The sequence below is a fragment of the Blautia sp. AF19-10LB genome, assembly GCF_003461245.1.
Classification (GTDB): Bacteria; Bacillota; Clostridia; order Lachnospirales; family Lachnospiraceae; genus Blautia_A; species Blautia_A intestinihominis.
This window is the reverse complement of sequence record NZ_QTWS01000030.1, coordinates 1-44,077: the sequence shown is the minus strand read 5'-3', so window position 1 is coordinate 44,077 and position 44,077 is coordinate 1. Positions and strand designations below refer to the sequence as shown.

The window sequence follows — 44,077 nt, the reverse complement described above, 5'->3', positions numbered from 1 at the left end:
ATTTGTATTTTTTCAATTGTCTACTTGACGGGGAGCGGTTCATATTTCCCGACAGCCCCCTGCTTAAATCATTTTTGTTTAACTACTACTTTTACTTTTTTGCGGATCTTTCCAGATTTCACTGTGATATAGGCTGTTCCCTTTTTCTTTCCGGTGATCACACCCTTGGAATTTACCGTCACGATCTTCTTATTCGAAGAACTGTAGGTAACTTTCTCCTGGGAAGTGATCGGGCTGATGACCGGTTTCAGCGCAAGTTTTTTATTTCTTGCAACGGTCACTCTTGATTTCAGTCCGGTGATCTTTGTTGTTCTTACTGTTGTTTTCTGCACAGTAACGGAAATGACCTGTTTCTTGCCGCTGGCCAGTGTAATGGTCACTTTGGCTTTTCCGGCTTTCAAGCCTTTCATCGTTCCCTTGCTGTTTACAGAAACGATTTTCTTATTGCTGGAAGTCCAGCTTTTAACGGAATCACCCTTTGCAAGTCTGGAAACTTTTATTTTGGAAGTAGACTGTTTTACTTTCAGCTTAATGCGGGTAGCCGTTACCTTGATCGTAGGTGTCAGTTTTTTGCCGACGGTCCTCTTTTCCTTGCGGCCCTTGTTGCTGGTACGCATCTGTACAGCCGGTGAAAATACCGTGGCTGCAGAGATCGTTTTCCATGGTCCGAACACCTCCGGTACTTCTGTAGGTGTTGGTGTCGGAACGTTTTCTTTCCGCTGTATGGTAAGAAGATAGTCTGTTTTTCCGCTTCCGGCAGCTGTTACCGTGATCTTTACCTGTGCTTCGCTTGCATCTGTTTCCCAGTATACATTTACACGTTTCGTTTTTCCGTTTGCCACAACCGGCATGGATACTTTCTCAACACCTTTTACTTTCTGTACCGTTACCATGGCATCCCCATCTGAAGGTTCCACATAAAGGCGGAGGAACTTTTCCTTATTTTCCTCTTTGTCTGCAAGATACGAAACAGTATAGCTGGTTTTGGTGCTGTCAAATACCGGTGATAATGTAAGATATTTTGAAGTATCTGTAAAAGTATTGCTGGTACTTACCACCAGGTTTGCCAGGGAGGAATTTCCAAGCCCGCTGGTAAGGTGGAAGATATAATCCCTGCTCTTTCCGTTCAGTGTTGTTTTAACCGTAACATCTGCCTGTCCGGATCTTACATCTGCCACATAAGTTCCATTGGAAGCTTTTCCGTTGACATTCAGGGTACATCCGGCAGGTGCTTTAAATGTCAGGGTCACTTTTGTAGCATTTTCAGCAACCCTTAAGGTATGCTCTTTTTCCGAACGCTGGAATGCTTTTTCCCAGCTGACCCGGCCAGTATCTGCTTCTGCTGATACACTGTCAAGGTAAGCTCCATTTGTTTCCAGTGCCATCAGATAACAGGAGTCATTCTTATAATAAAGTGTCCCATCCCTGTCTACGCAGATCGGACTGATGCAGTACTCCTGCTGTGCGAGTACCGGACGGAAGAGTTCTTTCGGTTTTCCGGAAGTCTGGCCCGGCTCATCTGTCAGCATATAGATACCGCCAGGTTTTGCATTGTAGGTAAAATACAGATAAACACGTCCATCCGCTTTGCCATCTCCATTAAAGTCCTGGTTTTCATAAGCGGTCGAAAGAAGCGGTGCTGCCTGTGGATATCCCGGGATAGAAACTTTATATGCAAGAGAAAGACCGGAAGCAGATTCTGTCAGGACATCAAAATGGTGTCCCCCATCCGCATTGTACTGTCCGCCGTTTCCGCAGACACCTACATAGATTCTTCCTTTATAGACGACCGGTGTGGATGTTGCCGCACCGCCCAGGTTATAGCTTGCCACTGCACCGAAAGTACCATCTGCATTCATGGCAACCCGGTAGAGATAGCCGCCTTTGGTCGTAAAATAAACATATCCGTTGTTATAAACAATGGTGGATCGGATATCGCCGATCATGTCCGTGCGCTTGTCGATCAGCTGTCCGGTGTGCGTATTAACTGAATACAGGATAGAAGTATAGGCATCACCGGCCCCGTCATCAGAACCAAACACCAGATAATTTTCGGACGCATAAGCACCTGTCCAGTAAAAACCGCCCTTATGGTTATATTTCCAGGTACAGTATTTTATCTCATCACCTTTTGACGGGTCTTCATCTGTAACAGAAAGGCAGAAGTAAGAACCAGGGGTTGTATCCGAAGTCCAGGTTCCGGTATAAATATATCCATCCTTATAGGTGATCGGGGAAAGTGTCTGGCCTCCCAGGCTCTCACTGATCCAGAGGGATTTTAAAGAAGTGGCACTCAGTGCCTGGATCTGTCCGCCGCCGATCTGTGCAAAAAGCATTCCTTCCGCATAAGCAAGCGGGATCATGGCATACTGCATATTTCCGTGCATCTGTTCACTGGTCTGCACGATATCCCCGGTATTTTTATCTATTTTATAGATGAACTGTCCGGATGCCACGTAAAGATAGCCGCCCAGGATCAGTGGAGGGGTAAGTGCTGCATCCCATCCCTTTGCATCCAGATGCAGGGACCATTTCTGCACCGTTGTATCCTTGCTTGCCGGCGTGGAGGTATTGGTGATCCCGTTGTTTGTTTCACTGTTCCGGTAACTGCTCCAGTCATTATCCGTGATCTCTGGCTGCGTTGCCGTCTGCTGTTCCAGTTTTACCTGGATCTCTGTTTCCTCACCTACCGTAAACTTCTCTCTTCTGGAAATATATCCATGTCGTGACACATTCCAGGTATACTCATCCCCGTAATAAAGAGAATCATACACAGAAGCATCTTTGGAAGGTTCCACACGCTCCCCTTTAGAATCATATACACTGACCACTGCATCCGATGGATCTGTTACAAAAGTGATCGAGGACTTTGCTTTTTTATGTACGGTGATCGTATAGGTTCCTGTGGAAGTATAAGTGATATCCTGATAAGCCGGATCCTGATAAGTCCCGTCTTCTTTCATCTGGAAAGTGATCCTGGTCTCAGAACCGTCAAGAGGAATCTCAATGGCATTGCTGCCGGATACTGCCTGTCCGTTTACGGTAAGGCCATACCACTTGTCATTAAAGGCTTTTGCAGAAACTTTTACAGATTCTGTATTCTCACCCACTGTCACATCATAATCCCTGGTGATACCGGCACTGTCAAATTCTGAGATCAGGTTTTTGGCCATGTCCGTGTCCGAGGGAAGGTAACAGCCGATCATGGAAAGATCCAGCCTCCGGAGCACTACGATCTTGTAAGTCTGGCTGTCTGTGGCTGTACCGGCTGTTACTGTGTAAACAGCCCTTTTTCCATTATCCTTTGTAAAAACATTTGAAAAATTATAACGTTTTCCATCGGTATATCCGGTTGCAATGATCTCACTCTCAACCGTCTTTCCATCAAGATCGCAAGCAGATAACCGGATCGTTGATCCCTCCGGCGCATCGGCCCCCAGATCTGCCGTTACATAAAATCCGGTAGAATTATAACTGGATCCGATCTCAACGGTATAGGTTTTCCCGCCATAAGTTTCATCCAAATCTTCCCTGCGGCTGATCTCCAGAGGATCCTTAACGCCATAGCCGGAATACACACTGAGATCCTTGAGATATTCTTTCGTACTGTTCTCCCCGGCAAATGGAGCATCCTCAAAGGTAAGTTCTGCAGAATCTTCATCGTCAGAGCCGTCCATGACCAGTTCCTCCTGATCCTCGCCGTTAAATTCCCCCTCTGAGAATTCCGCATCTTCTGGTTGCTCTGTTTCCGGTTCTTCTGTGATCTCCACGTCACTGTCTCCCGGCTCTTCTGTGATCTCGGTCCCTTCCTGGACATCCGGCTGTGCTTCCGTCTCTGCTGCCCCGGAAGAAAAATCACTTTCCATGGATATGTCGGCTCCATAGACCGGAGCTGTCCCTGCCAGCATGCTCACCGACAGAAGGACTGCCAGCCATTTTCCTAGTCTTCCTTTCATCTGATGTTTACCTCCCTTTTGGATTTTTTACTGCTGAAGCAGTGGATTCCTGCTTTTTATTTTTCTGAAACTGCGTCTCGCTCCTGTCCATAAGAGCAGGTACAAAACTCCTGCCAGTGCAAATAAGGATAGAATCCTAGTAAAGAGTTTCATGTGCGTCCAGGTGTCTGTTACTTTACTTCCTACCAGTTCCGGGATACTTTTTCCTTCGTTTTTGGAGGAAGCGGATGCTGTCCCGGATGTAGTCTCTTTTTCTTTGCTTTCAGTCAGTTCTTCTGTGGATGACTCTTCTGTTTTCTCTTTTGTTTTGTCTTTTACGGCATCCGCTTTTTTGCTGCTTTTCTTTTCACCTGATGTACCGGAACCGGAGCCTTTTTTCTTCGTACCTGCATAAGCCGTCAGTTTCTTTTCCTTGTTTTCGTCTGTGCTATCCAATCCGTTCTTTCCGGATGCCGTACCTTTTCCGCCAACCGTTTTCAGATTTGTAAGGGATCCTTCCCCATTATTGCCTTTGCCCGGGACTCCGGCTTCACTTTTATTTCCACCATATCCGGGTCTCTGAGCGATCGAACCGGAATTTCCATTGCCCCCATTTCCCGCTGTCCCGTTATTCTTCTTTCTGACATCAGGGATCCGGATCACCATCGGACTGCTAATATTGCCCGCAAGGTCTTTCACCACGATCACCACATCTTTTTCACCTTCTGACAGGCCTGTAATGGTCAGGGTATCGCTTCCTTTCAGTACTTCTCTTCCCTCTTTTGAGGTATCCGGGGTCTGTACTTTCGCACCGGCCTCTATAACACGGTAATAGCATTGTCCCCTTTCACTGGTCTTATATACTACTGAGGCCTGGTCCACGGATATCCTGCTGGCACTGATCTTTTTCAGTTCCGGCGGGGTCTGGTCCGTAATCCCAAGTGTCAGGTAATAATCCCTCCGGGTGCCGTCCTGTGCGGTTACCTGCACCCGGACCATAGCTTCCTTTTCCTGGTCTCCGAAATGGATCTTCCAGTAAACATGCCCCTTTCCATCGTTGCTTTCTTTGATGGTCTCATCTTTTTCCACGGTAGAATGCTTCACTCCGCTCAGCGCATAGATCTTGACCGTGGCATGTTCTTCTTCCGCTGTCAGCCAGATGTTCAGGCTCTGGCGTTCCCCGTCATAAACCGCCTTGTATCTGTCACGGTCCTTGTTTAATGCGGGATCTAGTTTTAAGATCCCTTTTCCCCAGGTATCGGAGCTGGATATATATAATTCTTTCAGATCCGCATTGCTGCTTTTAACTTCCGGAGTGACGGTCGGTTCCGGTGTAACAGAAGGCTCTGGAGCTGCGGTTGGTTCCGGTGCAGCGGTCGGTTCCGGTGTAACAGAAGGCTCCGGTGTAACGGATGGCTCTGGAGCTGCGGTTGGTTCCGGTGCAGCAGTCGGTTCCGGCACAGCGGTTGGTTCCGGTATCTGGGTCGGCTCCGGTTCTGCAGTCGGCTCCGGAACGACGGTAGGTTCTGCGGGTACCGATGGTTCTGCCAGCGTTTCCCCTTCCGAACTCTCTGTGCTGTCTGCTGCATAAACTTCCCTGACAAAGATCGCATCTGTTTCTGGTGCAGCCCCTCCTGCCAGAAGTCCTGCAGAAAGGGTTCCGATAATAAATTTGTTAATGATCGGTCTCTTTAAATTGTTTTTTTTCATTACCAGTCCCCCCATACTTCGCCGTTATCCCCGACACCCAGATCTGCTCCGGAATACAGGGTAAAGCGAAGCCTTACTTCGTCACCGTCTGCCGGGAAATAGCCCGACATTCCAATGTTCATATATTCACCGTTTACAAAATACATCCAGCCGGAATTCATGGTAAAATCAAATTCTCCCAGCCAGTTGGCATCATGCCCGGACAGCTGGCAGTTTACTTCTGTCAGATGCGCCATCAGGTCATCCGGGATCGAAGCTCCGGAAGTGATGCCGCCGCGTCCGATAGCTTTCAGGTAAAAACCTCCTGTTGCACTTCCATCATTCCTCCAGTCAAACCCGCTGTTCTGCAGAAGCCTTAAGACCACGGAGGAAAGCTGTTCGCCCTGATAAAAGTCGATGGATGTCGCCGGCAGGATTGTCCCAAGTCCGACAGTCCCCGCCTCAATGCTGACCGTGATGGAGCCGGCAGGTTCTTCCTGGCTCTCATCCCCTTTATAGATGGTAAACGTTGGAAGTGTGGTACTCCATCCCTCATCATCCGTTGCCTTGATATCCACAGTGTTGCTGCCCTCATTCAGATCCAGACGGTAAGCCAGGATTCCCGGCGAAGGCTCCCCTTTTGAAGAAAGTCTTTCACCGTTTCCATATACTTCCAGTGCCGTAGAGGATAAGCTGTTCCCGTACCAGTCTACCGCCTGTACATAAAATGTACGGTATGCGGCATTTACCGTTTCCCCGTCAGCCAGGTCTGTGGCGATCGTTGGATAATGGTCTTCCTCCGGTTCCTGTGTCGGTTCCGGCTCCGGAGATGGCGTCGGCGTTGCACTGAGCGGTACCTGCGCCCCATCCTGGTTCCGGTCATCGTCCTGGTCCGGTGTTTCTTTCCGGCTGTCATCATCCTGGTCACCATTTTTGTCATAATGGATGGTATTGTCTTTGGAGCTGTCATTATCCTCTCCTGTAGAGCCGTCTTCCGGATCGGTATCCCCTTTTTGGGTATCTTCCTTCTGGCTGTCCGGTTCCGGTGTCTGGGAAGCTTCCGGCTCTGATGTCGGCTCCGGGGTGACAGTCGCCTGTGCCTCTTCCTTTTTCTTTTCCTTTTCCGGTTCTTCCTCCGGTTCATCTTCCAGGATCTGTGCCTGTTCTTCAAAGGAAGATTCTTCACCCGTAGAAGCATCTTCCTGGCTTCCGGCATAAGCATATCCCTTTCCAAGATAGCCCTTTAAGGAGCTTTCACTGTTCACCCCCTGTACCGGATTTTCACTTTTCTCCGGTTCATAGTTTTTCATTCCCAGAAATAATACTCCGGCAAAAAGCAGGAGACAGACAATAGCTGTCAGAAAGGAAAGCCGGTTATTCTTTTTTCTCTTTTTCATGGTCATTTCCTCCTTAATACAGCCTTTCTATATATTTCATGATCCAGTTTCCATACCAGCTTCTGGCTTTTTTCAGTTCTTTTTTCATTTTCTGCACGCACAGAGCGGTATCCTTTCGTTCTTCTTTTGATACAGCATGGGGACTGAACGCAGCCTTTTCCCCGATAACGCTTGTTTTCCGGTAACACTTCATGGCATCTTCCGAATAAAGCTCAGGGCCATGATAATAAAGAAGTCGCGCATATCCGGCCATGGCGCGAACCGCCTGGCGGTCATCTTCACTTTCAAACAGTTTTCTCCGTCTTCTGTTTGCGTGAATGCGGAGCACACAGACCGTAAAGATAAATATCAGGCAGAAGAGGTCAAATACCGCAAGCAGGAGGATCAGAAGCTTTTCGATTCCGAACAGTGCCAGTTTTAAGCTCCAGTGTGTCTGGATGTTCTCCTGTGCAGGCGGTTCGTCCTGTGCTTCCGGGATGGCGGCTGCTTTGGCTCCTTTTGCCTCCAGGCCTGCCGTGAGGTCTGCTTCCTCCATGACATTATAGTATTCCGGTGTCATTTCTACCGGTACCCATCCAAGGCCGTCCATATAGATCTCGGTCCAGGCATGTCCATTCTTTCCCGGAACTTCTATCGTATCCCCCGGGTTTTTATCTTTGATATCTTCCGGTGTGATCAGATAGCCTTCCACATAACGGGACGGGATCCCGTAATAACGGAACATCAGTGCCGCTGCCGTGGCATAATGGACACTGTGGCCGATCCTGGTGTTTGTCAGGAAGTCCTCTGCAAAATCCCCCTGTCCGGTATACGGATCGGCTGCCGTGCTGTAAGTCAGGTTCTTTTCCAGATAGGAACGGATCCTGCTGATCGCTGTATAGTAATCGGTATGCCCCTGCTCCCGGTTTCCACCGTCCCCCAGTTCTTTGCGGAACAGGGTTTCCAGTGCACCGGACAGCTTCGTATCCTGGCTGTACACAAATGCGTTGTAATAACTCTCATCATCACGGTAGGAATCCCCTTCATCCCTGGCAAGTGCCTGATAGACCCTTGCCCCCAGCACCGTAAAATCTTTTACCAGGTTTCCATTTGCCTGATAGTGATAGTTTCTTGCTCCAAAGAGTCCTTTTGCTTTTAACATACTGTCAGCAAACGGTGTCTCTTTCCTGTATCCGACAGGCAGTTCTGTGATCTCATAAGGGGTATAGAGATAACGGCTGTCTGCCTTTTCATTTTTTATATCCACTTCGGATACTTTGTCAGAAAGGGTATCATCATCTGCAAGTGCCCTTGCACGGCTTAGCTGGGTCTCCCCATAAAATCCATCCTGATGGAGCCAGTAAAAGAGCGTCCTCTGTTTATAGGCATCCTCCGTATCCAGGCTTTCCCAGGAAGAACCGTCATACACGCTTCCCACAAATCCTCTCAGGTAGAGAGAATCCGGTTTTTCCATGGTAACGGAAAGTGCCGCATCGTCTGAGGCACTCCAAGCACCGCATTCTTTCAGCTTTCCATCCGGAAGGGTATTGATCTTTCCTTTTTTGTACCGCAGGCTGCTGATCCCGTCCAGGGCCTCTTTTTTAGCTTCTGTGACAAGTGTCGAGGAACCATAGTCTTCGGACGGCATAAACTGTTCCAGAAGGATCCCGGCTGCCAGCATTACCGCACATGCCAGGATGCTTCCTGTCAAAAATGCCCGGCTGCTCTCTGCCCGGTGGCGTTTCCTTCCTGAACGGGAAAGGATAAGATTCAGTTCCAAAAGGATCCCCATGTAAAAAATAACTCCTGTGCCTGCATCCGGTTCCATACCAAGGATTCCCGAAAGGGCAGGAAGTACCAGAGCCCAGGCAAGCACCAGTAGATAAAACTTCAATTTCAGGATAAGGAATCCGCAGACTGCCGCTGCTATCCCAAGATAGATAAGAAATATCAGGCGGGAGACATCCTCTCCCTGTATCCCGGCAGTCTCAAACCGTTCCAGATAAATCCCGGCACGGCTTCCCAGGATGTCTGCCATATCATTCCAGTATAATGCCATGCCGTCTAAGAGCTGTCCATGGAACAGGAAGATCCCTGCGATGGAAACCGCTCCCATTCCCATCCGTCCATAAAGCCCATATTTTCCCATTCTTTCTGTTGCAGTACAGAACACTGCCATAAGAAGCACGCTTCCCAAAATCGGTGCCATGCGTTCCTGCTCAGTAAGGACACTCATAAAAAGCAGGAGCCCTCCGCCTGCACTAAGCCAGATCAGTGCAGTTTCCAGCAGGATACCGGACAGTTGTTTTCCATATGCTGTTTCTGACTGTCTTTTGGATTCTGTGATCCGTATTTCCATAATACCTGTTCTCCTCCACTGTCTCTGCCGTCTGTGCCACATTCTACGATCGTCACTTCTCCTTTTGCTGCCAGGAGTTCCGCTTCTTTGTCCTGCGGGTCGCCGGTTATATATACATAGTTTGCAAAATTCTGTATTCCCGGGTCTTTCAGATATTCCCGTACCGTGACCGGGGTCTTTGCATCACTTCCATAACGCAGGAAGCGGTACAGGATGTTTTCGCGGTCCTCCTCCGTGCGGATCTTTTCCAGCCGAAACTTCCCGCTACTGTGGTCATAGATCCCGGCCTGACAGGAGATCTTCTGCTCCATAAAACTCTGAAGGACTGCGGAAAAGACTTCCGCCACCGTTTCCGCACGCTGTGGATCCCGCTCTGCCTGGAACGCTTCTGCCAGAATCAGTACCGTATCATCCACCGGGAAGCTTTTTTCCCGGATCATAATGTCATCCAGCTTTCCGGACAACTTCCAGTGGATTTGCCGGATACTGTCACCGGAACGATATTCCCGGATGTCATAAGTTTCTCCCGGATCATCCCCCGGGCGGCTTCCGGAATAGCGGAAACTTTCCATGTCGAATCCTTCCCTTGTAAAAAGGGAAAGCTCACCTTTTTGTCTTTCCGGCATTACAACGGTATAAGCGCATGTATCAGCCTTCCTTTTTAAAGAAAAGACACGGAAAAAATCCTGGCATTTCCAGTCAGAAAAACAAAATCTGATACAGCCGCACCAATTGCTTCCAGCCTCAAACCCGATGACCTGCTTTTCCTTTCCTCCCAGGGAAAAAGAAATCGGGATCACCCCTTTTTCCCCGGTAAAAAGATTTTCCCATCTGAGCACTCCTGCCCCGCCAAATACCGGCCATGCAGACTGATTTTCCAAATACATTTTTCCATGGAAACACTCCATTCTCTCTGATGCCTTTGGGAGATGCAGTTTGATAACGGCTTTTTTTCCGGATAAAACCACACTCCCTGCAGAAAAGATCAAAATAAGAACGGTGAGCAAAAGAACCGCTGCAAAGAGCCATGTGCCTGTAATTACTGCTGCTCCTGCCATGCAGACCAGCCACAAGAGCCACAGGATCCTGTCCTTTATCATCCTTCCACCTTCGGTTCCGGCACTTCTGACAGGATCTCAGAAAGGATCTCACGGGCAGATTTTTCCTGATACCTCGCCTTGGAATCCAGGATCATTCTGTGTGCCGCAACGTCCTTGAATACCTCCTGCACATCCTTTGGAATGACATAATCCCTTTCTTTCATGTAAGCAGCTGCTTTTGCCATCCTTACCAGTGCCAGGGTTCCACGCGGGCTTAATCCCAGCGTGATCAGCACATGTTTCCTTGTAGCTTCCGCAAGGTCTGCCACATAGTCGAGCACCTGGTCTGCTACATAGATCTCCTGTACCTCTTTCTGGAGTTTCAGCACCTCATCCCGGGTAACTACGGTCTTTGCATTTTCCAGGGGATTTTCCTTCTGTCTGTCCCGTAACAGTTCCACCAGGCTCTGGTGATCCGGATATCCCATGCTGACACTGATCATAAAACGGTCAAGCTGTGATTCCGGAAGGAGCTGCGTACCGGAAGACCCCACCGGGTTTTCTGTCGCAATGACTACAAACGGGGATGGCACGCAATGGTTTTCCCCATCCACCGTCACTCTTCCCTCTTCCATTACTTCCAGAAGGGCGGACTGGGTCTTGCTGGAAGTACGGTTGATCTCATCTGCCAGCAAAAGGTTGCACATGACAGCCCCGGCACGATAGGAAAACTGTCCGCTCTGTTTGTCATACATGGTAAATCCGGTCACATCGGAAGGGACAACATCCGGTGTAAACTGGATACGGTTGAATTCCATTCCCATAAGACGGCTCAGTGCCAGTGCGGTTGTGGTCTTACCAACACCAGGCACATCTTCCAGAAGTACATGCCCCTTTGCAAGCACTGCCATGAGAATCTTATCTGTGATATCTTTTTTTCCTTTAATGATCCGCTCCAGCTGATCCTGGAGTTCTTTTATCTTCTGCGGCATTTTCTTTCCTCCATCCTTATCTGTGGTCTGTCATATCAAAAAAGCTGTTTTCCTTATCCTGGTAGCGCTGGTAAGCCACCAGTGCACAGAATCCCTGGTCTGTTGCCATGGGGTTGCTTTCCCCGTCCAGGGTATGTTTAAAACTTCCATCCTTCTGATAAAAAGTCATCAGGGTATCATACAGGCCTTTTCCATCTTTCTGGAAACGTTCATCCTCATTGCAGTCTACGCCTACCGCACTGAGGGCGATCACGGTCTGGGAAATAGATTCTGAGCTCTTTGCACCAAATGCGGTATAACCGCCATCATCGTCCTGTATATCTGCCAGAAATTCCACACCCTTGTCAATGACTTCCTTTACATCTTCTTCATCCTGGTATGGTTCCAGGCTCTGCAGTGTCATGGCGGTCAGATCCACATCCCCGTCTTTGGCGTTATCATCCAGGGAAAATCCGCCATCTGCTTTTTCCCGTTCCAATATGTAATCCAGATATTTCTGTTCCAGTTCCCCGTCTTTATTGGCATCCGGGTCATCGGCATTTAAGGCGATCAGTGCATAGATGGCACCGTTTAAACCCTGTGAGACCACTGCATCAAAATCTTCCAGCGGCTTTTCGATATCATAGCCGCCAATATCTGTCGGATCTTTCCCTATGGATTTCAGGGCCATGACTGCCCTGGAATACTCGGTATAACGGTTATCGCTGAGCACGCCTTCCTGGTCTTTGACCCGTTTTTCAAGATTGGCCCGGTATTTTTCAAAATAGTTTTCATCTACCGTTTCTCCTGAACGGGCAAGTGCGATCACTGTCCATTCCCCACCCAGGGTATCTGATGCCGGTGAAGTTACGGTTTCCTGTTCATAAGCAGCTGTCTTTTTCAGTGCATCTTCCAGCTTTGGGGTTCCGCCCCCGCAGCCTGTCAAAAGCCCCGCTGTGGTAACTAACACCAGAAACTGGCATGTCCGTTTTTTTAATCTGTTCATAATTTCCCCCTCATTTTTTCGTTTATCTGTTTTACGCTGAGAATCACATCTTCTTTATTGGAACATTCTATCGTCCAGGTCCGTTCCTCCGTGCGGGGAAGGACTTCTAATACTTTTTCCCAGGGAAGCGTGCCCTTCCCCAATCCTAAATGGGAGTCCCTGTCCCCTGCGTTGTCATGGATATGTACATGTCCGACACAGGGTGCAAGTTCCTTCGCCCATTCGAGGACAGAGATTTCCGAATAGCAGTGTGCGTGCCCCATATCCAGACACAGCTTAAACTTTGGATGATCTACGATTCTATATACATCCAAAAGAAGCCGCCAGTCTTCATCCAGGACATTTTCCATGACGATCTCAGGGCCTTCCCGGTCTTTTAAAAACTCCCGGAAAAACCGGCCCGTCTGCTCTGCCCAGCCTTCCCGGAAATATACCATCGGGATCATCCCGGAATGGTATACGATCTTTTCTGCCCCCAGACGGATCCCTGCCTGGTAACACTGGTCAAACCGTTCCATGGTCACTTTCCTTATCCGACTGTCAAAAGATGCCGGGTTTAAGTCCAGGAAAGGCCCATGCAGGGTAAGCGGCGGATTTCCCATCTGCCCCAGCCTTTTTTGATACAGTTCTATTTTTCTTTCCAGCTGGTCCAGATTGTCAGATATGGAAAACTCGATACTTTCCACACCGGTTCCATACTGACCGCAGATTTCTTTCATATCTTCATCGCAAAGCAAATGGCTGACATAGATCAAAGCATTTCCTCTTTCCCGGACTCAATCAGCCCGTATTTTTTCTTAATGCGTTCCAGTTTTTCAAGAAGCGGCCTGCTCAAAAACCATAAAAAGATCACAGTTGACAGTGCATGCACCAGATCCACCGGTATTCCTGAAATATAGAAAGCAACCAGGCTGGCTGGTGTGATATACCCGTAAGACATCAGGATGCTGGCCGGGTTCATGATTCCTCCATAAATCAGGACTACACTTAAAAACCCATAAATGCAAAGATCCCGTTTCCTTGCTTTTAAGATTCCTTTCTGGTAAAGGATTCCTGCAAGGAAGCCAATGATGCCAAAAGAAAACATCTGCCATGGTGTCCAGGGACCCTGTCCCATAAACATGTTGGATAACATCATGATTAGACAGCCAACAAGAAAACCTGCCTCGCCTCCGAAAGACACACCGGTAAGGATCACAATAGCAGCTACCGGTTTGAAACTGGGTACCATAAAGAAGGCTGCCCTCCCTGCGACACCAATCGCTGCAAGGACAGAGATCACCATGATCTCCCGTGCTTTTGGTTTGCGTCCTTCAAACATCATAAAAAACGGGAGCATTGCAGCCACGATCACGATCAGGCTGCATATCAGGTATTTCCTTCCATGGAAAAACCGGACTGACAGATACAAAAGCAGTGGTACGACCAAAAGCATCAGAGCAAGGGCAAACCAGGTCCTCCGGTTCACTTTCCCCTTCTTTTCCATCTGCCGGATGATCATCCCATCAGAGGGAAGTGTATATTCTTCCAGATCTTCTGCTGGTTCTTCTTGTGCTTCATTTGGGATATCTTCCCAGAATTCATCTATAAACTGATCCAGTTGCTGCTCTGTAAGCACGTAACCACATCCTTTCCGGTCACAGCTTCCGGAAACAAATGCCTTGCCATCCGGTTTGCTGCAGTTGTGTAGAAATTATTTCCGGCAAAAAACTCCCGGGTATTCTGGCTGGTAACGATGTTTCCCTCAAAAAACAGGCCTACCCTGTCCGCGTATTCTGCAACAAATTCCACGTCATGGGAGATCATAAAGATCGTCAGGCCATGCTGTTTCAGCCGGGTTAAGATCTTTCCAATCTCTTCTTTATATTCTGCATCCATTCCCTTCGTGGGTTCGTCCATCAGGAGGATCCGCGGTCGAAGCAAAAGGACTTTGGCAAGTGCCAGCCTCTGCTGTTCCCCGCCACTCAGGTCATAAGGATGTCTTTCCAGAAGCCCTTCCAGCCTGGTAAGGCTTACGATCCCTTCTATGGTCTTTTCTTTTTTCATATGAATCTGATATTCCGAAGACATTTTTTCTCTCCTGCCCCCGATCACAGAATACAGATCTTCCAGGACTGTTTTCTTTAAGAAAATGCTCTGTGGGTTCTGCGGCATGACTCCCAAAAGCCCACAATACAGATCCCGGTCTTTATACGAACGGATATCCCGCCCTTCCAGAAAGATCTTCCCACGGTATGGACATCGCACCCGGCTTAAAAGAGACAGCGTAGTGCTCTTTCCCGTACCGTTTCCACCTACCAGTGCATAGAACTCTCCCTTTTTTACCTCCAGGGAAAGATCCCGGACAACATCCGGAGTGTCCTTTTCATACCGGAACCAGACATCTTTCGCCTGAATGGACAATTCTTTCTTCGAACTATCTGTTTTTGTGTATCTGACTTTTTCAGTAATTTCGCTCTTTCGCTGACTATCCGAAGCAATTCCTTTTTCGTTACAGTAACGGGAGAGCCACTGTCTTCCCTCACTGACTGTCAGCGGACAGGTTGCCTGACTGTCTGTCTCACCATAGATCTGCATAGGAATCGGCATGGAAAGAAACATGCCATGTTTTTGTTCCTTTAATTTTACCCCGATTTCCCTGGGAGTTCCTTCCAGATAAACATTCCCCTTATCCATGACAAATACCCTATCCGCATAAGGGATGATATCCTGAAGCCGGTGTTCCGTAAGGAGCACCGTTGTTCCAATATCACGGTTAATCTTTTTTACGGTTTCCAGAAAATCAGAAGCAGCGATGGGGTCCAGCTGAGATGTAGGCTCATCCAGTATTAAAAGGGATGGATGCATTGCCATGATCGCAGCCAGGTTTAAGATCTGCTTCTGCCCTCCTGACAGCTCTGAGACATTTTTATAAAACCACTGATGGATACCAAAATAGCTGGCCATCTCCGCAACCCGCAGCCGGATAGTCGCATTGTCATATCCCAGGCTTTCCAGTCCAAAGGAAAGCTCATGCCAGACTTTATCCGTTACGATCTGATTATCCGGGTTCTGCATGACAAAACCGATCTCCTGGCTCTGTGTCCGGTGGTCAATCCCCGAAAGCGGCATCCCCCGGTAAAAGATTTCTCCCTCTGACTTTCCAACCGGGGCCAGCACGGTTTTTAACTGGTGCAACAGCGTGCTTTTGCCGCATCCGCTCCGTCCGCAGATCACATTTAACGTTCCTTCTTCTATTTTCAGATTCGCATGGTCCAGAACCTTCCTGGAACATTCCGGGTATGCGAAGCTAAACTCCTTTACTTCTACAAGATTCATAATCATTATCCTTCCTGTTCCAGAGTTTCGTAGATTTTTTTGTAAGTCATATCCAGATCTGTTTCACAATGCTTCCGGCTTCTGGCAAAACGGATAGTCTCCGTCACATCCAGGATCACCGGAAGGAAACAAAAACATGCGAAACAGATGTATGTAAGCATTGCTTCAACTACTGGAACAGATACCGGAGCCTGATGCCCCTGAATGGTAAAACCAGCAAGTAAAATACGGGGATCATAACTTGCATAAGAAGCCCCATTCATACAGCCAGTGGCAAATACAAGGAATAAAGCTGCCATCACTGCCAGAAGCCCCTTATCCTTCTTCGTAAACTTGTAAATGGAAAAAGCAGTCCTTCCTTTTAATCCATATCCCCTGCTCCGCATGGAATCCGAAGTCTCTATGGCATTTTCCAAAGCCCATGTGACCAGTATCGACAGCATATTAAATCCCGCACGGATACGGTTAAAAAGACTGCCCTCTGAAACATCCCTTCCCATGGATTTCTGACCGTTCCGGATCACTTTCAGCTGCCCCGTAAATCTGGGGACAAAGCGAAGTGCCATGGAAAGGATCAGAGAAAGGGCCGGTATCAGCCTTCCAAACAGGTAAATAAATTTATCACTTGTCATAACTTTATTATAACAGGAAAACCACTGGATCACTACGAACATGACCGCTCCAAGGACTACTCCATAGACTAAGGCCTCCAAAGTGATCCAGTTTCCACTGCTTTCTACATAATATAGCATCGTGACCCCATAATGATTGAAAAGTGGATTCAGAAGAGCCACGATCAAAAGACTGGGAAGGGTAAAGAGAAAGCTTTGCCTAAGTGTCCTTTTTCCTCCAAGCAGAAAGATGGAATAAGACAAAGCACCCGCATAAGAAATGCAGATAAAGACGGGATGCTGATTAAACATAGTAAATAACAGTACTACAGCAAAATAAAAAAAATTCAAAAATGGATGGCATGTGGAAAAAGCATCAATGATGGATTGATCCGCAGGCTGTCTGTTTCTTTTCTCGGTCTTATTTGTTGATAACACGTTTAAATGTACTCCCTCTTTAATCCCTGCTCTTCACAGTACAAATCCACTTTGCTTCCCTTTTTGCAACGTATCGTGCAGTTTTTGTTCACGATCTTTGAGCCAATATGCTCAGGATCATGATGTATCTCCAGATATTCCAGCCGGTTGCATCCATGAAAGACTTCCTCTCCAAGATACATGATATTTTCCGGAATATATACCTCTTTCAATTTCTTACATCCGAAAAAGGCCCTCTGATCTAATTTTTTAATTTCTTTTGGTAAGACTATGGTTTCAAAGCCACAGAAGTAAAAGGCTTCCAGACCAATTTCTTCCAGTGTATCCGGCAGCGTGATCTCCTTTAATTCCTTACAGCGGTAAAAAGCTCTTCTTCCTATACTCTTTAAATGCTCCGGGAATACCACTTTACTTAACTGCGTGCAGGAATGGAAACAGCACTCCGGAATCCTGCGGCATTCTGAACTGGTTTCAAATGCTACCTTTTTAAGGGCTGTGCATCCTTTATAACTATAATCTCCCAAAATTTCCAAAGATGCCGGAAATGTTACTTCTCTGAGAGAATGATTTTCCGAAAAAGCACTCTCTTTGATTTCTTTAACGGTCTGTGGGAATACAACGGGCTTACGGAGCTGGCAGCTTGCAAAAGCTTCCTTTCCTATGATTCTGCAGCCGGATGGCAGGATTATCTCTTTTATTTTCCCGTTGCCCTTATAACAGCAATCATCAATATAAATATATTTTTCAGGAATTGCTGCTACCTGTTTGTTTCTTTGCATACTGGCAAGCTGTGCCGTAAATGTACGATGATTAAATCGTAGTATACTCCATGTTGCTTTATCATTTTGTGAGCGCATATGATCTCCTTTCCAACGTTCGGATCATACAAACTGTATATCTTTTACATGTTTGTATTCTTTGCCTGACGTGTTGGATATACTGGCTCAAAATGTTTTCATAAGGCGTTTTTCATTCGATACATTTCACACAGGGAAAAGCAGCTCCGGAATCGCACCGGATTTCCTTAAATCGGCTGCCATCAGCCGAACCACGCTCGATTTTTTTGTTATTCTAATTATAACGATACGCCTTATTTCTGTCAATGTTCGCCAATGTTTCTGGTCTTTATCTCATACCAGTTTAACTATTTTTCACAATTTCTTTACTTCTTATCTTTGTATGGGTTTCCAACATCACTTCCAAGATTGCAGGTATACTTCCATTCAATCTTATCCCCATCTTTGGGCTTATAACTGGAAGCCCCATAATTCGGGAACTCTCCATTTACACTGTACATCCAGCCAGAATTTTTTCCGCAGTCAAATTCATAAAGCTGATTGATGCCTTCCACGTAATAGCTTTTATATAACGGGGTGTATTTGGAAGAGAGCTGGATGTTCTTTTCCCCGCAGATCTTTTTTAAGATGTCAAATACGGTATCGCCCGTAGTAAATTTAACTTCCATTTCCGGAAGTATCCAGCCATTCTCCGGAACAAATTCTTTTTTGGTTTCTTTTAGATCACCGATATTGTCAAGGATCGTCTGGCAGTCTATCGAAATGGTACAGGCAGCAGGTTTTCCGGAATCCCCTTTTCCGATTCCACAGCCCGTAAGGAGACAGCTCCACAAAAGCATAAAACAGCTGATTCCTATTACCCCGATCCGTTTCCAATATATTTTTTTCAGTTGTTTCATAATTATCCTCTATCGGATGAAAAGGTACCAAAAACACTATTTGATTTTTGATACCTTTTACACCCTTACTCTGTTTACTTAACTGTAATTTTTATCTTTTTTGTCACCTTTCCAGATTTAACTGTGATGGTAACGGTTCCTTTTCTCCGGCCTTTAATCACGCCCTTCGAGCTGACTGTTGCAATCTTCTTGTTGGAAGAACGGTAGGTCACTTTCTCCTGGGAAGTGATCGGGCTGACCACTGGTTTTAAAGTAACACTCTTTCCTTTCTTGATGGTCAGTTTTTTCTTGAGGCCGCTGATCTTCGTAGTCTTTACCTTTGCAGTCTGGACTTTTACTTTCAGAGTCGCTTTCTTTCCACTCTTTAAGGTAACGGTGATCTTTGCCGTTCCTGTTTTGGTTCCGGCTTTGATCTTTCCGTTCTTATAAACGGTCACGATCTTTTTGTTGCTGGAAGCCCAGGACTTTATAGAATCCCCGTATGCCATGGAAACTTTCACTTTCGTAGTGGTCTGCTTCCGCCGCAGGGTAAGGGAAGATACGTTCAGTTTTATGGCCGCCTTTAATTTGCTTCCATAATTCCGTGTCTGTTTTTTACCACAGAGGGAACAGGTTCCTTCCTGCTTCGCCGGACGGAATACCGTAGCTTTTGCCGTAGTTTTCCAGGTGTATTTATGCGTATGTGCGATCACCGGAATAGTTTCCGTCTTTTCGTATCCGCAGACCTGGCAGGTATATCTCATCAGTCCGGTTGTCTTATAAGTAGCAGCCTTGATCTGCTTTCCTTTTCCATAGGAATGCTTCTGGTAACCACCCTTTTTCGTGTTATCCGTGATGTCACATTTTCCATACATGGCAACACACTCATGCCAGTGGGCATCCTTATCAAAATTCCATTTGCTGTCCCATACATGATCATGTTCCAGGGTATAATCATCGGTATAATGGAATACGATCTCATCCCCGTCTTCCAGGTACTGCTCTTTTACTCCAAGATCCGGGTGAATTCCATTTAAAGTATACATCCAGCCGGAGTTCTGTCCGTTGGAAAACTCTGCAAGCTCCTGACCATCCTTCGTGATTCCGGCAATGTAGGTCTCATCCCTTAATGTGCGGCAGCTCATTCCATTTTTGGACAGCACTTCTTTTAAGAGTTCCAGGACGTTGGCATTTCCATCGATCGTGTAATCTTTTGCTGCGATCCAGGTATCCAGATTTCCTTTTCGCAGGGTGTGTTCCTGATCCTCTTTCGCACTGCCATGAACAGAGTCTCCGAGAAGCGTAAAGCTTACCGTGATCGTACCGGCATTTTTTTTCAATACCTTAACGGTCAGTTCCACGAATGCTTCCTTATAGGAAATTTTCAGTTTCTGTTCCCCACGTTTATCCTTGTTATATCCCTCTATGGTAAGATCTGTCAGCGAAAGCTCCTGTCTTGTTCCGTCACTGATCACAGCAACCACTTTCATTCCACTGAGATCCAGGTCCTCCCCAAGGTAAAACTCTGTCCGGTAATCACCAGTCAGCTCCAGGGAATCCACATAAACACGCAGGCCTTCTGTAGAGACCAGTTTTTCCAGGTCTGCCCCCAGTGGATCATCCGTCCGGTTATATCCGGTCTGCCATCCACAGCCTTCCACCTTCGGGCAGCTGGTGGTTTCTTTTTCTGTATTGACATAAGTGGCTCCGCTTGCCGTCTCATGGGTCAGACAGTTGGTATCAATGTATCTTACAAAACCGATTCCTTTATCTGCCCCGCAGTCTTTTGCATAATAATTGTTGGTGATATCATCGATCCGGTTCAGGCTGTCATAAAAACCAATGATACCTCCTACATATGCTGCATCTGCCTTTGTTGCCTGTACTGTTCCTGTAAAGGAATTGTTCTTAAAGGTATAAGTGCAGTTATTCCAGGTTTGTGCCACATAGAGGTCTCCACCAAGGATTCCTCCCACCTTGTCAGAACCGGTGATGCTTCCCTCTGAACTGCAGCTGTTGATGGTGATCTTGCATCCGTTCGGGGCTGTAGAATTGTCATAACCGCCACCCGCAATACCACCAGCCACTTCACCGGAAGCTTCCACTGTGCCGTAGAACTTACAGCCGATCACAGAGCAGTTGCCCATGGCATTGTCCCGGGTTCCGATGATGCCGCCAACATAACTGGTTCCGTAAACGTCAGCATAGCTTACACAGTTTTCTACGGTACCCTGCATACGTCCAGCAATCGCACCGATTTCATTCATATCTTTGTCATATCCAATGACAACATCCTTTTCAATGGTACAATTCCGTACTGTTGCTTCAAAGGAAGAAGAACATCCGGCATAAGGACTCATGGTCTTATTCGCACCCAGAAGTCCTGCTTTCAGAGTGCTGGATCCGCTCTTTAAGGTTACATTGTCTATCTCAACAGCCGTTCCGGAGAGTCCGACACCTTCAAAGTTGTTGACCAGACCATATCCGGCAATCTTTGTTCCATAGATGTTCAGGTTTCTGATCCTGGTATTTTGCACATATCCGAACAGCGGAAGACCACCTTCCGGGATAGTCACTGTATGGTTGTTTCCATCAAAGATACCACTGAATACATTCAGATTCGCACCGTTATGCAGATCTTTCTTTCCATCTTTTGTCACACCAATAGGCTTCCATCCAGTTGGCAGGGTGATATCTGCTGTAAGCTGGAAGTATGTATTTTCAAAGGAAAATCCCTCTGTATTTACCTTGTCACGCAATGCCTCAATATCTGAAGCTGTCTTAAGAAGGTATGGGGAACTTTCACTTCCGTTTCCCTCCCATGGAAGAGGGGCTTCTGTGACGGTGACACAGGCGGTGTCTGAATATACAAATGCACTATTTATCGTCTTATCTTTTTTCTGGGTACGTGCATCCAGCTGATACCGGATCCTGCAGTAATAATAAGTCTTTCCTGCCTCTTTTATATCCGGTTCATAGGAAGATTCCGTTGCACCTGGAATCAGCGTTCCATTTGTGGTGCCATTTTCCGTATTTTTATACCATTGATATCTTGCCTTAACGTCTGACTGTTTTATATCAGAAATCTCTACAGATAATTTATCCTGCAGCGGTACTCCCTTCACCCCGGTTATATCTGCTGGCTGCTTTGTGATCTGTGGAGCCTCCAAAGTCAGAGGATATACCCTTACACGATATAAGCCGCTTTCAGCAGAATAAGTTTTTCCATCTATCTCATAGGAAACAATACATTTGTAATAATTATAATAATGGGGGGTATCTGTTGGTACCTGATAGGATGATGCAACAGCACCTTCGATCTCTTCCATCTGGTCAGATGTATTTCCTTGATACCACTGATAGGACAGTCTTCCCTCATCTTCCCGCAGTACCTCCGGCTGTATTATAAATGGATCTGCTTCTTCATCCTGCATAAAGCCATATCTGTCCGGTTCCTGTCCCTGGTAAGAAAGAACCGGTGTATAGTCGGTCTCGCCCTTCTTAAAAATGATTGTATAATCGGTAGCTTCCGCAATATATTTCTCTTCACTTTCCGGTAAATGGATACATAATTTATATTCACTGTGCTGGTCCCAGTCAGGGGTAAATCTTAAGCCAAAGGTACTTTGTGTAAGTTCCGCTCCGTCTAAAGATAACAATTCCGGATAATTGGAAAGATATGCCCAGCCGGGAGCCCATGCATTAATGTTGATATATTTCGTATTCTGCGGAACAAGCACTTCCATCTGCTGGTCATCCAGTGTGTCTTTCAGATCACCTCCGAGTTTATGTCCCCAGGAATCTTCCAGTGTTAGTTCCGTAAGATGGGTCTTATAAGAAACAGGAATCTGTACAGACTGGACAACACTTCCCTCCTGCCGTACCTCAAGCCTGATTGTCTGAATTGCTTTATAGCTGTACTTAACACTGGTACCCCTTAATAATGAAAAGTCATTCTTATCCAGTTTCACCCTACATATGGTTTCATCAGCCGGATTCGTGTATACCGCATAGACCGATCCGTTTTCCGGAAAACTGTCTTTCGTGTCCACATGCAGAGCCATCTGTCCATGACTCAGCTCCATAGGCAGCATGAATGCACTTTCAGAATTTAATCCATCAAGACGGTATTCTTTCTGGGTTTCCCCGTCTGTGATCTTCAGACTCACCGCATCGAGATAATCCCCCGTCTGTCCGGATGCCGGAACAACTGTTACATTAGCATAAGCCGCTGAGATTGCGGTTGCCGGCGAACCATCTTCTGTTTCCACCAGTTTTTCTGCTGTAACGAAATAGGGAACATCTCTTGCCTCCAAAGCAGGAAGTGTAACCCGCCCTTCCGAATCTGTGAGCAGTCCTTCCTGTTTCACACCATCAATATAAACGGATGCCCCGCTGCAGTCTGAAAATGCAGTTCCATATACATTGCTTTGGCGCAGCCGTAAGGTTATAGTTTCTCCCTGTGTGACCGTTTCTTCTGTTTCGGTAAAAAAGGCAAATCGGTCTTTTCCTTTTCTCTGTTGGATATAAAAATGAAGGCTGTCTCCATCTTCAACGCTCCTGGTAAGGGATTCCTGATAATTCGCACTGTCATTATTCAGTGCGAATCGAATGCCGGGCACCGAATCCCGGTCATATCCCCAGAGCTTATAGATCAGACCATCATAGCTTCCACTTTCATCTTCACGAAAATCATAGCCGGCTGCTGCACCGCCAGAGTAATACAGATCATGGGCTATCCTAAGGGCATCATCCATAGTGTAAGAAGACTGCCCACTCAACGTCACAGTACGTCCTGCCATAAGCTGTCCATCTTTGTCATCAAGGAATTTTCCATCTTTACTGACACTGACAGTTACCTGTATTTCTTTTGCTGCTCCTGTTTCTCCTTCAGACTGGTCTGTTCCATCACTGAAAAGAGCAGCACTTTCATCTGTAAATTCACCTTCACCTGTGTCCTGCTCTTCCATATCCAGATCAGGATCGGAATCTCCATTCTCTGTTGCCTGAATATCATCCGAATCTTCTTCCACAAGATCAACCGAATCATCGGATAGTGTCCCTTCTTCCGAATCCAGCTGCTCATCTGCAGAAATATCTTCTTCCAGAATGTCCTGACCGGCCAAATCTGTTTCTTCGGATGTATACGCCTCATTAGCATTCCAGTCTTCTGCAAATGCATTTACCGGAAGCTGTAGTACTAACAAAAATACCAGCAGCCATCCGGCAATCCTTTTCCACAATTTTGTTTTTTTCATTTTGTCCCTTCTTTAAAAAAAGCTCCTCTTCCTCACGGAAGAAGAGCTCTTCAACTCTTAATTATTTTACCTTGACAGTCACTTTAACGGATTTAGATCCGGATTTTACTGTTATTTTTACAGTACCTTTTTTCTTTCCGGTTACAACGCCCTTGGAAGAAACGGTTGCAATCTTTTTGTTGGAACTTGTATAAGTAACCTTCTGACGGGATGTGAATGGAGTTACGACTGGCTTCAGTGTCACTCTCTTTCCTTTCCGAACAGTTACATTTTTGGATACTGTGATTTTTGAGGTTTTTACTGCTGCTGTCTGAACTCTTACCTTAACGGTCTTCTTCAGTCCACTGGCAAGGGTAATCTGCAGTTTCGCAGTTCCACTCTTTTTGCCAGTGATCTTGCAGGTTCCGTTAGACTTGCCGCTTACTGTGAAAATCTTTCTATTAGAAGATTTCCAGGATTTCACATAATCACCTTTTGCAAGTCTGGTAACTTTAAGTCTGGAAGTAGACTGTTTTACTTTTAAGGTTACAGTAGAAGCGTTAAGAGTTGCTTTCGGTGCAAGCTTTTTACCTACATTTCTGGTTTCACTCTTATTGCATGCAGAGCATTTTCTGGTCTGAACTTCTGGTTTAAATACTGTAGCTGCTGCTGTTCTTTTCCAGTTGCTCCACTTGTGACCTGTTGCTTTGATGGTTTCTGTCTTTGTTTCATCACATCTGCTACAAGTATAAGTAAGCGTGCCATCTGCTGTGCAGGTTGCTTTCTTTGTTACCTTGGAGACGAAATCATGTCCAAGTGCCGGAATCTCCTGCACGTCTTCTTTTGCATCACAGACTGTACAGTGTTTACTCTTTTCACCAGCTTCAGAGCAGGTAGCTTCCTTATCCACTACATAATCTTCTGACCATGTATGTCCGGTTGCGGGAAGTTTATTTTCATCAGTTGGATAAGAATAATGTTCACCGCATACTTCACAAACACCTACTTCTTTCCAACCATCTTCTGTACAAGTTGCTGCTTTTGCTTCTACTGTGTCAGCCTTACAATGAACAGCAATTGTATCTGCAATTTCAGCATCTTCTGATACATTTTTCCATTCTTCTGCAGTTCCTGGATAGCAGATTCCTACCAAATTCTCGCAATCTAATACTCCGTATGCCAAAGTTAAATCCTTAGTGGTAAAAGCAACCTTTGTCAGTCCTGCCCCTTGAAATGCCATTCCATTCAAAATTGTTACATTTGAAAAATCAAACGAAGTCAAAGATGCGCATGATGCAAAAGCAGATGCTCCAACCTTTTTTACGCCTGTTATAGCACATGTAGATAACGCAACACACCTTTTAAATGTCTGTCGTGGCAATTCTTCAATTGGTTTCTCACATAAAAATGTTGTAAGACTTCTGCAACCGGAAAATGAAGCATCTCCCCAGTTTATAATGTCTTTCACAGATACCGATTTCAAATTAGTACAACTTTCAAATGCTGAACCACCTATTTCAACCTGTTCTTTATCAAACACAGCCTGTTCTATGCCAGTTCCTGCTAATCCACCTTGTTCAATTTTTTCTACATCATTTAAATTGATTGTCTGTAAAGCAGCAACATCACAAAATGAAGCATTACCAATTGTTGTAACCGTAGACGCAAGATCTACTTCTTTCAAATTAGGCCAATCTGAATACGTATTATCAAAATTGTTCTGACCTATTTTAGTAATACCCTCACCTATTACAACTTTTTCTACTTCTTTTGTTTTATTTTTTAATGCTAAAGCCCATTGAGCTGTGCTTCCTGATTGATTATTTGATGGCATCTCTGCTGTTCCAGAACACTTAAAATATAATGTTTTGTTACTTTCATCATACTTAAAAGAAATACTAGATTCTTTCTCCAATGTCGTCCAGCCATCCTCAGATGTTTCACCATCACCTACTGCAACAACACTACCGCTTCCATCTCCAAAATCTTCCTCGATATCAGGAAATTGTGCAGTATCAAAATCATCAGTTGCTTCTGCTGTTGTAGCCACCTCATCAATATCATCTTCAATAAAATCAGTGTCCGCTGCTTCGTCATCAAAAGACTCCTCTTCTAATAAGTCTTCTGAGACTTCTTCTATAACTTGGGTTTCATCAGAAGAAGCCATTACTGGGCTGGATACCGAAAATGCCATTGAAAGGCTTAAGATAACTGCTAAATATTTTCTTTTCATCACTGATTATCCTCTTTTGCCGGAGTTCCCCAAGCAAACTCAGAATGATCATAGCTTAATACCATAGAAAAGACATCATCATCCTTTAAATTAGCTGGTACTAATGTCTCACCTAATGTAGTCTCCGGATATTTTGCAACATCATATCCAAGATTATCTCCTGTATACCACATCCAAGAATCTCCCTTCCAAATAGCACCAATTGTATTACCTGCTGCGTCTTTGTTTACATTATGATTTGCACCATTATTTTCCCACAGAATATCGCCATATCCAACAGATGTAAGATAATTTGGATTTTTTTTATCCCATGTAGTAGTTAATCCTGCATCTTCTGCCATCTCAAGGGCTTTTTTATAAGTCATACCAGAAGTTACACCTTTTACTTTTACTACCGGATTCAGACCAAACGGATTCGGTGTTACTGTTCCTTCATAAGTATTTGTTGAACTGGTCTGTGTCCATTTTCTTACATAAACGTTCATAGTTGCTGCGGAAGCCATTACGCTGGAGCTTAATGTCATTGCGGATGCTAATGCTACAGCTGCTAATTTTTTGAATGTTTTTCTCATTTTGTTCTCTCCTTTTCTTTTTGAATACTCATTTTTTGTAGTTCCTCCTTAGGACAGCGGTTTCTGTCCCGTACAAATCGCGAGTCTGGATCTGCCTTTCTCCTCCTCTCCCGTATTGGGAATATCCTGGTGTTCTGAGATGTGATGGTAACGTGCGGTTTTTCTTGCAAAAAAATAAGCCGCACCCTACGCATGGCACGACCCAGTCACAAAATACCCGTGCCGCCCTGAAACCGAGGGTTGATACACAATATCGTAGGGATAGACCTGACTTGTAGCTTTTGCTCATCACAGTAGCGTTCCTGTGTCGGATTTTCACCGAACTTCCTATATATGAGTCTTTGACGAACCACTCATATATAAAATCTCTACAATATTACCTTTTTTAATAGAATAACTTTTTTTCCATATTTTGTCAATCATTTTTTCTTGAAATAGCAGAAAATAGCAGAAAACGTCATATGTTTTTATAAACAAAATTCGAGAAAAATTGACATTTTTCTTTTCAATTTTAAAAGTAGTCGTAACTAACATCACTTTTCTTTCTTCTTTTTTCTGCAATCATATTTCCATCAAAGTGCCATTTTACACCATTCCTGCAATAAAAAAAGGCCTTTCCGGATAGACCATGATTGTCCCTGTCCATCCAGAAAGGCCTGAAAATTAATATGTTATATTTTGTAGAAATTGTCTATTAAATTCCTGCAAGCATTTAAATAAAATCGTGGGTTTCGTTTTCCACAAACTTTCCCTCTAAGAAAGCAAGATCATCCGTAGCTTTCTGTACTTCTGCTTCCTCATCAGAATATTCTATCTGTTCACTTTTCTCTTCCTGCCTTTCACACCATACGACCAGACGTTTGGAGGCATCTGTCCCACAGGTGGAAAGCAGTAGCGTTGGAACTTCCTCCTGCGTTCCAAGTAAAAAAGCATCTCCATCTGCCGGTGTATACTCGCATTTTACGACCACAAAGATCCACACCCCTTCATCCGGAAGATACAGATAGAGGATCTGGTGTTCTTTTAAGAATTCATCGTCAAGGAAATTTCGAAGTCCGCGGAACATGCTGCCATCTTTCATATTGTGCCCATAAATGATGTTCTTGTCATCAGAAAAATCGGCATTGTTATCGGAATCCAGGAAAATGGCCCCTGCCACATTCTCTGTCTTCTTAAAAGTATGTGTCAGGTAATAGGAGTCATCGTTTCCCTGAACTACCGGGTAATCAATGCTGGTATCCGGGATCCGGATCCATGCAACGATATCCGGATTGATCTTTTTTAATGCCTTAAAATCAACCACGGTCTGTTTCCCATCGCTTCCGTCTGTTCCTTCTGTGGGGTCATCCTCATCTGTTTCCTTGACGTATGTACGCAGGTCTTCATATTCCTGCACACCCTCCCGGTACATAAAGTAAATGCCAAAGCCGGTACATACACAAAAGCTGAGTACCATCAGGCAGACTGCCACGATCATGATTTCTTTTATGTGTCTCATACAAACCTCCGATTATTCTTCCTGAAAAAAGGGCTGCCGGTAAATCGAGCAGCCCTGAACCGTATTCCTTAATTTCCTTTTTTCTTCTTATACCAGATCACGCCGCCAATGCCGCAGGCAGAAAGGACTGCCAGAAGGATCGGAAGCCAGATGTTGGTGCTGTCCCCTGTTTTCGGGCTGTTTCCTGTCGGTGTGCTGCCGGAAGGGGATTTGGTGTTTTTGATCTCTTTTACGATCTCGATCACCTTGGTTTTTCCGTCTTTGTATTCAAAGCGGATCTCTTCTTTTTTGCTGCTTAATTCATAACCATTTGGTGCTTTGGTCTCTACCAGGATATATTCCACGGTTTTCTCTACTTTTCCATTTTTATAAGTAGCAATCGGAATCTTGCCGCTTGTCGCTGTTCCGGTCTTATCCGTTACCAGTTTTTCTACGACTTTTCCGCTTTCTTTTTCCCGCAGCTCAAATTCTGCTCCTGGAAGGGCTGCCTTACTGGTGGAATCGGTCTTTTTGATGACCAGTTTTCCATACGGATGTGCATCCTTCATTTTGACTTTCTGTACTTTTCCAGTATCTTTTACCGTAAATTTCACATCTTCCGCAATGAGGTATCCATCCGGGGCCTGCTCTTCACGAAGGGTATATTCGCCTACCGGAAGTTTTTCGACCATATGCGGTTTATCCTTGGACGTCCAGCTTTCAACTTTCTTTCCATCTTTATCCAGGATGATCAGTTTTGCTCCCGGTACCTCACTGGAATCCGTAATGTCTTTCTTGCTGATTTCCACTTTGGTCACATCATCAAGCATCTGGTGTTTCTGTACTTCTTTTGTGTTTTCGACGGTAAATTCAATACTTTCCGCAGTCACATAGCCATCTGCCGGCTTTGTTTCTGTCATCTTGTATTTCTTTCCTACGATAAGGCCCTTGATGATATGTGCTTCCTCTTTGGATACCCATTCATCCACCGTATTTCCATCCTCATCTGTTACCTTTAAGGATGCTCCCGGAAGTTCTTTTTTGTCTGTCAGGTCTGCTTTGGAAAGTTCTACTGTGGTCTGTTCATCTTCAAAGGTGAACGCATACTCTGCAACACTGGTTCCACTGCCCTGATACTCAAAGGTGAATTCCTGCGGTTCCTGGTCTGTCACATAGCCATCCGGGGCGGCAAGTTCCTTAATGTAGTACCTGCTGTCAACCGGGAGATCTGCAACAAACTGGATCTTTCCATCCTCATCTGTGGTTTTCAGTTCGATCAGGGTGTCTTTCGCAAGGAGTACTTTGCCTTTTGAAGATACGATGTCGTCTGCTGCATAGAGGCCAAAGATTGCCCCGGAAAGTACTTTGTCACTGTCCTTTTCTTTTTTCAGGACTTCCACCTGTACCCTCTGGCGCGCATTCTGCCAGTCGGCACTATAAGTAACCAGAGATGTATCCTGGTCACGGTATGTAAGATCCACATATCTTGGTTCATTATCCAGAACGTAGCCATGTGAGGTCTCTTTTTCCACGATGTAATAGCGTCCAAGCGGGAGGTTATCCATCTGGGCGATGCCATTTCCATCTGTTGTAATGGAGCCGACCAGTTCATCTGCCGCATAATAATCTGCACTTACCCCGTCTGCTGCACGGATGGCTTCTGCCGCGTAAACATTGAAGGTTACATCAGTCAGGTTTCCAGTCACATAGTTGAACAGGTGCTCGATCATGCCTTTTGCATTGTCAAGAAGGGATACGCTGTCTAAGAATTCCCCTTTCTTGTTTACCAGAAGTCTTGCTACCGGGACTTCATCTTCCATTTTGACTTTTTGTACTTCTGCAGTATCAGAGATCGTAAACTCTACGTCTGTTGCACATAAGTAGCCATATGGTGCAAGCTCTTCACGCAGAATGTAAGTTTTTCCAACCTGAAGTCGCTTGATCACATGTGGGGAATCCTTTACGGATGTCCAGGAATCGATCACGTTGCCGTCCTTATCCAGTACACTCATGGAAGCCCCGTCAAGTTCTGTTCCGGTCGTGATATCTGCTTTTGTTACTTCTACCGTTGTCGGCTGGTTTTTCTTCACGGATTTTAATTTGATCGTTTTTACGTCCTGGCCCTGGTATGTGGCATCAAATTCCAGGATCTCATCGGAAGATACATAACCCGCCGGCGCCTGCAGCTCTTTCACATAGTATCTGCCAAGCGGAAGATCCAGCGTAAACGCTGCCTTACCTTTTTCGTTGCTTGTGATCTCCTGAAGCAGTGTATCTGCTTTTACAATCACCTTGTCGCCGGAAGAAATTGCTTCTTTATTGTATAATCCAAAGGTTGCACCTTTTAAAGCCTTTCCGGTTTCGGCATCCTGTTTTTCCACACTCAGCTCTACTTTCTGGCGTTCATTGGAAAATTCCAGTTTTTCTTCGATCTCCGGTGTGTTCTGATCCTTATAGATAAAGGATACTTCCTGACTGTCTGGATTTAAGGCAAATCCGGACGGTGCTTTTGTTTCTTTCACACGGTATTTTCCAAGCGGAAGATCTCTGATAACAGCTTCCCCATTTTTATTAGTGGTCACTGTTTTTACCAGGGTATCCTTTGCATAGATCACGTGACGGTTTCCCTGCTCGTCCACCTGATGATCCGGTGTGAAAATATCTTCTGCTGCGTAGATTTCAAATTCTGCCCCTTCCAGGGAAGTTTCTTCGTATACAAAATCCTTTTTAAAGGATTTTAAGGTTTCACCGGATTTATGGATCACCAGTTTACCTTTGACCGGATGGTTTTCATAGGTTACGGTAATGATGGCATCCCCGCTGACGGAATCCATCTGATAAGCTGTATTCTTGTCAACTTTGATCTCCACATACTGGGTATTCTGGGTGTAGCCATCAGGCGCTCTCACTTCCTCAATCCTGTAATTTCCGCATTTTAAGGATTCCGGAAGGATCAGGTAACCATTTTCGTCCGTAAAATAGGATTTATGGACAACCGTATTTGGATAGGTCGTTACCTGTTCCACGTACTTTTTCGCATCCAGGTCGTACACTTTGAATTCTGTATTGGCAAGGAGGACCGGCTGTTTGGTCTCATCATCCTGTTTCACGATCTTAAGCTTTGCTTTGAACTCATCGTCCAAAAGGACTCTCCATACCTGCGGTGTGCTGCTGTTCTCGGTTACGGTTACGATAAAATCATCTACCGGCATGAAATTATGCGGTGTTGTGGTCTCACGGACAATGTAGCGTCCATAAGGAATCGGGATGCTGCACGCATAGCCGCGTTCATCGGTAAACATTTCTGTTTTTCCATCTTCCGTAAGAACGATCGGGGTCGCATTTGTAAAGTCATAGCTTCCATCGTCCTTTACAGTCAGGCTGCTGATCAGATAAGCAGAGAATCCGGCACCTTTTAAAAGGTCCGCATCGGTCTTATCATTATCCGCTGCTTTAATCAACTGGAATGGCTGTTTGATCACGTCTTCTTTGGAAACGGTATTTCGTTTTACCGTCTCTACCTGGTCTCCTTCGTAGTTACAGTTTACATCATGCTCCTCTTCGTCCAGAAGATAACCTACTGGAGGCGTGATCTCCTTCAAATAATACTTTCCAAGATACAGATTGCTTACGCTTGCTTTTCCCTCTTTATCGGTCGTCAGGGTAGCTACCTGTTCGTCCTTTTTATAAAGGACTCCGCTCCTGCCATCCGGATGGTTAATGTCTTCCCTTGCATAGAGCCCGTAAATGGCTCCTTCAAATACGGCATCTCCCTGTGCGCTGTTTCCTGTCTCGCTGTCTTCTTTTACCAGGTCGATTGTTGCATTTACACGCTTATTTGTAAAGGTATGGCTAAAGTTTACCTTTTCTTCCTTATCATTGGTGAACTTAAAAGTGAAGGTGTAAGTATCCTCACTGTTTCTAAGGTAAAGTTCCGGTGCCTGGATCTCCCGGATGCTGTAGCTGTAATTAATCGGAAGTTCCGCTTTATAAGAAGCTTTTCCATCGGCTCCGGTCGTTGCTTTTTCGATCAGGGTTCCTTTGGGAACAACGGTCTTACCATCAACTTTGATATCTTCTGCTGCATACAGCCCGTAGATGCCTCCGGAGAGCGGATTTTTTGTCTCTTCGTCCTGCTTTTCCACACGGACTGCAGCCTTCTGGCGTTCATTTAAAAATGTTGCACTGACAGTCTGCACTTCTACGGTCTGGCCTGCATACACAAGCTCAACAGTCTTAGACTCTCCTTTGCATACATAATTATCCGGAGCCTTCGTCTCGGTTACTGTGTAGGTGCCAAGATAGAGATCTTTTAACGTAACGCTTCCGTCATCTCCGGTAACCAGATTATCCTTGACAAGCGCACCTTTTTTATAGATGAGGGTGCCATCTGCCGCCTTGATATCTGCACCTGCATAAACACTGTAAACGGCTCCTTTCAATTTCTGTTTTTCGTAGGTAAATGTCACACCATTTTCCGTGACGGCAGCTCCGGTGAGCACTTCTCCTTCTTTATAAATGGTGAGTGCACCCTTTTGCTCTTTATCCGTTAAGTTCTTGGAAGCGGTCTGCCCCACGACCAGCTTTACCCCATAGGCTTTCGTATCCAGCACGTATCCGGACGGGCCTGAAATCTCACGAAGGTAAACGGTATCCTGTGTTTTGGTGATCTTTACTTCGGATTCCCCTTTTGCATTTGTTGCCGGCATTTTTTTGATAAGTTTCGTGCAGGCTTCATCTGCATAGATGCCGTAAACGGCACCTGCAAGGAGCGCGTTGCTTCCCTTATCTTTTTTGATGATCTTGACCGTTGCTTCATCCGGCCAGTCTACCTCCAGGTTCAGCTCCAGTGTATCGGTATAATATCCAAATCCGATATCCTGGCTGTTCGCCAGCTTTAAGAGCATGGCATGGAAATTAAGCGGATAGTTGGATGTGATCGCATATTTTCCTTTCAGGCTTCCAATATTCTGGGTGGTTGCTTCCAGATGGAATTTTTCACCGCCCTTTACGCTCACATTTCCGGTCCCGGTTTTTCCTGTCGTCTCATTTACAAGGGAGACCCCGTTTTCCAGATGGATCGTGATCACAAAAGTTGCATTTGCCTTCCATGTAAATGTCGGGCTCTGGTTTCCATTTGCAGAAGCACTGAGCCCTGGTGTCAGTTCCATGGTCGTTGGATCCGGCATCTTTGCAAGGGCTGCCTTGATCTCTTTTAACATGTTTTTGGCAGTTGTCGAAAGGGAGCCGCCAAATCCGGATTCCCCGTCATATAAATAATCGACCAGATAATGCTGCATTGCACGGGTCTCGGAGGAACAGCCGTATTTTTCCATGATGGATTTGATATTATAGCCGTTGAATGTGCCGCCCCATCCGGGACCGCCATATCCGTAAAACATGGCCTTCCTTAAATAACGGTCATCGCCGCCTTCATCCAGTTCGACCATATTTTTATAAGTCGTTCCACTTGGCGGGGACTGTTTACTGTGCTGCATGCAGTATGCATAGACGGTATAAGTCTTTCCGCCTGCTTTGTAACGGATATACTTATAGGAATCATTTCCGCCCTGTCCCATAACAGAATCAAACGGATGCAGTTTTCCATCTGAATAATAGTAATAGGTATTAGCTTCAATGTCTGTTGAATCATCCCACAAGTCTCCATCGGAAGCTGCCACGGTACTAATACCGCCCTCAGCCTGGTCATATAGCACACTTAATGCAACATCATCTTCCGGCATCTCAAAGCTGAAGGAATTTGTTCCCTCATCGTAGCTTACTTCTGCATACAGAAGATCTTCGGTATTCTCTGTCTGGTTTGCTTCGACAAGACTTGTTCCCACTGCGATCAGGCTTCCCTGCGGGATATCACCGGAAAAGTTGACCATCTCCCCCGTCTGGTAACGTCCGTCCTCGTGGTCCAGTTCAATATTGAATTCATTTCCCTGTACGATGTCAACCTGATGGCTTCCATCCTCTGGTTCCTCATCGGAAAATCCTTCTGCTTCCTCTTCTTCTGGCTCCTCCGTTTCTTCCGGCTCTTCCAGAGTTTCCGGGGCATCTTCCGGGCTTATGGTCGGGAGGACGGGGTCTGCCTCCGGTTCGTCATCGCCGGTTTCCTGTTCCTGACCGCCATTGGATCCGTCTGTTTCTGCTTCTCTTGGTGTCACAGTAATGTTTCTGGCAACCAGATAGACTTCCCCCGATGCGGGCGTAACAAGATATACGCATTTATAGGTCCCCGCATGGTTATAATCAAATACAGTCCCGTCTTCCATTGCTGCTTTTTTCAGTTCCACATGGTCTCCGTCAGAGAGTTTCAGTCCTGTAAAATCATTCTGGATATCAAAGGCTTCCCCTTCGGTAACCATAAGCGCAAGTTCCGGATCAGCAACGGTTTCCTCGATCAGTTCCTCCTCGCTTTTCTCCGTCTGCGTTTCTGTCTGCGTTTCTGTCTGTACCTCGATCTGCGTCTCGCTCTGTGCGGAAACGCCTCCCACCTCAGCGGCGGATACTGCAGAAGCTCCCGTCTGCAAGAGCGTAGTGCAGCACAGAGCAAAAGCCATCGCACCCGCCATCCATCTTTTCTTCCAGTTTTTTTCCAAGTGCACGTTCTCCTTTCATGATCGCTTTTTTCCCTGCAGTTTTCTTTTGGTCCGTCTCTTATCTGCATCGCTTTCTCCTTTCTTCCGGCTTTTTCAGCCAGATAAAAAGGAAACTGAAAAAAATTCCAGTTTCCCTTTTATCTGACCAAACATTTTATGCCGTCTTCCTGTGTCCTTTTTCCTCTTTTCGAAGGATCCAGTCATCCACGCCTTTGTAGTGTTCCATCCAGGTACCGGATGCATCGGTATCCCAGGTGACTCTTTTGCAGGATACATTCAGTTCCTCACAGATCTCATATAGTTTTATACAGCCTTTTCGGATCATGTCCCGCTTTCTGCGCTTTTTGGGGCATTCTCCATGATACAGATAGATTCCATGTTCACATTGCCGGCACGCACTTTTTTCATCGTGCTTACAGGACAATTCCATCATTTTATCCATGTCGTAACATTCGTAAACTCTTTTTAACCCCTGCTCTTTCAGTTTTCGCAAGACAGTTTCCAGTCCTTTATGATTGGAGACTCCAGGGACTCCGATATAAGGATTTCCTGTACACATCCATGCGATCTCTGCCTTTAAGATACCTTCCGTTACGTAAACCGTGCCATCCTTTATTTTCCCAAACATTCCTGCCGGGCTGCCGCTTGATGTGCCTTTTTCTAAGCCGCTGCTGGTAAACCAGAGGTACTTCCGTTCTTTTAAAGGAACATCCAGCCGGATCTGGAATCCTATGATCCGTTCCTTCCCATCCCGGACCGGGCAAAGATACCCGTTATTCTTCCTATAAAAAGCAGCTTCCCAGTCACCATCCCGGTTGATGAAAAATCCAGGAACCCCATCCAGGCGAAATCCTTTTTTTAAGAGCTTTCTGGCAATGGTCACGGAATTCTCATCATCCGTACTTAAAAAACCTCGTTCTTCCATCTGTCTGACCTCATTTAACGTCAACCCACGTAAGAGAAGGTTCCTCCGGTGTGTTTCCTTAAGCTTAAGAAAAGTGAGCATCTCCTTATATACCTGGTCACGGTAATCCCATTCCTCTTCTGTAAGAAAAATGTGTTTCCTTTTAGAAACGATAGAAGCGAACCCATTTCGTGTCGTGGCCTGCTGCCTTTCATCCGTTCCAGGAAAAGAAAGTGCCTGACTTATCTCCCGGTAGGCTTCTTTATACCGGTTCCTTCCATAAATGCCGGATAGTTCCGCATACAGTGTCAGCATGTTCCCGGCCGCCCCGCAGTGATAGCAATGGTAAACATTCTTCAGTTCTCCATTTTTGCGGATGCAAAAACTGCATTTTCCTCTTAAATCCCCGCAAAAAGGACATTCCACCGGAAATTCGTCCTGGTAAGAATCACTCAGTCTTCGGATTGACAAAAGATCGGCTACTTCTGCGATCGTAAACGATTCTCTGGCATACATGCCTTCCTCCTTTTCATAAAAGATGGCCCCGTTCCCGGAGCCACCTCAAACTATTTCTCTGTTTTCAGGCTGCTTTTTGCATTTCCTTTTCATGATCCAAAAGAATCTTCGCAGCTTTCTGTATTTCCTGATTCTGGCCTTTGTAACGCTGTACCAGCCATTTGATCGTCTGGTAACCTCTGGCATCCTGCATCATTTCCCCAAGAGGGGTTCCGGCATAGACACCAAAATTGCAGATAACCTTTTCTGCCCACTTCACTTCATCCTCTGCATCCTCTTCGTGAGCCATATCCTCCAACACTTCCTCTGCAGTCTCTTCTGGTGTTTCTTCCTCTTCTTCTGCATCAAAAGAAATCTCATCATCTTCATCAAATGGAACTTCATCCGTTTCTTCTACTGCACGGAAACCGTCTGCATCCGTCTCGGCAGTAATTTCCTCATCTACGGAGATTTCCTCGGTCTGAACCGGATCTTCCGCTTTGGTTTCTTCATCGGAAAATTCTTCCAGTCCGCTTTCACTTTCTTCCATTCCAAAAGTCATCTGTCCAGGAAGGTTTTCTTCTGTATCCGTCACTGCATATTCCACTTTTACAGTACCTTCTGATATGGCATTTCCATCACGCAGTTTTTTACGATCCGTTTTCTTTTCCCTGACCGGTTCCGTTTGCTCCTGCTTTGCTGCGGTTTCTTTTCTTTCTGCCTTTTCCTGTTTCTTTTTCGGTTTTTCCGGTTTTACGGAAGCTTCCTGCTTCGGCATTTCTTCTTTTTCCGTCCCACGCATGTCCGGATCGTCTATTCCAGATGCCTGCATGATGTTGAATTTATTTAAGAAATAATACTTCAGGCCATACGTCCATGCCGCACCTTTTGCTTTATCCGGTGCTTCATTGGTTCCAATGACATGCAAAAAGCTCCTTACCTTGTCTCCCGGACGGTCTGCATTGGTCCAGCACAGCTCCAGGTCAGCCTCATATCTCCAGAGTGTTCCCATTTCCTTTAAAAACACGGAATTGCCCTGTTCGTCCATCTGTGTCGGTCTTTCACTTAAGATGTCAAAATCGACCCCGTATTTATTAAGGGCCGGTGTCAGGCATTCATAAATATCATCCAGTTTTACAAAATCATAAGTAACGTCCTCACTGTACCGTTTGCGGATCAGCTTCGGCACTTTCTTCCGGATCCTGATCATCTTCTGGTTCAGATTCATGTAATTGTATTTACCCATATTATTCGTTTCCTCCTGATTTTTTCATTTTTTATACTAAGCAGAACGCGGAAGGCTTACCTCCGGCCCTGTCCCAGTCTTTTTTAACATTTCTTCCATTTCCTCCCGGATACATCCGATACAGATCTTCTTTTTTGAGATCTCCGGAAGTTTTTCAAGCAGCCACTTCTGGGCGAAAAGCTCTGCTGCCCGCTGTGGGTTGCTTAAATATTCCAGAAACATCCAATCAGAAAATTCCCACTTCATATCCGCAAAATGAAACTGCGGCTGATAGATCAGATCCTCCGGCCGCTTTCCTTTTTTAATAAAACGGTCTGCATTTAGCTGGATATAAACCCTGCTGATCTCCGGGATCATCTGTGCAGCTGCATACCCGCCTTTTAACAAAAGTTCATCCCATTGTTCCCGGATAAGTTTCTTTCCAATGCGGCTTATCTGTGTTTCCAGTTTCGGGATCAGATCCTCACGCACAGGAAAACCAAAATCATCCGGTATCCCGATCGGCTTCAGAAAAAGATCTTCTGCTTCATAAAGGGAATACTCCGGCATGTGGATCACGGCACACCAGTTCCGGTCTGTTTTTCTGTTTTCCTTTAAACAGTCAAAGAAAAAGAAACAGTTTCCATATTTTGCCTTTATAAACAGCTGTCCGGAAAATTCTTTTACTTCACAATCCGGCGATTTCAGCCATGCGATCAGTTTTTCTGCCTCCCTGCTCTCTTTTAACCAATCCGGAAGTTTTCTATCCATCACATACCTCCGTAATTCAGATATATGGCAGGGAATACCTGGAATACACCATCTTTGCCCGTTTTAAAAATGCAGAGCCTTTTTCTGCTTTTGCAAACCATTCCACAAAAAACCGTGTCAGGTTCTGCTGCAGTGTCCGGTGGGTATCAAGGGCATAATCCACAAATTCCCCATATCCGTCCATACTTCCTGCAAGCAGGTAGCAGGTAAACATTTTTGCCATCTGCTCTTCATCTGAAGGATTGATCTCCATTTCCTCTGCACCTTCATACACCAGGCGCACCCTTTCTGGCTGTTCCTTTACATGCAGACACAGATCATCGGCCATCAGTTTCGATGCTTCGTTTCGAAGGTCGTAATATCTGACCTCTGAAAGACCTTTTAGCCAGGCAAACCCAAGATAAGTGTAATTGTCTTTTATTTCCTGCTGCTCTTTTGCCATGGACTCCATAAATTTTTTGTGTCCGGTGGGATGGCAGTTCAAGTATTCATCTACCAGCAGCCTTGCCACATCTTTTCCATTCGTAACCTTCATGTTTTCCTCCCATCAAAAAAAGACAGTCCATGCTGTCTCCATTCTTTTAAATCCTGTTAGTATTTTACAGTGCCAGGAATATCATATTCATGCCAGCGTTTTGACACACAGCCGGCAATTTTTTCTTCCAGAGCTAAAAGTCCTCTCTCATTCGTCTTTTCCTGCCTTGCAATGGTAATGGATTCACAGATCCCACAGTAGATCTCGTATGCGCTGCATGGCTCATCCCCAGTAGTAGCCTTAAACTGCTCCACGGTTTCTGCAAGCAGTTTTTTTCCAAATCCCGCCTGCTTCATGATCCCTGCCATGGCATTTGCCGGATGCTCGATCCAGATATCACACAGCCGCATGACCCCTTTTAAGACTTCCCGGTAGTAATCGAAGATCGACTCTATGTTTTCCGTGAAATCTTCCATTCCTTTACAGTTTTTGTGCGTAACCTTCAGGGCATTGCCAAGGATCACATTTCTTGTCGGCTCCTGCAGGGAATAAAAAATATTCGCTCCGGACACACCAACGTCTGACGTAGTGATCCGTACAACTGCTTTTATGTCCTTATCGGTCTTTCTTCCATAATTCTGCATCAGTTCCTTATAAACATCTGTAAGTTTCGTATCTTCCAGCTGCCAGGACGCCGTAACAGAATAATGGTCTGCATAGCCGTTTAAAAACGTTGCCTTCTCATAGTCCCCATGGATATATGCCGAGGTAACCATGTACATATCCGGCATGGATATGATGGCATAATCTTTTTCATCACCGGACAGGACTGCCCTTATTTTTCCTTCACAGAAACGGATCAGTGCTCTTCCTCTTGCAACCTTCAGGCATTTATTCAAGATCTCTGCCAGTGTTTTCTTATCGACATCTGCCAGGGCTTTGCCATCAATCCTGGCCCGTCCTTTCAACGATTTGATTGCTGAATTTCCTATATAACAGATCCTCTCGGGCAGGATAAGAACCAGCCTGGAATGAGATAAGGTATCTTTTTCCAGTGCTTCCAGGGAAATGCCCGGAACCTCTGTACAGGTTTCCTCTCCTGCAGCTGCCACCTTTAATTTCTTACTGGTGACCCGGATCCATTCTGCCCGGCTGTCTATCTCTTCCAGATACTCGCACAGTTCCTTTTCTGTCCGGAACTCCTTATAAAAGTCATCTTTATAATACATAATGTCCGCCTTTCCACGCTAGCTGAAAATCCGGACTTCAACAGCCTGTATCTTTCCATCTTCGATGCAAAATACATAGCCGTCTTCTGCCATCTCCATAAGCATTCCAATTTCCAGTGCATTTGCGTTTTCCCATTTAATTGTCTCCATAATCGACCCTCCTGATTTTACAATGTGTTTTCTTTTTTTGATGTTCTTAAGGTATTTCTTTTTGCAGTTTCCTTAACTGACAGTTTCATTCGTGCTCCTCCTTTCTGCTTTTTATGCAATAAAAAAAGACACAAAAAGAATCTTCTTTCCTTCTTGCATCTTCCTTATATTTTGCATATCCATTTTTTCTCATTAAGGGCAAGACCGCCCCAAAGTGTTTCTTCCGGAATGTCCGGAACTAAAGAATAACCACAGTCTTTTATAGACTGTTAAATTATTTTTCATTTAAAGACTACCACAACATTTTGTGGTTGTCAATTAATTTTAACTATATATTGTGTTATTGCGTGAGTTATCTTTATTATTCTGCTACATGTTGTGACAGGCGGCATGATACCGCCTGTCTTTTCATCCGTCTGCATAAATGCATGTATCTGAGGGGAATAGGTAATCTGTACATGCACTATGAAAACGTCTTACTCAGCGTTTGGATCCGCCGGGGAAATATTTTTGGCAAGGCTTCGCCCGTTGGCATCCGTCCCTGCTTCAAAAAGGACCGGCTGGCCACCGCTTAATTTCCGGTATCCATCCATCTGGATCTCCGAAAAGTGGGCGAAATAATCAATCCCGTCTTCACCGGTGATAAAGCCGTATCCTTTCTGTGCGCTGAACCATTTCACGGTTCCCTGTAGTGTTTCTGACATATCCTTCTCTCCTTTGCTGTATTTCCCGCAATAGTCTTTTGCGGAAACAGGGCAGCATGGAATCGAACCATGCCTGGTGCTCCCCTCCCTGCTATAAAATGGATCTCTTCCTCTTATATTTCTTCGTTTCCCAAAAAAGTCCCGTTATTGAGTGCTGCATCCACCCGGCGGATTCCTACCAGCTTCTTTTCATTTATGCCAAAATAAAACCGGTAACGTTTTCCCTCCAAAACTTTTACGTTTTTATCCAGCAAAAGTTCATTCTGCCGTCCGGCCGGATCACTTACCCGGATCTTCCGTAATCTTGCAAAGGGATTTTTCCCGTCTATCCCGGTTACCAGCCCTTCCACGATTTCATAGGTCTTTTTATCCGCGGTGCGGAAAATAAGATATGTTCTTATAAACCCGATAATCCCAAGCAGGAAAGACCAGAAAATAAAAGTTTTATCTTTCATCCATGTTCCCATAAATGATCCGAAAAGCAGGATAAAAAGAGACAGGATACCATATCGCTGGATCTTGTCCTTAAAAAAACCCGGTATATTCTGATAACGTATGCCAAAATCTTCCAAGCATCTATACAGCCTGTGCCAATACGGATGTTCCGTTTGCTTCAAGGCAGTCCTCCCTTCTTATGTTGTCGATCACAAGCTGTTTCTTATAGTAAAGCTGCGCTACGCGGCTTATAAATTCCCTCTGTATCTGCTCCTGGAGGGAATCTTCCAAATGGGACTCCCTGCTTTTTGCTTTTTCTTTTAAGCATTTCAGATGATAGGAAACATCCCCTTCTCTTTGAAGATAGGAAAGTAGCTGGTATTCCTCTTCTGTAAGCAGCGGCTTTTTAAAAGCTCTCAGTGAAAACTTCAGTCCTTTTCCCATGGAAAGGGCTTCCATAAAATGCTTCATGCGTTCTGTCCGTGAAAAGGCCATGGGAGCCATGACTGACCGGCTGATAATGCTGTATACAGCTTCCTCTCTGGTACATCCTTCTGTCAGCACAACCAGGCCCCGCTTTACCAGACGGTTCAGGCAAAACTGAAAATCCTCTTTGTCCGCCCATTCCTGTGCCTGTTTTTCTCCAAGGCTAAATACAAGAAGACGATGCATCTGGGAATGGACCTTATCCTCTTCACAGAAAGACCAGGTGAGCGCAGCCCACAAAATAGTTTCCATTTCTGTAAGTACTTTTTCTTCCCCATCTACCCAGACACAAAACCTTCCATCTGCATCATCTTTTTTCATTCCGATTGCTGTATACCATCTCATGACATTTCCTCCTTGTCATTTTCACTCTTTCTAATCTCTGCTTCTGATCTGTTTTCTTTCATAACTTGTTACCCATACATCATCATTTCCAGGAGTTTTGGAAGTACATACCCCAAAAGCATGCCTGCTGCCGTACAGATTCCGATATTCGGCCGCCGCAGTTTCCATACTTCCTGTGTTTTGGTCCCGATAATCCTTGTTCTTCCCGGTACGATCCACCTGAGTTTCCGATAAAACTCCATGAATCCCTGATTGTCAAAGCCAAAGGATCGTACACAGAAAACATCCCGTTCCTGTTCTTCTTCATCCAAAAGGAAAAAGCTTTTCTGTTCTTTCCCTTCTTTTCGGATCACGATATAAAATTCCGGAACTCCCCGTCTGGTTCCTTCTACGATCTTATCCATCTCATCGTAAAAGATCCTGCAGGACTCATATTTTCCGTTTTTTTCCGGCTGGCAGACTGCCAGGCTGTCCTCTTCAAGTGCCATATAACAGTTTTCTGCCTCCATGATCCTCCGGCTGATTTTTATGGCCTGACGAAGAAGCAGGATTATCGCAAGCGCCAGTGCAGTACACAAATATGCAAGATCCCAGCATCTTTTCTGGTATATGAAAAAGTATGCGCTGATTCCCTCTGCCACACTGCATATTGCTGTCATAATGAAATACTGTTCTTTAAGGTCCATCAGATGATATACATCATCTTCTGTCGCCTGTAGTCTCAAGGGCATCCATCCTTTCCGTCATGCCACGCTTATTTTATCCGGGGATTTCTTTTTTTCCTCTCGGCTTTTTATATAGTCTGTACATTCCCGGATGGTCTGTTCACACAGGTAATAAGAAAATTTCCCGATATGTGTGTCCTTTTCCCGGAGATTCAAACGGTTCTGAAGCCAGATATATGTGCTGTGTTTGGTCATATAACCATTTTTCCAGATTGCATCCAAAGCTCTGTGTGCTTCGATCCGCTTATTACGCAGATTGCTGTCAGCCATGGTTCCCATGGGACGCATACTTTTTTTGTGTGCCCCAATGTATGAATCACAGGAAGGATAGCCGCTGCATACATACAGGTATTTCTCCGGATCCAGGTTGTTATCCCCATAGACATAGGCTGCCGGCCTAAGTACCCCGGGTCTTTTGCAATATGGACAGTACAAGGTTTCCCGCATCTGTTTTTTCTTCTTTTTTGCCATCTGACGTCACTCCTTTCCATCTTTATCTCCGATGTTAAAGAATTCCCTTTTTCTGTGTCAACAGAATTCTTTGAAAATCATAAAAACATTTTCAGGAAGCTCTTTTGATAAGCCTTGTGATAATACCTTCTGCCACTTCATAGTTGTCGTTGATGCGGGTCACCACAAATCCGATCTTATCTTTCTTTCCCGGAAGTGCGGACATATTGCAGGAATGTGCCACGGCATTGACTCCGATATCAAGGCGGATAAAATAGGTTCCCTTATAGACTTCCGTAATAATCCCTGTATATTTTCCCTGTTTATGGCATTTCCGGAGGTTATCTTTATTGATATTGGCTGTCGGACTCTTTGCATCCACTTCTATAATGATCTGGTCAACAGAGCTTGCTTCCACCTTATTGACCATGACCAGCACCAGATCACCTACCTGGAATTTTTCTCCGGCATCTACCATCCACTCCCAGGCCATGTCTCTGGCCCGGACAGATACTTCTACACCGAAGACTTCCAGGCGGACTGCTTTGGGAGCTACTGCGATCACCCTTGCTTCTACGATCCTGCCTTCATAGAGCATTGGTTTTTCTGTATCTTCCCCAAGGTAAAAAGTCTGTCTCTTTTTAAGCATTGCATCTTTTCTGGATGCTACAACACTCCGGCTCTTGTTATCTAGATCTTTGATGATGAAATCAATGTCACAGCCGAGCATGTTGTTAGCGATACGGACCTGACGGTTTAAGGTATCCGCGTTTTCACGCCCGTCTCCCTGAAGGTTGATCATCATTTCATTCATTGGGATAATGATCCGGAAACCATTAAAGTATGTAACAGCGACCATCCATCCACTCTCCAGTTTTTCAATGCCCCCAAGCTGGCCCGTCAGGATCTTTCTGGTACGATGTACATTCAAAAGCTGATGCCATCTGGCTTCTTCCTGTTCCTCCATGCTTTCAACCTGCGCGTCTACATCGATTGTCAAAACACCATCGTAGACCGCACGCGGAACATCTTTTTCCCCGTTTCCCGCCAAAACTGTTTTTTTGGTATCCTCCATATACTTCCTCCCTATATAGTCAAGTCTTTTTTCCTTGAAAATCAAGGATTTTTTAGTGTTTCA

The 44,077-nt window shown here is 45.4% G+C and carries 30 protein-coding genes and 1 riboswitch; all 30 genes read right to left on the bottom strand.

Annotated elements, in window-relative coordinates; genetic code table 11:
- Positions 1–68: 68 nt before the first annotated feature.
- Complete coding sequence (locus DWX28_RS14840; protein WP_118253446.1) at positions 69–3,956, bottom strand: cadherin-like beta sandwich domain-containing protein; 3,888 nt, start codon at positions 3,954–3,956, stop codon at positions 69–71.
- Positions 3,957–3,983: 27 nt separating this feature from the next.
- On the bottom strand, positions 3,984–5,645 hold the full coding sequence (locus DWX28_RS20330) for a hypothetical protein (protein ID WP_199611839.1): 1,662 nt from the start codon (positions 5,643–5,645) through the stop codon (positions 3,984–3,986).
- Positions 5,645–7,021: a DUF4430 domain-containing protein gene (locus DWX28_RS14830; protein WP_158565320.1), complete on the bottom strand. Its 1,377-nt coding sequence runs from the start codon at positions 7,019–7,021 to the stop codon at positions 5,645–5,647. The genes DWX28_RS20330 and DWX28_RS14830 overlap by 1 nt, the downstream gene beginning before the upstream one ends.
- Positions 7,022–7,034: 13 nt before the next feature.
- Positions 7,035–9,359, bottom strand: a complete 2,325-nt coding sequence (locus DWX28_RS14825; protein ID WP_158565319.1) for a transglutaminase-like domain-containing protein — start codon at positions 9,357–9,359, stop codon at positions 7,035–7,037.
- A complete protein-coding gene (locus DWX28_RS14820; protein ID WP_118253437.1) occupies positions 9,272–10,459 on the bottom strand; it encodes a DUF58 domain-containing protein in 1,188 nt (395 codons plus the stop codon). Before DWX28_RS14820 ends, DWX28_RS14825 begins: the two co-directional genes overlap by 88 nt.
- The gene (locus DWX28_RS14815; protein ID WP_118253434.1) at positions 10,456–11,391 is read right to left on the bottom strand and encodes an AAA family ATPase; all 936 of its coding nucleotides are present in this window, start codon (positions 11,389–11,391) and stop codon (positions 10,456–10,458) included. Before DWX28_RS14815 ends, DWX28_RS14820 begins: the two co-directional genes overlap by 4 nt.
- Before the next feature lie 16 nt (positions 11,392–11,407).
- A complete protein-coding gene (locus DWX28_RS14810) occupies positions 11,408–12,376 on the bottom strand; it encodes a prenyltransferase/squalene oxidase repeat-containing protein (RefSeq protein ID WP_117739304.1) in 969 nt (322 codons plus the stop codon).
- Complete coding sequence (locus tag DWX28_RS14805; RefSeq protein WP_118253431.1) at positions 12,373–13,131, bottom strand: sugar phosphate isomerase/epimerase family protein; 759 nt, start codon at positions 13,129–13,131, stop codon at positions 12,373–12,375. The genes DWX28_RS14810 and DWX28_RS14805 overlap by 4 nt, the downstream gene beginning before the upstream one ends.
- A complete protein-coding gene (locus tag DWX28_RS14800) occupies positions 13,128–13,994 on the bottom strand; it encodes an ECF transporter S component (RefSeq protein WP_243002441.1) in 867 nt (288 codons plus the stop codon). Before DWX28_RS14800 ends, DWX28_RS14805 begins: the two co-directional genes overlap by 4 nt.
- A complete protein-coding gene (locus DWX28_RS14795; RefSeq protein WP_118253457.1) occupies positions 13,961–15,694 on the bottom strand; it encodes an ABC transporter ATP-binding protein in 1,734 nt (577 codons plus the stop codon). The genes DWX28_RS14800 and DWX28_RS14795 overlap by 34 nt, the downstream gene beginning before the upstream one ends.
- Positions 15,695–15,699: 5 nt before the next feature.
- Complete coding sequence (locus DWX28_RS14790) at positions 15,700–16,446, bottom strand: energy-coupling factor transporter transmembrane component T (RefSeq protein ID WP_330384574.1); 747 nt, start codon at positions 16,444–16,446, stop codon at positions 15,700–15,702.
- A gap of 299 nt (positions 16,447–16,745) precedes the next feature.
- Complete coding sequence (locus DWX28_RS14785) at positions 16,746–17,600, bottom strand: leucine-rich repeat domain-containing protein (protein WP_118253428.1); 855 nt, start codon at positions 17,598–17,600, stop codon at positions 16,746–16,748.
- Positions 17,601–17,655: 55 nt separating this feature from the next.
- Positions 17,656–17,811, bottom strand: a riboswitch (cobalamin riboswitch).
- A gap of 94 nt (positions 17,812–17,905) precedes the next feature.
- Positions 17,906–18,439, bottom strand: coding sequence for a DUF4430 domain-containing protein (locus DWX28_RS14780; RefSeq protein WP_055066305.1), 534 nt, complete (start codon positions 18,437–18,439; stop codon positions 17,906–17,908).
- Between the two features lie 74 nt (positions 18,440–18,513).
- Positions 18,514–23,676 (bottom strand): Ig-like domain-containing protein, encoded by a 5,163-nt coding sequence (locus tag DWX28_RS14775; RefSeq protein ID WP_118253424.1) that lies wholly within the window; start codon positions 23,674–23,676, stop codon positions 18,514–18,516.
- A gap of 61 nt (positions 23,677–23,737) precedes the next feature.
- Positions 23,738–25,888 carry a leucine-rich repeat protein gene (locus DWX28_RS14770; RefSeq protein WP_118253421.1) on the bottom strand — a complete coding sequence of 717 codons (2,151 nt, stop codon included), beginning with the start codon at positions 25,886–25,888 and terminating at the stop codon, positions 23,738–23,740.
- Complete coding sequence (locus tag DWX28_RS14765; protein ID WP_118253419.1) at positions 25,888–26,460, bottom strand: hypothetical protein; 573 nt, start codon at positions 26,458–26,460, stop codon at positions 25,888–25,890. The genes DWX28_RS14770 and DWX28_RS14765 overlap by 1 nt, the downstream gene beginning before the upstream one ends.
- Positions 26,461–27,172: 712 nt before the next feature.
- Complete coding sequence (gene srtB / locus DWX28_RS14755) at positions 27,173–27,958, bottom strand: class B sortase (RefSeq protein WP_118253414.1); 786 nt, start codon at positions 27,956–27,958, stop codon at positions 27,173–27,175.
- A 68-nt stretch (positions 27,959–28,026) separates the two neighbouring features.
- Positions 28,027–34,545 carry a SpaA isopeptide-forming pilin-related protein gene (locus DWX28_RS14750; protein WP_330417679.1) on the bottom strand — a complete coding sequence of 2,173 codons (6,519 nt, stop codon included), beginning with the start codon at positions 34,543–34,545 and terminating at the stop codon, positions 28,027–28,029.
- 154 nt (positions 34,546–34,699) lie between these two features.
- The gene (locus DWX28_RS14745; RefSeq protein ID WP_118253411.1) at positions 34,700–35,965 is read right to left on the bottom strand and encodes a hypothetical protein; all 1,266 of its coding nucleotides are present in this window, start codon (positions 35,963–35,965) and stop codon (positions 34,700–34,702) included.
- Positions 35,966–36,029: 64 nt separating this feature from the next.
- On the bottom strand, positions 36,030–37,190 hold the full coding sequence (locus DWX28_RS14740; RefSeq protein ID WP_118253408.1) for an ERF family protein: 1,161 nt from the start codon (positions 37,188–37,190) through the stop codon (positions 36,030–36,032).
- A 36-nt stretch (positions 37,191–37,226) separates the two neighbouring features.
- Positions 37,227–37,940 carry a hypothetical protein gene (locus DWX28_RS14735; protein ID WP_117639912.1) on the bottom strand — a complete coding sequence of 238 codons (714 nt, stop codon included), beginning with the start codon at positions 37,938–37,940 and terminating at the stop codon, positions 37,227–37,229.
- Positions 37,941–37,956: 16 nt separating this feature from the next.
- A complete protein-coding gene (locus tag DWX28_RS14730) occupies positions 37,957–38,475 on the bottom strand; it encodes a hypothetical protein (protein ID WP_015525057.1) in 519 nt (172 codons plus the stop codon).
- 56 nt (positions 38,476–38,531) lie between these two features.
- A complete protein-coding gene (locus tag DWX28_RS14725; RefSeq protein WP_117738856.1) occupies positions 38,532–39,644 on the bottom strand; it encodes a hypothetical protein in 1,113 nt (370 codons plus the stop codon).
- Positions 39,645–39,662: 18 nt separating this feature from the next.
- Positions 39,663–39,794 carry a hypothetical protein gene (locus tag DWX28_RS20280; RefSeq protein WP_005423021.1) on the bottom strand — a complete coding sequence of 44 codons (132 nt, stop codon included), beginning with the start codon at positions 39,792–39,794 and terminating at the stop codon, positions 39,663–39,665.
- Positions 39,795–40,270: 476 nt separating this feature from the next.
- Entirely contained in the window at positions 40,271–40,498 is a 228-nt protein-coding gene (locus DWX28_RS14720) for a cold-shock protein (RefSeq protein ID WP_005423033.1), read from the bottom strand.
- Between the two features lie 113 nt (positions 40,499–40,611).
- Positions 40,612–40,953, bottom strand: coding sequence for a hypothetical protein (locus DWX28_RS14715; protein ID WP_147342110.1), 342 nt, complete (start codon positions 40,951–40,953; stop codon positions 40,612–40,614).
- Between the two features lie 121 nt (positions 40,954–41,074).
- The gene (locus tag DWX28_RS14710) at positions 41,075–41,764 is read right to left on the bottom strand and encodes a hypothetical protein (protein WP_118235518.1); all 690 of its coding nucleotides are present in this window, start codon (positions 41,762–41,764) and stop codon (positions 41,075–41,077) included.
- Positions 41,765–41,832: 68 nt separating this feature from the next.
- Positions 41,833–42,489: a hypothetical protein gene (locus DWX28_RS14705; protein ID WP_117592333.1), complete on the bottom strand. Its 657-nt coding sequence runs from the start codon at positions 42,487–42,489 to the stop codon at positions 41,833–41,835.
- Positions 42,490–42,507: 18 nt separating this feature from the next.
- Positions 42,508–42,960, bottom strand: coding sequence for a zinc-finger-containing protein (locus tag DWX28_RS14700; protein ID WP_055066318.1), 453 nt, complete (start codon positions 42,958–42,960; stop codon positions 42,508–42,510).
- Positions 42,961–43,051: 91 nt separating this feature from the next.
- On the bottom strand, positions 43,052–44,014 hold the full coding sequence (locus DWX28_RS14695; RefSeq protein WP_199611838.1) for a S1 RNA-binding domain-containing protein: 963 nt from the start codon (positions 44,012–44,014) through the stop codon (positions 43,052–43,054).
- Positions 44,015–44,077: the final 63 nt, after the last annotated feature.

What these genes read in the sequence shown, in the direction of transcription:
- DWX28_RS14840 (WP_118253446.1), bottom strand. Translation starts at nt 3,956, where the DNA reads ATGAAAGGAAGACTAGGAAAATGGCTGGCAGTCCTTCTGTCGGTGAGC.
- DWX28_RS20330 (WP_199611839.1), bottom strand. Translation starts at nt 5,645, where the DNA reads ATGAAAAAAAACAATTTAAAGAGACCGATCATTAACAAATTTATTATC.
- DWX28_RS14830 (WP_158565320.1), bottom strand. Translation starts at nt 7,021, where the DNA reads ATGAAAAAGAGAAAAAAGAATAACCGGCTTTCCTTTCTGACAGCTATT.
- DWX28_RS14825 (WP_158565319.1), bottom strand. Translation starts at nt 9,359, where the DNA reads ATGGAAATACGGATCACAGAATCCAAAAGACAGTCAGAAACAGCATAT.
- DWX28_RS14820 (WP_118253437.1), bottom strand. Translation starts at nt 10,459, where the DNA reads ATGATAAAGGACAGGATCCTGTGGCTCTTGTGGCTGGTCTGCATGGCA.
- DWX28_RS14815 (WP_118253434.1), bottom strand. Translation starts at nt 11,391, where the DNA reads ATGCCGCAGAAGATAAAAGAACTCCAGGATCAGCTGGAGCGGATCATT.
- DWX28_RS14810 (WP_117739304.1), bottom strand. Translation starts at nt 12,376, where the DNA reads ATGAACAGATTAAAAAAACGGACATGCCAGTTTCTGGTGTTAGTTACC.
- DWX28_RS14795 (WP_118253457.1), bottom strand. Translation starts at nt 15,694, where the DNA reads ATGAATCTTGTAGAAGTAAAGGAGTTTAGCTTCGCATACCCGGAATGT.
- DWX28_RS14790 (WP_330384574.1), bottom strand. Translation starts at nt 16,446, where the DNA reads ATGCTATATTATGTAGAAAGCAGTGGAAACTGGATCACTTTGGAGGCC.
- DWX28_RS14785 (WP_118253428.1), bottom strand. Translation starts at nt 17,600, where the DNA reads ATGCGCTCACAAAATGATAAAGCAACATGGAGTATACTACGATTTAAT.
- DWX28_RS14780 (WP_055066305.1), bottom strand. Translation starts at nt 18,439, where the DNA reads ATGAAACAACTGAAAAAAATATATTGGAAACGGATCGGGGTAATAGGA.
- DWX28_RS14775 (WP_118253424.1), bottom strand. Translation starts at nt 23,676, where the DNA reads ATGAAAAAAACAAAATTGTGGAAAAGGATTGCCGGATGGCTGCTGGTA.
- DWX28_RS14770 (WP_118253421.1), bottom strand. Translation starts at nt 25,888, where the DNA reads ATGAAAAGAAAATATTTAGCAGTTATCTTAAGCCTTTCAATGGCATTT.
- DWX28_RS14765 (WP_118253419.1), bottom strand. Translation starts at nt 26,460, where the DNA reads ATGAGAAAAACATTCAAAAAATTAGCAGCTGTAGCATTAGCATCCGCA.
- srtB (WP_118253414.1), bottom strand. Translation starts at nt 27,958, where the DNA reads ATGAGACACATAAAAGAAATCATGATCGTGGCAGTCTGCCTGATGGTA.
- DWX28_RS14745 (WP_118253411.1), bottom strand. Translation starts at nt 35,965, where the DNA reads ATGTATGCCAGAGAATCGTTTACGATCGCAGAAGTAGCCGATCTTTTG.
- DWX28_RS14740 (WP_118253408.1), bottom strand. Translation starts at nt 37,190, where the DNA reads ATGGGTAAATACAATTACATGAATCTGAACCAGAAGATGATCAGGATC.
- DWX28_RS14735 (WP_117639912.1), bottom strand. Translation starts at nt 37,940, where the DNA reads ATGGATAGAAAACTTCCGGATTGGTTAAAAGAGAGCAGGGAGGCAGAA.
- DWX28_RS14730 (WP_015525057.1), bottom strand. Translation starts at nt 38,475, where the DNA reads ATGAAGGTTACGAATGGAAAAGATGTGGCAAGGCTGCTGGTAGATGAA.
- DWX28_RS14725 (WP_117738856.1), bottom strand. Translation starts at nt 39,644, where the DNA reads ATGTATTATAAAGATGACTTTTATAAGGAGTTCCGGACAGAAAAGGAA.
- DWX28_RS20280 (WP_005423021.1), bottom strand. Translation starts at nt 39,794, where the DNA reads ATGGAGACAATTAAATGGGAAAACGCAAATGCACTGGAAATTGGAATG.
- DWX28_RS14720 (WP_005423033.1), bottom strand. Translation starts at nt 40,498, where the DNA reads ATGTCAGAAACACTACAGGGAACCGTGAAATGGTTCAGCGCACAGAAA.
- DWX28_RS14715 (WP_147342110.1), bottom strand. Translation starts at nt 40,953, where the DNA reads ATGAAAGATAAAACTTTTATTTTCTGGTCTTTCCTGCTTGGGATTATC.
- DWX28_RS14710 (WP_118235518.1), bottom strand. Translation starts at nt 41,764, where the DNA reads ATGAGATGGTATACAGCAATCGGAATGAAAAAAGATGATGCAGATGGA.
- DWX28_RS14700 (WP_055066318.1), bottom strand. Translation starts at nt 42,960, where the DNA reads ATGGCAAAAAAGAAGAAAAAACAGATGCGGGAAACCTTGTACTGTCCA.
- DWX28_RS14695 (WP_199611838.1), bottom strand. Translation starts at nt 44,014, where the DNA reads ATGGAGGATACCAAAAAAACAGTTTTGGCGGGAAACGGGGAAAAAGAT.